Genomic DNA, 55,732 nt, shown 5'->3' on the forward strand with positions numbered 1-55,732 from the left:
GCTGGTGCTCACCAGCGACGAGATCTACCAGGCCTTCTACAGCCAGGACATCACGCGCGGCTTCCTGCATTCGCACTCCTATACCGGCAACCCGCTGGCCTGCCGCGCGGCCCTGGCCACGCTGCAGATCTTCGAAGACGACGACGTGTTGAACCGCAACCGCGAGCTGGCCACCAAGCTCACCGTGGCGCTGGCGCCGCTGGCCGAGCACGACCGCGCCCGCCACTTCCGCCAGCGCGGCATGATCTTCGCGTTCGATGCGATCGAAAACGACCCGGACCGCGCATCGACCTTCTCGCGCCGCTTCTTCAGCACCGCGGTGGAAAACGAACTGCTGCTGCGCCCCATCGGCCGCACGGTCTACCTGATGCCGCCCTACATCCTGGACGACGAAGAAGCCACCGGCCTGGCCGAGCGCACGCTGAAGGTGTTCGAATCCGTGATCGCGCCCTGACATGATCGATCTCATCGCCGGCATCGACGCCAAACTCGACACCCTGGCCGCGCACAGCCTCACGCGCCGCCGGCGGGTGGCCGACAGCGCCTGCGCGCCGCGCCAGGTGGTGGACGGCCGGTCCATGCTGGCCTTCTGCAGCAACGACTACCTTGGCCTGGCGGCGCATCCGCAAGTCGTCGATGCCTTGCGCGAAGGCGCCAGCCGTTACGGCGCCGGCAGCGGCGCCTCGCACCTCGTCAGTGGCCACAGCCGCGCGCATGCCTTGCTCGAGCACCGCCTCGGGCAGTGGATGGCGCCGTATATCGACAAGGCCCGCGCGCTCTACCTGTGCACCGGCTACATGGCCAACCTGGCGGTACTGACCGCGCTGGGCGCCGATGCCGATGCGATGATTTTTTCGGAAGCGCTGAACCACGCCTCGCTGATCGACGGTGCGCGCCTGGCCAAGGCCGCCGTCGCCGTGTATCCGCACGGCGACGTGGCCAGGCTGGAGCAGCAGCTGCAAGCCAGCAGCGCCGCAACGAAGATCGTCGTCACCGACAGCGTCTTCAGCATGGATGGCAACCTGGCCCCGCTGCCCGCTTTGCTGGCGCTGTGCGAGCGCCACGGCGCCTGGCTCGTTATCGACGACGCCCACGGTTTCGGCGTGCTGGGCGACACCGGCCGCGGCGCGCTGGAGCATTTCAAGCTGCACTCGCCGAACCTGGTCTACATGGGCACGCTCGGCAAGGCGGCCGGCGTGGGCGGGGCCTTCATCGCGGCGCATGCCAGCGTGATCGAGCTGCTGGTGCAGCGCTCGCGCCCCTATATCTACACCACCGCCGCGCCACCGGCGCTGGCGCATGCGCTGCAAGCGAGCCTGGACATCATCGAGGGCGAGGAAGGTGCGCAGCGGCGCGCCCACCTGGCCGCGCTGGTGGCCACGCTGCAGGGCGCGCTGCGCCTCGAACGCTGGCAACTGGCGGCATCGAATACGGCGATCCAGCCCATCGTCATCGGCGGCAACGACGACGCGCTGCGCGCCGCCGCCGGCCTGCACGAGCAGGGCCTGTGGGTGCCGGCGATCCGCCCGCCGACCGTGGCGGCGGGGACGGCGCGCCTGCGCGTCACGCTGTCGGCGGCGCACACCCACGACGAGGTGGCCACGCTGGCGCACGCGCTGAACGAACTGGAAAGGTCCACGCCATGAACAACCTCAACGAGCCTCAGGCACTGACGCCGATCGACGTCGTGCACGGCCACGCCGAAGCGGTGGTGGATGCACCCGCATCGACGCCCGAGCTGCAGCCCGCGCCCCAGGCGCTGGACGGCGTGCCGGCACGCTTCTGCTGCTTCGTCACCGGCACCGACACCGAGATCGGCAAGACCCTGGTCTCCAGCGCCATCCTGCACAAGCTGGTGCAGGGCGGCCGCCGCGCATGCGGCATGAAGCCGGTCGCCGCCGGCGCCGTGATGGTCGAGGGCGAACTGCACAACGAGGACGCCGACATGCTGCGCGCCGCCGGCAACGTGCACCTGCCATCGAGTATCACGACGCCCTTCATGCTCAAGGAACCGGCCGCGCCGCACATCGCCGCGGCGCTGGAAGGCGTCACCATCGAAGCGGTGCCGATCCTGGCGGCCTATACCGAAATCCTGGCGGCGTCCGATGCGGTCGTGGTCGAAGGCGTGGGCGGCTTTCGCGTTCCGTTCAACGACGATTTCGACAGCGCCGACCTGGCCGCCCAGCTCAACCTGCCGGTGATCCTGGTGGTGGGCATGCGGCTGGGCTGCATCAGCCACGCGCTGCTGACCGTGGAGGCGATCGTCGCGCGCGGCCTGGTGCTGGCCGGCTGGGTCGCCAACACGGCGGACCCGGACATGCGCTTCGCGCGCGAGAACATCGAGGCGCTGCAACAACGCATCCCGGCGCCGCTGCTGGGCCACGTGCCCCGCCTGCAAGTCCCGACGGCAGCCGCCGCCGCCGAATTCATCGACCTTGCGGGACTGCCAGGCTGGCATTCCCCGCGGTCCTAGTTACAAAGGAAGTCACCATGTCGCAATCCAATACCATCGCCCTGCACCGCCCGACCGCCATCAAGCCGCCGGAAAACGTCACCTGGCCGCTGGCCGACGTCCTGGCGCTGTACGAGCTGCCCTTCAATGAGCTGATGCACCGCGCCCAAAGCGCGCACCGCACCCACTTCCCGGATGGCGACGTCGAACTGGCGACCCTGCTGTCGATCAAGACCGGCGGCTGCGAAGAGGATTGCGGCTACTGCCCGCAGGCCGCGCGCTACGACACCGGCGTGGAAGCGAAGAAGATCCTCGACCTCGACACCGTGCTCGACGCCGCGCGCGAAGCCAAGGCCAATGGCGCGACCCGCTTCTGCATGGGCGCGGCCTGGCGCAGCCCGAAGGAGCGCGACATGGACAAGGTCGAGACGATGGTGCGCGAAGTGAAGGCGCTCGGGATGGAAACCTGCGCCACGCTCGGCATGCTGGAAGAAGGCCAGGCCGAGCAGCTCAAGAATGCTGGCCTGGACTACTACAACCACAACATCGACACCGCGCCGGACTTCTACAACAACGTGATCTCCACCCGCGAATACCAGGACCGCCTGGACACGCTGGGCCGCGTGCGCAGCGCCGGGCTGAAGGTGTGCTGCGGCGGCATCGTGGGCATGGGCGAGACGCGCGAGCAGCGCGCCGGCCTGATCGCCCAGCTGGCCAACCTGAACCCGTATCCGGAATCGGTCCCGGTCAACCACCTGGTGCAGGTCGAAGGCACGCCGCTGCACGGCATCGAGAAGCTCGACCCGATCGAGTTCGTGCGCACCATCGCGGTGGCCCGCATCACCATGCCGCAAGCGCGCGTGCGCCTGTCGGCCGGCCGGCGCGAGCTGGGCGAAGCGGTGCAGGCGATGTGCTTCATGGCGGGCGCCAACTCGATCTTCTATGGCGACAAGCTGCTCACCACCGGCAACCCGGAAGCCGACGACGACCGCGTGCTCCTGGCCAAGCTGGGCCTGAAAACCCGCGCCGCGACGCTGGAATCGGCGCCCAAGGCTGCCTGCGGCTGCTAACAGACCTGCGGCCGGGGAGACACGGCCGTTCATGAACTGACAATCAAGAAGCGAAAGATCAACGCATGTTCACCAAAATCCTCATCGCCAACCGTGGCGAAATCGCCTGCCGTGTCGCCGCCACCGCGCGCCGCATGGGTATCCGCACCGTCGCCGTCTATTCGGAAGCCGACGCGGGGTCCAAGCACGTGGCGGTCTGCGATGAGGCGGTGCTGATCGGCCCTGCCGCCGCCAAGGAAAGCTACCTGGTAGGCCAGAAGATCATCGAGGTGGCCAAGGCCACCGGCGCACAGGCGATCCACCCGGGCTACGGCTTCCTGTCCGAGAACGCCGGCTTCGCCGACGCCGTGCAGGCGGCCGGCCTGGTCTTCATCGGGCCGCCGGGCTCCTCGATGCGCGCGATGGGCTCGAAGTCCGCCGCCAAGCAGCTGATGGAAGGCGCCAACGTGCCGCTGGTGCCGGGCTACCACGGCGACAACCAGGAACCCGCTTTCCTGCGCGAGCAGGCCGACCGCATCGGCTATCCGGTGCTGCTCAAGGCCAGCGCCGGCGGCGGCGGCAAGGGCATGCGCGTGGTCGAGCGCTCGGAAGATTTCGAAGCCGCGCTGGCCTCGTGCAAGCGCGAAGCGATCAGCTCCTTTGGCGACGACAAGGTGCTGGTCGAAAAATACCTGATCCGCCCGCGCCACATCGAGATCCAGGTGTTCGCCGACACCCACGGCAACTGCGTCTACCTGCACGAGCGCGACTGCTCGGTGCAGCGCCGCCACCAGAAGGTGCTGGAAGAAGCGCCGGCGCCGGGCATGACGCCGGAGCGCCGCTCGGCCATGGGCGAAGCGGCCGTCAACGCCGCGCGCGCCGTCGGCTACGTGGGCGCCGGCACGGTGGAATTCATCGCCAACCAGGACGGCTCGTTCTACTTCATGGAGATGAACACCCGCCTGCAGGTGGAGCACCCGGTCACCGAGATGATCACCGGGACCGACCTGGTGGAGTGGCAGCTGCGCGTGGCCGCCGGCCAGCCACTACCGAAAAAGCAGCATGAACTGGCGATCCACGGCCATGCGATCGAGGCGCGCATCTACGCCGAGAATCCCGAGAAAGGCTTTTTGCCGTCGATCGGCACCCTGCGCCACATGGACACCCCGGCCGCCGTCGAGTTCGAACTGGGCGCCTTCGGCCTTGATCCGGCCGCCGTGCGCGTCGATTCGGGCGTGCGCGAAGGCGACGCCATCTCGCCCTATTACGATCCGATGATCGCCAAGCTGATCGTCTGGGGCGCCGACCGCAACCAGGCGCTGGCGCGGCTGTCGCAGGCGCTGAGCGAGTTCCAGATCGTGGGCCTGGCGACCAACATCGCCTTCCTCAAGCGCCTGGTTGAGGGCGAGGCCTTCTCCAGCGCCGACCTGGACACCGGCCTGATCGACCGGCACGGCGAGACGCTGTTCCCGGCGCCCTCGCCCGCCCCGCTGGGCGCGCTGGCGCTGGCGGCGCTGTCGCTGAGCAGCAGTGAAGACCAGCGCGGTTCAGCCAACCCGGCCGAACCATGGGCCCAGGCCCACGGCTGGCGCATGAACAGCGCCTACCGCCGCGTGCTGTCATTTGCCGACGAGTTCACGGGCGCCAATCACTACCAGGTGGGCCTGACCTACGATGCCAAAGGCTGGGTGATCGACGCCAACGGCGAGCGCCAGCAGCTCGACCTGGTCCGCAGCGAGGGCGCCGAACTCACCATTCGCCTGGGCGAAACCTCGCTGCACGGCAGCGTGCGCCGCGATGGCGACCTGTTCCACGTATTCACCGGCGGCCGTCATTACACGCTGGCGTACAATGACCCGATGGCGCACGCTGGCGAGCAGGAAGCCGCGGGCGGCCGCCTCACCGCGCCGATGCCGGGCAAGGTGGTGGCCGTGCTGGCCGTGGCCGGCAAGGACGTGAAAAAGGGCGAGCCGCTGGTCATCATGGAAGCGATGAAGATGGAACACACGATTGCCGCACCGAGCGACGGCCTGGTGGAGGAAGTGCTGTACCAGGTCGGCGACCAGGTGGCGGACGGCGCGCCGCTGCTGGCGTTCAAGGCGGCGTAACCACACCATAAAAATATCGAAGGGGGAGACATGCGCATACTCCTGTACCGCGCGGACGGCGTGATCGAGCCATGGGTGCGCGAATTCGCCGCCCTCATGCCCCAGGTGGAAACCGTGGCATGGAAAGAGGGCCAATCGCTGCCGCCCTGCGACTACGCGGTGGTGTGGAGTCCCGAACCGGCCCTGCTGGACCAGCTGGCGCACGTGCGCGCCATTTTCCTGATGGGCGCCGGCGTCGACGCCCTGCTCAAGCTGGGCGCGGCCCTGCCCCCGGTGCCGATCGTACGCCTGGGCGACGCCGGCATGGGCGTGCAGATGGCCGAATACGTGGCGCACGCCGTGCTGCGCTACTTCCGCCGCTTCGAGGAATACGAGCAGCAGGCCCGGCACGGCGCCTGGAACCCGCTGCCGCAAACGCCGAAAGAAGAATTCACGATCGGGATCATGGGCCTGGGCCGGCTCGGCCTGCCCGTGGTCGAGGCGCTGCGCGTGTTCGGCTTCACGGTGCGCGGCTGGAGCCGCACGCCCAAGGATATCCCGGGCGTCGAATGTTTCCATGGCGCGGACGGGCTGGACCCGTTCCTGCGCGCTACCCGGGTGCTGGTGTGCATGCTGCCGCTCACGCCGGACACGTCCAACCTGCTCGACCGCCACAACCTGGGCAAGCTGCTGCCGGGCGCTTACCTCATCAATGTCTCGCGCGGCGCCATCCTGGCCGAACCCGACCTGATGACCCTGATCCGCTCGGGCCACATCGTGGGCGCCACGCTCGACGTGTTCCGCCACGAGCCGCTGCCGGCGCCGCACCCGTTCTGGAACGAGCCGCGCATCGCCATCACCCCGCATATTTCGGCGCTGACCATCCGCCACGACGCCGTGCGCCAGATCGCGGAAAAGATCACCGCGCTGGAGAACGGGCAACCCGTCGGCGATATCGTCGACCGCGATTTAGGATACTGAACCATGAACCAGCAAGCCAGCTTGCCCAAGAAGGTCAAGATTGTCGAAGTGGGGCCGCGCGACGGCCTGCAGAACGAAAAAGAAGCGCTGTCGGCCGCCGTCAAGATCGAGCTGGTCAACCGCCTCGCACGTGCAGGCTTCGCCAACGTCGAGGCGGCGTCCTTCGTCTCGCCCAAGTGGGTGCCGCAGATGGCCACCAGCAGCGAAGTCATGGCCGGCATCGAACGCATCCCTGGCACGATCTATTCGGCGCTCACGCCGAATATGCAGGGTTTTGATGCGGCATTGGCGGCCCATGCAGACGAAGTCGTGATCTTCGGCTCGGCCTCGGAAGCCTTCTCGCAAAAGAACATCAACTGCTCGATCGCCGAATCGATCGCGCGCTTCGAGCCGGTCGCCAGGGCCGCCAAGGCGGCCGGCCTGCGCCTGCGCGGCTCGATCAGCACCGCCTTCGGCTGCCCTTACCAGGGCGAAGTCTCGCTCGACGCGGTAGCCGACGTGGTGCGCCGCATGCGCGACCTGGGGTGCGACGAGATCGACATCGCCGACACCATCGGCGTGGCCACCGCACGCAAGACCCAGGCCGTGATGCTGCGGGCGGCGCAGGAATTCCCGCTGCCGCAGCTGTCAGGCCACTTCCACGACACCTACGGCCAGGCGCTGGCGAACATCTACGCGGCGATGGAAGTGGGCGTGGCGATCTTCCACTCGTCGGTGTCGGGCCTGGGCGGCTGCCCGTATGCGAAAGGCGCCACCGGCAACGTCGCTACCGAGGATGTGCTCTACCTGATGAACGGGCTCGGCATCGAGACTGGCGTCGACCTCGACCAGGTGGTGGATGCCGGGCAGTTCATTTCGCAGCAGCTGGGCCGCAAGGGTGCAAGCCGGGCGGGGAACGCCATCGCGGCCAAGCGCGCCGGCTGAGCTCCGTAGAGCTTCACGGAAGTCCCGCAACTTGTAAACGTCGTACCGGCGAAGGCCGGTACCCAATATCGTCGCGCCGCCACAAACCTCACACGTGTCGCAGTGCACGCACACTTGGGTACCGGCCTTCGCCGGTACGACGCCTTAAGTATCCCGCCAGAACGAAAAAAGCCGACAGTTTTCACTGTCGGCTTTTCTCTTAATGCTGGTCGGAGTACAAGGATTCGAACCTTGGACCCCCTGGTCCCAAACCAGGTGCGCTACCGGGCTGCGCTACACTCCGAAGACCAAGATCATAGCGGTTCAGCCGGCCTCGGTCAAGGTTTAAGGGCAAAATAAGTGATGCGCCGTATTCTTTCCGCATTGTTTCAATAACAAGGAAGCGGATCCTCACGTGAATGCAGCAGCCCACTACCGTATTGATGCGGGCCCGGTACGGGGCAACGGCCGCTTTCTGCTTGGCGTCGGGATCTCGATCGTCCTGCATGTGCTGCTGTTGCTCGCCTACCGCAACACGGCGCCTCCCGCGCCCGCCTTCGAGGCGGAGGAGCCCGTTTCCATTGCTGTGAGGATTTTGCCACCTGAACCGCTGCGCATCGAGCCCGCGCCGCCGGCGCCGCCCAGGGAAGCAGCGCCACGCCTCGCGCGCCGGTCAGCGCCAAAGCGCATCATCGCCGTGCCCGCCTCCCCCGGGCCGGATGCCGCGCCCGATTCGGCGACGGTGCAACAGCCGGACCAGGCGGTGGCGCCAGCCGATAACGCGCCGCAGTTCGACATGAACGCGGCCCGGCAGACGGCGCGGCAACTGGCTGGCCAGACCAAACTCGGCCGCGAAGGAACGGCGCTGGCGCAATTCCCGGACCCGCCCCTGCAGACCGAATCGAAAGAGGCGCGGGCGATCAGCCAGGCCAAGCGGCGCCTTTGCAAGGATGGCTTGCCGGGCGGCTTGCTGGCGCCGCTGTTCCTGTTGATGGACAAGAAGGACAGCGGCTGCAAGTGGTGACCTCGCCTAGCCTTCGCTTCCCTTGATCTCCAGCGCCCTGTCATACAAGGCATTCTTCTTGCGCCCCGTAATCTGCGCCGTCAGGTTCGCCGCCTGCTTCACCGAACATTCCGCCAGCAAGATCTGAAGGATGCGCTCGGCCTCGGCCGCTTCCGCGTCCAGCTCGGCCGCCGCGCCCTCCACCAGCACGACAAACTCGCCGCGCTCGCGGTGCTGGTCAGCCTTGACCCAGGCCAGCGCCTCGTTCAATGCGCAGCGGTGGATTTCCTCGAACATCTTGCTCAGCTCGCGTGCGAACACCACCTGGCGGGCCGGCTCGAAGGTGGCCACCAGGCCTTCGACGCATTCGACGATCCGGTGCGGCGCCTCATAGATGACGAGCGTCGACGTTTCGCGCGCCAGCAGCGCCAGCGCCGATTCGCGCTGCTTCGGCTTGGCCGGCAGGAAGCCGACGAAATGGAAGCGGTCGTTCACCAGCCCGCTCGCCGATAGCGCCGTGATGGCCGCCGACGGTCCCGGCAGCGGCACCACGTTCAGCCCCGCGGCACGCACCGCATCGACGATGCGCGCGCCGGGGTCGGACACGCCCGGCGTGCCGGCATCGGACACCAGCGCCACCCGCTGCCCGCCCTGCAGCCGCTCGACGATCTTGTCCGCCACCTCGCGCTCGTTGTGCTGGTGCGCGGCAATGGTTTGCTTGGACAAACCAAAGCGCTGCAGCAGCGCACCGGTCTTGCGGGTGTCCTCGCAGGCCACGACGTCCGCCAGCGCCAGCAGGTGCAATGCGCGCAGCGTGATGTCGGTGACGTTGCCAATCGGTGTAGCCACGACATACAGCGTTGCGGTAGGATAGGACTGCTGGGCCGCCTCGCCCATGACGGGAAGCCGGGCGATGTCGATGGTCTGCTGTTCTGTCATAAGGGAATCCGATGCTGAAGAAAAAGAATATCAGGGCGCTGCTGGCGACGGCCGCGTTTGGCTTGTTGTCCGCCTGTGGCAGCACGCCCTTGCCGCCAGACATGGGCTGCGGCGTACCGGGCGGATTGTGCGCGCCTGCCGCCCCGATAGCAAGCCCGCCGCCGAGCGAACCGGGCTACATCCCGCCCCCGCCCGCCGGCACCACCCGCACCAGCCCGGTCGAACTGCCGCCGTCCGCCGATGGCCGTCCGCTCGCCGCCGCCGTCAATGCGACGGGCACCCGCATCGCCCTGCTGCTGCCGCTGCAGTCCGACGCGCTGGGCCAGGCGGCCGAGGCGGTGCGCGCCGGCTTCATGGCCGGCCATGAACGCGACCGCGCCGGCGTCATCGTCAACCTGATCCCCACCGGCGACTCGGCCGAGGCCACGCTCGACGCCTACGCGCGCGCCGCCCAGCAGAACGACATCGTGGTCGGCCCCCTGGCCCGCCCCGCCGTGGCCGCGTTGGCCACCAGCGGCGCCGTCACCAAACCGACGATCGCCCTGAACCACCCGCAAACCAGCGGCCCGCTGCCGCGCCAACTGCTGGTGGTCGGCCTGGCGCTGGAAGACGAAGCGCGCCAGGTGGCCGACTGGGCCGCTGCCGAACAGCCGGCAGGCCGCGCCCTCGTCCTTACCGGCAAGGCCACCTGGCAGCAGCGCCTGTCCGGCGCCTTCAGCGCGCGCTGGTCGCAGCTTGGCCTGAACCATTCCACGGTCGAGCTGCCCAGCAGCGAAGGCTATGTCGACGGCAATGCCTTGGCCGAGCTGCGCTCGCGCATGCAGGTGGATCCGCCCCAGCTGGTATTCGCCGCCCTCGACGCGAGGCAGCTGCGCCAGGTGCGCAGCGCGCTGGGCACCTCGCTGCCGACCTACGGCACCGCCTCGATCAACCCGGGCCGCGATCCGAACGCCAGCGCGCCGGAGCTGGCGGGCGTGCGCATCCTCGACCTGCCCTGGACGGTGCAGCCCGAACACCCGCTGGTAGCGAGCTACCCGCGCTGGGGCGGCGCCACCGACGGATTCGACATGCAGCGCCTGTACGCCTTGGGCATCGACGCCTTCCGCATCGCGCGCGAGCTGGCCCTGCGCCCGGACGGCGCCTTCGAGCTCGATGGCGTGACCGGCCGCCTGTCGATCGACATGGGCGCCGGCGCGACGGCCAGCGGATCGCCATCCTTCCGCCGCATCGAGACCGGCACGGTCTACCGCGACGGCGGCGTGTTCGAGGCCACGGCTTTCGGGCGCTGACATGTGGCACCTGCGCCTGTCCCCACGGCAGGCCCAGGGCCGCGACTGGGAGCAGACCGCCCTGCTGCACCTGAAACGCCACGGCCTGGTGCTCATCGAAGAGAATTTCCGCTGCAAGGGCGGTGAAATCGACCTGGTGATGCGCGATGGCGACACCCTGGTCTTCGTCGAGGTGCGCCAGCGCGCCGACCGCGCGCATGGCGGCGCGCTGGCCAGCATCACCCCCGCCAAGATCCGCCGCCTGGTGCGGGCGGCCGAATTCTACCTGTTGCGCTTTCCCGTCACCCCACCCTGCCGCTTCGACGTGGTGGCCATCGATGGCGGCCAGCTCGAGTGGCTGCAAAACGTTATTGACTGACGTCATTGAAATGTAAGCAATTTTTACCGGGCTTGCCCGCCCCGGGTTGCTACTACACTATAATCTCCGGCTATGAATACTCAACGCATCCTCGCTCACTTCCAGGAGAGCGCCGATCTCAAGATGAAGTCGGCGGCTACCCTCGCGCAACCTATTTCGCAGGCCGTCGAACTGATGTTCGGCGCCCTGTCCAACGGCAACAAGATTCTGGCCTGCGGTAATGGCGGTTCCGCCGCCGACTGCCAGCACTTCGCTGCCGAGCTGGTCGGACGCTTCGAACGCGAGCGCTTCCCGCTCCCGGCGATCGCCCTCACCTGCGACACCTCGATCCTGACCGCGGTCGGCAACGACTACAGCTTCCGCGAGATCTTCTCGAAGCAGGTGCAGGCCTTCGGCCAGGCCGGCGACATCCTGCTGGCGATTTCCACCTCGGGCAATTCGGCCAATGTGCTGGCCGCGGTCGAGGCGGCGCTGGAGCGCGAGATGCGTATCGTGGCCTTCACCGGCAAGGACGGCGGCGCGCTCGGCAAGATGCTGACCGACGCCGATGTCCATATCAACGTGCAGCACGCACGTACCGCTCGCATCCAGGAAGTCCACCTGTGCGCGATTCACTGCATATGCGACGGCATCGACGTCGCATTGTTCGGAGGAGATGAAAATGAATAACAAGCGCCCGCTGTCCGGCCTGCTGTCGAAAATCGTGCTGGGCACCGCGCTCGCAGCGTCGCTGTCGGGCTGCGTCGCCCTGGCCGTAGGCGGCGCCGCGACGGCCGCCCTGTCGGCCAACGACCGCCGCACCATCGGCATGCAGACCGAAGACAAGTCGATCAACGTCAAGGCCGAGATCAAGCTGCAGCAGCTCACCGGCAGCGCCGGCCACGTCAACGTCACCAGCTATAACCGCAAGGTGCTGCTGACCGGCGAAGTGCGCGACGAAGCGATGAAGCAGGCGGCCGAGCGCGAAGTGCGCGCGATCGACAACGTGGTCGCCGTGATCAACGAACTGGACATCGCCGGCCCGTCGAGCTACACCTCGCGCTCGAACGACGCCCTGATCACCACCAAGGTCAAGGCCAGCCTGGTCGACAAGAAGACCATCTCGGCCACCTCGGTCAAGGTCACCACCGAGCGCGGCGTGGTCTACCTGCAAGGCCTCGTGACCCCGCGTGAAGGCAATATCGCAGCCGACGTCGCCAAGGGCGTCGCGGGCGTGAACCGCGTCGTCAAGATCTTCGAGTACATCGCCGAAGAAGATCCGCGCTCCAACCAGCCGGCTCCGGCCCAGGGTTAAACCGCCAGACGGCAGGACTTCGGTCCTGCCTTTTTTTATCTCCTCCCATGACCGCTTCCACCTCCTCCCGCTCCTGGTTCAAGCCCGCCATCGCCGCCGTGGTGCTGGCGCTTGCCGGCATCGGCGTCGCCTCGTTCACCAGCAGCCCGGCCGCCCCCGACGTCACCTTCATCAGCATCACCGGCGACAAGATCTCCACCCAGTCCCTGCGCGGCAAGGTCGTGATGGTGAATTTCTGGGCGACCTCCTGCGTCACCTGCGTCAAGGAGATGCCGCAGATGGTCGAGACGTTTGAGAAGTACAAGGGACAGGGGCTGGAATTCGTGGCGGTGGCGATGCAGTACGACCCGCCGAACTACGTGCTGAACTTCACCGAGACGCGCAAGCTGCCGTTCACGGTGGCGATCGATTCGGCCGGCGACATCGCCCGCCAGTTCGGCGACGTCACCCTGACGCCGACCACCTTCCTGATCGACAAGAACGGCAAGATCATCAAGCGCTATGTGGGCGAGCCGGAATTCCCGGCCCTGCACAAGCTGATCGAGAAAGAGCTGGCGGGTTAAGCCTTCGGGTACAGGATCATCTGGGTGCAGCGGAACAGGGCGATGGTCTTGCCGCTGTCCTTGTCCGTGACGGTCGCATCCCACACCTGCGTGGTGCGCCCCAGGTGGGCGGCCGTGGCCACCACCGCGATCGTTCCCTGGCGCGCGGTGCCGAGGTGGTTCGATTTCAGTTCAATCGTGGTGAAGCTGTGCGCGCCCTCCGGCAGGTTGGCGATGCAGGCGTAGCCGGCTGCCGTATCGGCCAGCGTGACCACCGTGCCTGCGTGCAGGTAGCCATTGGGGGCCAGCAGGAAGGGCTCGACCTTCAGTTCGGCGGCAACGCGGCCGGGGGCGACTTCGGTGATGCGGATGCCGAGGTGGCCGGGGAGGAAGGACTGGCCGAATGCGTTGAAGGATTCTGGGGTGTGGGGCGTGGTCATGGTGTGCTTATGGTGCGAAAAGCGGCATCGTACACTGGGTCGGAGGTTTGCGCTGCGGGTGGGCGACGAACTTGGGTTCCCGCCTTCGCGGGAACGACGTGCTGAGGGCGCGTGTCGCAAAATATCCTCTGCACGTTAGCTTAAAAACCGTCATTCCCGCGAAGGCGGGAATCCAAGTTCGCACCGCACCCTCTAGCGCCTGCGCTTCCCACCCCCACCCTGCTTGTACCCCCCACCCTTCTGCCGCGCCGCCACATTCTGCTGCTGCAAAATCGCATCCACCCGCTCCGACGCCTCGCGCGCCAGTTGCTGGGCCTCGGCGATGCTGGGGAAATGCTCCGGTTCGCGATAGCCCAGCCACGCATACGCCGAATACAGCCGGCAGGTGTCTTCCACCTCCTGCAGGTTCATGTACAACAGGTTCTGCGCATGCGGAGCCAGCTTGGTGATTTTTTTCTTGGCCAGCGACAGCGCCCAGTTCTCCCACGCGCTTTGCAGCATCGGCACGCGGCTTGAAATCGGCACCAGCGACAGCATGAATTTCTCGGCCACGCTCAAGGGCAGCGTATCGAGCCACTCCGCGCGATCGTTCTGCTCCTCGGTGATGCGCGGGTAGAAAAAGCCGTCCGGGACGTCGATGTTGTGCACGAAGCGGCGCAGCAGCTTGACCAGCGAGGTCTCGCCCGTTACCGACGAAATGCGGTGCAACTGCTCCAGCGAGGGCGCGACTGCGAAGCCGGTGGCGGGAACCGGCGGGATCTTTTCCTTCATCAGCGAGCGCATCACCTCGTGGGTGTCGTCGTCGTAGCCCGCAACAAAACCCTCTTCGTGCACGCCATAGCGGCCGGCGCGGCCGGCGATCTGCTTGGCCAGCGCGGCCGAGATCTCTTCTTCCTCGACCCCGTTGTACTTCACCGCGGTAGTCATCACGATACGGGCGATCGGCATGTTCAGGCCCATCGCCAGCGCGTCGGTGCCCACCACGATGTCGGCCTGGCCTTCGCGGAAGCGTTCGGCCTGGGCGCGCCGCACTTCGGGCGACAGGTTGCCATACACGGTGGCCACCGACAGGCCCTTCTCGGTGATCATGTCGCGCCAGTTCAAGACCTCGCGCCGCGAGAAGGCGATGACGGCGTCGCCGCGGCGCAGGTTGCCGAGTTTGCGCACCGGGCCCGGCTCCATCGCCAGCGGCGCCATGCGCTTCAACAGGTGCACTTCGAGCGGCACCTCGAGCCGCTCGGCCAGCGCCTCGATGGCGCGCCGCGCTTCCGGGGCGCCGACCAGGAACACGGTGGAGGCGGGTGCGCCGCAGACGGCGGCGGTCCAGGCGGCGCCGCGGTCGCGGTCGGCCAGCATCTGGATCTCGTCGATCACCGCCACTTCGACCGGGGTTTTCGAATCGAGCATCTCGACCGTGCTGGCGACGTGGGTCGAGCCTTCGGCGATGCGGCGCTCTTCGCCGGTGACGAGGCTGACCGCGATTGGTTTACCGTGCGGGCGCGCGGCTTGCAGGCGTTCGTAGTTCTCCAGCGCCAGCAGGCGCAGTGGCGCGAGGTAGACGCCGCTCTCGGCCTTGGCCAGCGCTTCCATCGCGCGGTGGGTCTTGCCCGAGTTGGTGGGGCCCAGCAGGGCGATGAACTTGCGCTGCATGCGGCTGGCCACGTCGAAGGAATCCGGGTACTCGGCCAGGTTGATGCTTTCCTTGGTGCGCGCGGCGTGGCGTTCTTCCTGCTCGCGCTCGGCCGCGTGGGCCAGGCGCTGCGCAATGCGCTGGAACACGTATTCGGCCGGCTCCGAGGTTTCCAGTTCGGCCAGCACGTCCAGGAACAGCATCGGGTTCCAGCCGAAATCGTCGGCCTCCTCGGCGATGTTGCGGACAAAATCCTCGGCCTCGGTCTGGAGCTGCTCCAGCGCGTCGGGCGTGGTGCGCTCTTCGAGCAGCTCGCGCCGCGCCCGCAAGTCGAGCTTGCGCCACTTGCTCGGCTTGGCCAGCACGCCGCGCGAGGGCACCAGCCGGTAGGGCACGCGCAGGCCTTCGTAGCGCACTTCGCCGGAGAAGCGCAGGAAGACGCGGCCTTCCATCTTGACCAGCTCGATGCCGCGTTCGGCGAAATCGAGTTCGCGTTCGAGGAAGGCGTCGTCGTGCTGGGTGTCGTCGGAAGGGGGTGGGGTGTGGGTCATGTTTGCTTGCTGTGATGTCTGGTTGCCATCAACTATATCGCAGCAAGCGGGGACGCACGGCGCGGGTGCGCAGCCTTGGGCTACATGGGTTCTGCGGCCGCCAGCGCGAAGCCTTCGTCGAGCCAGCCAGTGAGGCCTCCGATCATCAGCTTGACCGGACGTCCCAGCCGGGCCAGCCGCTCGGCGCCGCGGTGGGCGCCGTTGCAGTGCGGGCCGGCGCAGTAGACGACGAACAGCGTACCTGCGGGATAGTCGCGCAGCTTGGCCTCGACCAGCTTCCCGTACGGCATATGGAGCGCGCCGGGCACATGGCCCGCTGCGAACTGCGCGGCACTGCGCACGTCGAACAGGACGAAGTCCTGGTTGCCTTCGGCCAGCGCGCCGTGCACGTCGGCGCAATCGGTCTCGTATTCGAAGGCGCCGCCGAAGTGGGCGAGCGCACGTTCACTGGGTGCGGCGGGTACGGCGGTCACTGCAGAAGCCATGTCGACTCTCCTTGTTGAAGAGCCTCCAGTGTGGCCGGACGGGCCGGGCCGCGCCACCCGGGGCGACGACAGAAACTGGTAACATCGCGCCATGCCGCACCATGTCGCCATCCTCGCCTACGACGGCCTGTGCACCTTCGAATTCGGCTGCGCCGTCGAACTGTTCGCCCTCGAGCGGCCGGAACTCGGCGTGCCGTGGTACAGCCATGCCGTCTGCGCCGCCGAACCCGGCCCACTGCGCGCCACCGGGGGCCTGGCGATCCACGTGCCGCACGGCCTGGACGTGCTGGACGCGGCCGACACCATCGTCATCCCCGGCTGGCGCGACGTGGCCGAGCCGCCCCCGCCCGCCCTTGCCGACGCCCTGCTGCGCGCCCACGCGCGCGGCGCGCGCATCGCCACCATCTGTTCCGGCACCTTCGTGCTGGCCCACGCCGGCCTGCTGGACGGCCGCAAGGCCACCACCCACTGGCGCTACCTCGACCGGCTGGCGCAGGACTTCCCGCTGGTAGACGTGCAGCAGGGCGTGCTGTATGCGCAGGACGAACGCATCGTTACCTCGGCCGGCTCGGCGGCGGGCCTGGACATGCTGCTGCACCTGGTGCGCAGCGACTATGGTGTGGATGTGGCCGGCCGCGTGGCCCAGCGCCTGGTGATTCCCGCCCACCGCGACGGCGACCAGGCGCAGCTGGTGGCGCGGCCCCTGCCGTCGCTGGGAGAAAACAGCATCGCGCACCTGATGGACTGGGTGCGCGAGAACCTGCGTGCCGAGCATACGGTGGCCTCGATGGCGATCCAGGCCAGGATGGGCACGCGCAGCTTCCAGCGCCATTTCAAGGACCGTACCGGCCAGACGCCGCTGGCCTGGCTGGTGCGCGAACGGGTCACGCTGGCGGCGCAGATCCTGGAAACGCGCCCCAGCCTGGCAATCGACGCGATCGCCGACCTGGCGGGACTGGGCTCGGTGGAATCGCTGCGGCGCCACTTCCGCACGCACGGGATGCCGTCGCCCGCGCGCTACCGCCGCCTAAGCAGCACGCGCTAGGCCGGCAAAAACAAACCGGCCGGCGCCGCGTGCTGCGGGGCCGGCCGGCGTGGAAGACGAAGGACGCGTTACGCGGCAACGCCCGCGTTGTGCGCCTGCTCGTCGGCGTGGTACGACGATCGCACCATCGCGCCGACTGCCGCGTGCACGAAGCCCATCTCGTAGGCGGCTTCCTCGAACTTCTTGAACTGGTCCGGGTGCACGTAGCGGCGCACCGGCAGGTGGGAGTTCGACGGCGCCAGGTACTGGCCGATGGTCAGCATGTCGATGTCGTGCTCGCGCATGTCGCGCATGACCTGCAGGATCTCTTCGTCGGTCTCGCCCAGGCCCACCATGATGCCCGACTTGGTGACCGCGCTCGGATACATCTTCTTGAAGTCGCGCAGCAGCACCAGCGAGTGGGTGTAGTCGGCGCCCGGGCGCGCTTCCTTGTACAGGCGCGGCACGGTTTCCAGGTTGTGGTTCATGACGTCCGGCAGGCCGTCGGCGAAGATGTCCAGGGCCTTTTGCAGGCGGCCGCGGAAATCGGGCACCAGCACTTCGATCTTGGTGCTTGGCGACAGCGCGCGGGTCTTCTGGATGCACTCGACGAAATGGCCGGCGCCGCCGTCGCGCAGGTCGTCGCGGTCCACCGAGGTGATCACGACATACGACAGGCGCAGGTCGGCGATGGTCTTGGCCAGGTTGCCCGGCTCGTTGACGTCCAGCGGATCGGGACGGCCGTGGCCGACGTCGCAGAACGGGCAGCGGCGGGTGCACTTGTCGCCCATGATCATGAAGGTTGCGGTGCCCTTGCCGAAGCATTCGCCGATGTTCGGGCAGCTGGCTTCCTCGCACACCGTCACCAGGTTGTTGGCGCGCAGGATGTCCTTGATCTCGTAGAAGCGCGACGATGCGGTCGCGGCCTTCACGCGGATCCAGTCCGGCTTTTTCAGGCGCTCGCCATCGGCGATCGGGATGATCTTGATCGGGATGCGCGAGGTCTTGCTGGCGCCTTTTTGCTTGTCGCTGGCGTTGTAGGCGGGGACTGCGGTGCCGGTATCGGTATCGGTGGTCATTTGGGTCGTGCCCTGGCGGGCTTCCATTCAGAGGTTGTTCGTTGCCGGCTCGGCCGCTTCGGCCGATACCAGTTGGCGCGCCAACTCGCGCGCCAGCGCCTGCTGGACATCCTCCAGCGGGGCTTCCACTCCCATCGTACGCATGTCGACCGTGGCCAGGCCGGCGTATCCACACGGGTTGATCCAGGTGAACGGGGCCAGGTCCATCGCCACGTTCAGCGACACGCCATGGTAGGTGCAGCCGTTGCCGCGCACCTTGAGGCCGAGGGCGGCGATCTTCGCGCCCTTGCGCGGACCATCCGCCATGTAGATGCCAGGCGCCCCGGCCACGCGTTCGCCCGCGAGATTATACGCCGCCAGCACGTCGATGACCGCCTGTTCGATTTTCGCCACAAACTGGCGCGCATACAGCTTGCCGCCCGGTTTGTTGCGGCGCAGGTCCATCAAGAGGTAGATCACGACCTGGCCGGGGCCGTGGTAGGTCACCTCGCCGCCGCGGTCGGTCTGGACCACCGGCACGCCATGGGGAGCCAGCACGTGGCCTTTGTCGGCGCCCAGGCCCAGCGTGAACACAGGGGGATGCTCGACGATCCACAGTTCGTCCGGGGTGTCGGGCGTGCGCGCGTCGGTAAAGGCGCGCATGGCGGCGAAGGTCGGTTCGTAGTCGGCGCGGCCTAGCTCACGGATGAGCGGCTGGGCGGGACGGGTCGAGGGCATGGGTATCAGGCGGGAATATGAACAGCCCTGTCATTATAAGCCAGCGCGAAGTCCCGCGCTCACAGGGCCCAGCCCACCGTTGCTTTACAGCACCATCTTGACCATTGGGTGGGACGACAGGGCGCGGTAGACGTCATCGAGCATCTCGCGGCTGGTCACGCGCACGGTGACGGTCAGGCCGGTGTAATTGCCCTTGGCCGAAGGACGGGTTTCGATCGTGGCGGCATCGAACGCCAGATCGAACTGGCGCACGACCTCGATGATGGTCGGGGCGAAATCGATGTGCGTCGGCCCCATCACCTTGATCGGGAAGTCGCTCGGGTATTCGATGAGGGAGTCTTTCGGGTCCATGGCATTCGTCCTGTGTAAAGCGGCATTGTAGCCGTTCTACATGGTGCTGCGCTGGCGAAAAAAAAGAGGCCGGCACTATGGCCGGCCTGAACTATTTCTGTGAACTGGAGAAATAGCGGGACATGGGGGCCGCTCGGAGCAGCGCTGCTGCCTGCGAGCGAGTGATGCCACTTTAGCCGGATGAAGTCCACCCTGCGAGCGGAATGTGACGAACGGCGGATTGCGGCGACAGGCGTCGGGAAGTGCGGAATGAACGGCGTCACGGCGTCGCGCGCCCATGAAAAAGGGCCGGATGGTTGGTCCGGCCCTGGCTGTCACTTTTCGCGCTGCGCCCTGCCACCGCCGTCTTCATTCTCGAAGCGGCGCTCGGCCCGGGCCCGTCCCGGCGAGGGCGCCGCCTGGGCGGGCTGGGGCGGCGGAGCCGCCATCACGCGTGGCGGCGGCGTGAACGACTCGCGCGGCGGCTGGGCGACCGGTGCAGCCTGGGGCTGCTGCTGCACCTGCTGCTGCTGCGGCATCGCCACCATCGGCTGGCCGCGCTCGCGACGGCCGTCGAAACGTTCACCGCGCTCGCCACGCTCGCCGCGATCGCCACGTGCGCGGCGCTCATCGTCGCCGCCCGGGTTCCAGTTGCGCTGCGGACGCTCGGGCTGCTGCGCCACCGGCGCCGGTGGCGGCGTGCTGACGGCGCCCGGCTGGAACTGCACCTGGCCCGGGGTGGCGACTGGCGCTGGCGCCGGCGCACGCGGCGCCGGGTTGGTCGCCAGCACCGGCGGACGCTGGCCGCGGTCAGTGCGCCCGAAGCGGTCGCCGTCGCGGCTGCGGTCGTCGCGGTCGACCCGGTTCGGGATGCCGTCGCCGTCGCGGTCGGCGTCGATGCGGTTCGGGATGCCGTCACGGTCGCTGTCGCGGCGCACGCTGCGCTCGCGCCAGCCCTGCGGCGGCGGCGGCGCGGCGCCATTCGCGTTCGGCACGGCCTGCGGCACGCTGGTCGCGCGCGGCACGTTGGAGACCACGACCGGTCCGCGCTGGCCGAAGTTGGCATGCGGGACCACGGTCAGGCCGCGCTGGCGGTAATCCGGACGGCCGTCGCGGTCGCGGTCGCGGTCGCGGTCGCGATTGTCGTCGCGGCGGCCGTCGCCGCGGCGGTCGCGCCAGGTGTTCAGGCGGCGCAGGCGTTCGTCCGACAGGCGGTAGCCCGGCACGAAGTGGTCGCGCGGGCCGAGCGGATACCAGCCGGTGGCCGGGCGCGAGCCGTGCAGGTTGAAATTGACGTTCCAGCCGCTGCCGCCGACCCAGCCCACCAGCGCCGGCGCCCACACCGGGCGGCGTCCCACCTGGCCCGGCGCCCAGGCCCAGCGGTTCCGGACCTGCACCCAGCGGCCATAGTGGAAGGGCGCATAGCCCCAGGACGCGTTGTCGACCCAGGTCCAGCCCCAAGGCGCCACCCAGGTCCAGCGCCCGTCGCGGTAGGGCACCCAGCCTGCGCTCACGCTGGGGGTCCACAGCGGGCCGTATTCGAGGTCGTCCTGCCAGGTGCCGTGGCGGTCCAGTTCTTCGTAGCCGGTCATTTCGGTGGTGACGTAGCGCGCCGAGCGCGAGCCGTCGATGTCGCGGTCGCGGCCCAGGGCCCAGTCGTCGAAACCGTCGCGGCTGGCCTGCAGGGTGCGCACGTCGTCGTCGCGCAGTTCGGCGCTGCGGCCGGCGCGGATCGTCAGGCTGGCGCCGCCACCGTCGACCTGCGCTTCGCCGTCGAACACGCTCACCACGCTGGTGTCGCGCACGCGCTCGGCGTCCACCCGCAGGCGGCCGGGCTTGAGCATGCGCACGCGGCCCTGCGGCGTGACCAGTTCGAATTCCGGCAGCACTTCTTCGCTCAGGATGCGGATACTGGCGCTGCCGTAGTGCAGGCGCAGGCGGATGCTGTCGTCATCGAGCTCGGTGACTTCCAGCGAGCTGTCGCCGTCGACGTGGATCGCGGTGGATCCGATGCGCAGCTCGGTGCGCGCGCGCGGCTCGGTGGTAATCAGATTGCGGGTGGTGACCGGCCAGTTGACCAGTGCTTCCGTGGCGGTATCGCCCACGTCGGTGCCGATGCTCACCTTGCCCTGGATGAGCGAGATCCGGCCAACCCGGCCGGGCGGCTCGGTGTCCAGCGTGTCCTGCGCCAGCGCGGCAGTGGATAGAGCCGCGAGCGCGAGCATCACGGCGGTCTTGGCGATACGGTTGTTCATGTTGGGCTCCGGCAGGAACGTGGACGGGGGACTGCTAGCAGATTAAACGCACGAGCGGTTTTTCCGACTACGCAACTTACAGAAAGTTGCAACTGCCGGGTAACGGATACATCCAGCTAACGCCGGACTCGTGCTCCTACGGCATTCAGGTGCGGCGCGCCGGCTCGACCAGGAACAGCAGGGAGCCCATCAGCACCAGCACGGCGCCGAAGAGGCGGTTCTGGATCTTCACGGCGCGCACGTCGCGGAAAAAACGCTGCATCGAAGACGCCAGCGTGGCGTAGCCGTGCATGACGATGGAATCGATGGTCACCATGGTCACGCCGAGGATGGCCAGCTGCGGCAGCAGCGGCGCGTCTTTCGAGATGAACTGCGGCAGCACCGCGACCATGAAGATGATGCCCTTGGGGTTGGTGGCGTTGGTCAGGAAGCCCGTCATCACGCGCTTGCCGAAGCTCGGGTGCGCGGCCAGGCCGGCGGTGCTCACCGGACCAGGTTCGGCCTTGGCGCGCCACTGCATCACGCCCAGGTAGATCAGGTAGAGCGCGCCGACGGTCTTGACAATGGTGAAGGCCAGGCTTGAGGCCAGCAGCAGCGAGCCGACGCCGGCGCCGGCGATGACCAGCACCAGGACCAGGCCCAGTTGCAGTCCCAGCACGGTGGCGCTGGCTTTCTTCAGGCCGTAGGCCAGGCCGTGCGACATCGACAGCACCGCGCCGGAGCCGGGCGAAATGGCGATCAGCGAACCGGCGATGACGAAGGCGATCCAGGTAGCGAAGCTCATGCTGTGGGGGGAGAGAGGGAAAGAGGGGGTGGAGCGGACGACTGCGAAGCGGGGCCAGCGCGCGCGTCCGGACGGGCCGGAGCGCGGCGCGGGGCCAGGTACGGCTTACTTCTTCTTTGGATTGACGGCGGCTTTCAGCGTGGCGCCAGCTGCGAAGCGCGGCGACTTCGATGCAGCGATCTTGATGACGTCGCCGGTTGCCGGGTTGCGGCCCTTGCGCGCAGCGCGTTTGGTGACCGAGAACGTGCCGAAGCCGGTGATACCAACCGTGTCGCCTTTTTTCAGGCGCTCGGTGATGATGTCGATGATCGTGTTCACAGCGCTGTTGGCAGCTGCGCCAGACATCTCGGTGCGCTTCGCGAATTCCGCGATCAGTTCGCCTTTTTTCATAAGTCCTCCGGGGTTAAAAGAGGGGGAAGATTAGCATAAATATTGCTGTATGTAATCTCGCTCCCCGGAGGCGTAACCCCAATGCGGATCAGGCCATGCTGGTTTCGACGCCGGGCGCGGCCAGGCGATGGCGCAAGGCGGCGTTGATCAGGGTCTGGTAACCGGTGCCGCAGCGCTCCGACAGGTTGCGGAATTCGTTCAGGACTTCGTCGTCGAGGTAGATCGTGATGCGGGTCTTGCGTTTCGGCGGGCGCGCGCGGCGTGCCGGTGCGGCTTGCAGGGTCGATTCGATATTCATGGCGTCTCCTTCGGTGGCGAGGCTGCAGTACCGCAGCCAACAGAATGCACTATACGTATGCGTCTGTACGATCGCCTGCGAAAAGCGACGAGTTGCAGATTTACGCGACTGGAATGCAAAAAGCCGCGCTGAACCGTGTGACTGCAATCCACGCGTCGGGTACTATGATGCGAACTTGACATGATGGGAGCAATCGATGGCCGGCAGCCTGCTGTTATTACTGGACGATATCGCCAGCGTCCTCGACGACGTGGCGGTAATGAGCAAAGTGGCGGCGAAGAAAACCGCCGGCGTGCTGGGCGACGACCTGGCCCTCAACGCCCAGCAGGTCACCGGCGTGAATGCCGACCGCGAGCTGCCGGTGGTGTGGTCGGTGGCCAAGGGCTCGTTCAAGAACAAGGCGATCCTGGTGCCGGCGGCGCTGGCCATCTCGGCCTTCGTCCCCTGGCTGATCACCCCGCTCCTGGTCATTGGCGGCGCCTTCCTGTGCTTCGAGGGCTTCGAGAAGATTGCGCATAAATTCCTGCATGCCAAGGAAGACGCCGAGCACAAGGCAAAACTTACCGAGGCGCTGGCCAATCCCGCCATCGACATGGAAGCGCTCGAGCAGGAAAAGGTCAAGGGCGCGATCCGCACCGACTTCATCCTGTCGGCAGAGATCATCGTGATCGCGCTGGGCACCGTGGAGCAGGCGCCGTTCGGCCAGCAGGTCGCGGTGCTGGTGACGATCGCGCTGGCCATGACGGTGGGCGTGTACGGCCTGGTGGCGGCGATCGTCAAAATGGACGATGCGGGCCTCTACCTGAGCCAGAAGGCCGGGGCCCTGGCGCAGAACACCGGCAAGCTGCTGCTGGCCACCGCGCCACGTTTGATGAAGTTCCTGTCGGTGGTCGGCACCGCAGCCATGTTCATGGTCGGCGGCGGCATCATCGCCCACGCCTGGGCGCCGCTGCACCACTTCTCGGAAAACGCGGCCGCCATGACGGCCGGCGTGCCGGCCATCGGCGGCGTGCTGGCGGCGATCACCCCGACCCTGGTCGATGCGATTGCCGGCGTGATCGTCGGCGGCCTCGTGCTGCTGGCCGTGACGCTGGTGCAGCGCATGCGCGGCAAAAAGACCGCCCCCGCACATTGATTCCTCCAGGCCGTCCGTCCGGGCGGCCTGTTTTTCCCTTTTTGTCCTACACTGAGCGCGGCGGTTCGTCGCGGCGCGACACGGCCGCCCCGGCGGCCAGTCCCAGCGCCAGCGCGGCGTACACGAAGGCCAGCGAAGGCGTGGAGAGGCGCTTTTCGTAGCCCGGCTGGAAGCGCTTGGGCGTGAGCTTGTAGTCGGCAAACGCCGCAAAGGCCGAGGTAGCCGCCGATGCCGTCAGGATGCCCACCGGGGTCTTGCGGTCAAGGTAGCGCCCGGCCACGCGCTCGAACACGATCGACCAGAAGGTGGAACTGGCATGGTGGATCAGGTAGCCCGGCACCGTGTAGCGCATCGACGGCGCGCTGTGCAGGGCAGCCTTGTCCCCATGCACGTAGTGGCTGACCGCGTTGGTGGGCGCGAAGGCGCTGCCGGTTTCCTTCTTGCCGACGATCGCCAGGGCCACCGTCGACAGGATGCTGGAGGCGGCGCCGGAGACGAGGCCGCGCTGAAGTGTGGTGGTCCAGTTTTGCATGAGGTCCTCTTGTCCTGGTTGGATGATGTTTCGATAACAATACCGATAAATTCCGCTTGCTGGCGCGCTGGACCAGCATGACTTCACTAAGCCAAATTACCTAGGAGAAAACCATGCAGGCATACCAGATTCTTCCCGGCGCCAACATCGACGGCTTGCAGTGCGTCGACTACCCCGCGCGCCAGCTCGGCCACGGCGAAGTGCGCATCCGCGTGCATGCCGTGTCGCTGAACTACCGCGACCTGATGGTGGCCAGCGGCAACTATCTCGTCACCGTGGACGACCCTGTCATCCCTTGCTCGGACGGCGCCGGCGAAGTGCTCGAAGTGGGGCATGGCGTCACGCGCGTGCAGGTGGGCGACCGCGTGGCCGGCTCCTTCTTCCCGCACTGGGCCGACGGCGCCACGTCGGCAGAGAAAATCCGCCACTCGCTGGGAGGCGACATCGACGGCATGCTGGCCGAGGAAGTGGTGCTGCACCAGGATGCGCTGGCCAGGATTCCGGCCTCCTTGACCTTCGTCGAGGCGTCCACCATGCCCTGCGCCGGCGTCACCGCGTGGAATGCGATCTTCGTGTCCAGCAATGGGCTCAAACCGGGCGACACCGTGCTGCTGCTGGGGACCGGCGGCGTGTCGGTGCTGGGCATGCAGCTGGCCAGGGCGGCCGGCCTGCGCACCATCATCACCTCGTCCAGCGACGACAAGCTGCAGCGTGCGCGCGACCTGGGCGCCCACCACACCATCAACTACCGGGAAATCCCGGAATGGCACGAGGAAGTGCTGGCGCTCACGCAGGGCAAGGGCGCCAACGTGGTGCTGGAAGTGGGCGGCAAGGGCACGGTGAACCGCTCGGTGTCGGCGGCGGCGATGGGCGGCACGGTGGCGATCATCGGCGGCGTGAGCGGCTTTGGCGGCGAGGTGAACCCGGCCGCGCTGCTGGCCACCGCCAAGCGCATGGTCGGCATTTTCGTGGGCAGCCGCGCCATGCTGGAAGACGTGATGCGCTTTGCCGACGTGGCCGGCATCAAGCCGGTGATCGACCGCGTGTTCCCGTTCGGGCAGGCGGCCGATGCCTACCGCTACATGGAATCGGGCTCGCACTTCGGCAAGGTGGTCATCGACGTCACCCACCGGGGCTGATTCAGCGCTTCGGCGGCACCAGTTCGATTTCGTACAGCTTGGGCCACAGCTTGCCGGTGACGAACAGGCGCTTGCCCTTGCTGTCCCAGGCGATGCCGTTCAGGACGGCGTCCGGGTCGGCCGTGCCGCGCTGCGCGGGCGGCAGCAGGCCTTCGAGGTTGATCACGCCTTTCACGGCGCCGCTGGCCGGGTCGATGCGCACGATCAGGTCGGTGCCCCAGACGTTCGAGAACAGTTCGCCGTCGACCATTTCCAGCTCGTTCAGCTTGGGGATCGGCTTGCCCTGGTGGGTGACCTGGATGCGGCGCAGCTCCCTGAAGGTCTTGGGTTCGAGGATGCGGATGAACGAGCTGCCGTCGCTCATGTAAACCTGCCTGGCGTCGCTCGCCAGGCCCCAGCCTTCGCCGACGTACTTGAAGGTGTTCTTCAGCTTGAAGCTCTTGCTGTCGTAGACGTAGCCGACCTGCGAGGTCCAGGTGAGCGCGACGATATCGTTGCCGACGGGCGTCGAGCCTTCGCCGAAGACCTCGGCCGGCATGTCGGCCTTTTGCACCACCTTGCCGCTGCCCAGGTCCACCTTGCGCAGCGACGAGGTGCCGTTGCGGCCCGTGGTCTCGTACAGGTGGCCGTCGCGGAAAAACAGGCCCTGGGTGAAGGCCGCCTGGTCGTGCGGGTAGGTGTTCTTGACGACGAAGCCGTACACCGGGACGGCCGCCTGGGCTGCGCCGGCGACGGTGGCGGCAAACGTGGCGGCGAGAGCGATGGTGGCGAGAGTTGTGCGCATGACGGGAAATGTAGCACGATCGCGCCGCAGCCGGCTGCGCCGCCGCGGGTTCAGAACAGCGACAGGTTCGGCGACGGTTCCGGCGCCGCTTTGCGCACCGTCTGCGGCGCGGCCCAGTCCTTCATGCGCTCGGACGGGTAGTGCCGCAGGAAGCTGCGCGCCGTCTCCACGTCGCGGCAGGCCAGCCAGTCTTCGAGTTCATCCGGCGCGATCACCACCAGCGAACGCTTTTCATCGCCAGGCTTGTGCATGCGCGACATCAGCGGGTGCTGGTCGGCGTTGATCGTGATCTGGGTGAACGAAGACTCCACCGTCCCATCGGCCTCGGTCCATTCGCGCCACAGGCCGGCGACCATGAAGGGGCTGTCGTCGTGCATGCCGATCGCGTGGCGCAGCGCGCGCCCGCTCTCGTAGCAGGGCTCGTAGAACCAGGCCATGGGCACGGCGCACAGCTGCAGCCGGCGCCAGGCCGGCGCGAAGGAGCGCCGCTCGCCCAGCGATTCGGCGCGCGCGTTCATGGTGTCGAAGGGTTTGACGCCGGGCGGGATGCGGCGGCGCGGCACCATGCCATAGCTGGCCAGGCAGGCGGACGGGCGGCCATCAACGCCGGCGCGGATGATCGGCGCGCTGTAGTCCTTCCAGACTTCATCGGGCCAGCGCCAGTCGGCCGGCAGTTCGCTGAAGGCGCCGAGCGTGCCGAATTGTTCGCGGGTGGGAGAGTGATAATTGACGCACATGGTCCGTCCAGCATAGTGTGGCCGGCGGCGCTTGGCAACCGGGCCGCTAGAAGTAGGCGATCAGCCGGCCGCAGGCGATCACGGCGATCCACAGGCCAAGGGAGAGCAGGGCGTGCAGCAGCGCCCGTGGCGGCGCTCGCCCCGTCCAGGCGTCGGCCTGGCCATACGGCCCCGCATGGAAGGCCAGCGCGTTCACGCCGGCGAGAAGGATCAGCCCGAGCTTGAGCAGGAACACGCGGTTGGCCAGCAGCGCCAGCGGATCGGCCACGAGCAGCAGCAGCCCGGTGGGCACGACCAGCAGCATGCTGCCGGCCGACCAGGGCAGCAGGTGGCGCGCCAGCGCTTTCACCGGCAACTGGCGGCCGAAGCCCAGCACGCGCAGGTCGAACATCGCCACCGCGCCCACCAGCACGGCGAAGCCGACGATGTGGAGCGTCTCGACGATCGGGTACAGCCATGCATGCTCGCGCAGGGCCTGCGCCAGCGGCAAGGACGCGGCGAACCTGGCCGCGTCTTGCCAGGGCATCAGCGCAGCTCCGTGGTCTTGTCCTTGATGGTGATGCGTTCTGCGCGCAGCTCGGTGGCGTTGCTGCGGTGGGGATAGCCGTGCACCGTGGCCTGGTTGCCGGCCACCAGGTTTTCCTTCGGCAGGCCGCGGTTTTCCATGCGGCCCGGGGGCGCCAGCACCACCAGCCAGGTCTTGTCGGCGGTCTTGAGCCGCACGAAACCATGCGGCTGCAGGTAGCCCGACTCTTCGATGGTGCCGGACAGCGTGAGCGGCTTGTCGGCGTTGTATTCGCTCCAGCCGTGATGGGCGGAAGCGGTGGTGGCCACCAGTGCGGCCAGCAGAAACCAGCGTTTCATGGAGACACTCCTGTTAAGGAAAACACAAGCGATTGTACGCCCGCTTTTCCCGCGATGGCGATATGCTGTGCGGATGCCTGAACAACGCAGGGCCGAGCCGGCCGACCTTCCTGAACTGTGGGCGCTGCGTACCCGTGCGGTACGCACGAGCTGCGCCTCGCACTACGCCCCGGACGTCATCGACGCCTGGTGCGCTGCGCCGCCACCCGACCGGCTGCCGGCGCTGCTGGCAGGCGGCGGTGGCCTGGTGGTCGAAGAAGTTGGGCAGGTTCAGGGCTACGCGATCCTCGACCTGGCCACCGGCGAGCTCGATGCCGCCTTTGTCGACCCGGCGCAGCAGGGCCGCGGCATCGCCCGGCGGCTGCTGGCGGCGCTCGACGCCATGGCGGTGCAGCACGGCCTGCGCCGGCTGTTCCTGTCCGCCTCGCTCAATGCGGTGCCCTTCTACCAGCAGGCCGGCTACGTGGCGCTGCGGCGCGAAACCTACCCGCACCGCAGCGGCCTGCAGCTGGAATCGGTCTACATGGAGAAGGAGCTCGCCCCGCTCACACGAAGCTGAAGGTCAGCTCCTGCGGCAGGCGCGACTTCGGCAGGCCGGCGTTGAAATCCGCACCCGAGTGGTAGCCGAAGCTGGCCAGCACCACGCTGCCCAGGCCCTGGGCGTACAGGCCGAATTCTTCGTCCAGGATCTGCTGGTCGAAGCCTTCCATCGGCGTGGCGTCGATGCCGAGCGAGGCGGCGCCCAGCAGGGCGGTGCCCAGCGCCAGGTAGACCTGCTTTTCCAGCCACTGCGGCAGGTCGCGCGTGCCGAAACGGTGCTGGCGCACGTAGCCGCGGCGGCCGGCGTCCTGGCCCGCGCGCGCCGCATCGTCGCGGAAGCGCCCGTCCTGGCCTTCCTGCGCCAGCAGGCGTTCGAGGTGGGCGTCATCCATGTCGATGCGCGAGCAGAACACGATCACGTGCGAGGCGTCGAGGATCTTCGACATGTTGTAGCCGTAGCCGCCCTGGGCCGCCCTGGCCACACGCGCCTTGCCTTCGGGCGTACTGGCGACGATGAAGTGCCAGGGTTGCGAGTTCACCGAGGAAGGGCTGTGGCGCAGCAGGGAGTACAGCTGCTGCATCAGTTCTTCGGGCACACGGCGTTCGCTGTCGTAGGCCTTGGCGGTGTGGCGGGTGCGGGCTGCTGCGAGAATATCCATCTGGGTTCTTTCTTTATTTGTTTCAAAAATGTTCGAGCACGATCTTGCCGACCGCGCGGCCGCTTTCGATCAGCGCGTGCGCGCGGCGCAGGTTCTCGGCCGAGATGGCGCCGAAATGCTCGCCCAAGGTCGTGCGCAGCAGGCCGTCGTCGACCATCTGCGCCACGCGACCCAGCAGCTGGTGCTGCTTGATCATGTCAGGCGTTTCAAACATGGAGCGCGTGAACATCAGCTCCCAGTGCAGCGAAATCGATTTGCGCTTGAGCGGCACGGCGTCAAGCTGCGCCGGGTCGTCGATCAGCGCCAACTGGCCCTGGGGCGCAAGGATATCGACAATCGCGTCATAGTGCTGGTCGGTGTGCGTGAGGCTGATGACGATGTCCACCGCCGGGATGCCGAGCGCCTCCAGCTGGGGGCGAAGCGGCGCGTTGTGGTCGACCACGTGGTGGGCGCCGAGCGTGCGCACCCAGTCGGCGGTTTCGACGCGCGAAGCGGTGCCGATGACGGTAAGCGCGGTCAGCTTGCGCGCCAGCTGGACCAGGATCGAGCCCACGCCGCCGGCCGCGCCGATCACCAGCACCGACTTGCCGGCGCCGCCTTGCTCTTCCACGCGCAGGCGGTCGAACAGCAGTTCCCACGCGGTGATCGAGGTCAGGGGCAGGGCGGCGGCCTGGGCGAAGTCGAGCGAGGCCGGCTTGCGGCCGACGATGCGTTCGTCCACCGTTTGAAACTCGCTGTTGGAACCCGGGCGCACCAGCGAGCCGGCATAGAACACTTCGTCGCCCGGCGCGAACAGGGTCACCTGCGCACCCACCGCGCGCACGATGCCGCTCGCATCCCAGCCCAGCACGCGCGGTTCAAGCACCGCGGCATTGCGGCGAATCTTGGTATCCACCGGGTTGACCGACACGGCGCGCACTTCCACCAGCAGGTCGTGCGGGCCGGTCCGCGGCATAGGCAATTCGATCTCCTGCAGGGAAGCCGGGTCGCTGATGGGCAGGCCGTGCTGCGTATACACTACTGCTTTCATGTTGAATCTCCGGTAAGTTTGGCTTGCCTGGCATTCTAGACAGCATCCCGGCACCGAAAAACCGTGCTGGAGCGATTTCACTTTCACGCCTGGAGAGAAAATGATCAGGCTCGACGACCTGGCGATGTTCGTCCGCAGCGCCGCCCTCGGCAGCTTTTCCCGGGCCGCGCGCGAAGTCAACCTGCTGCCCGGCCAGGCCAGCGCGGCGATCGGGCGCCTCGAGCGCGAACTCGATATCCGCCTGTTCGCGCGCTCGACCCGCAGCCTGCGCCTGACCGAGGAGGGCAAGCGCTACCTGCCCTTCGCCCAGGATGCGCTGCAGGCGCTGCGCGACGGCGTCGAGGGCATGCGCGGCGATGCGGCGTCGCTCAGCGGCACGCTGCAGATCGCGGCGCCCTCGGACTTCGGGCGCAACCTGCTGCTGCCGTGGATCTCGGAATTCCGCCGCGCCCACCCGAATCTCGACATCCAGCTGTTGGTGTCGGACCAGGTGGCGGACGTGTTCCGCGACCCGGTGGACATCGCAGTGCGCTACGGCCAGATCGACGACGCCAGCTTCGTCGCCTTGCCGATCGCACCCGCCAACCGGCGCGTGCTGGTGGCGTCGCCCGCCTACATCGCGCGCCACGGCCGGCCGGCCTCGCTCGACGAGCTGGCCAACCACAACTGCCTGCAGTACCGGCTGCGCGGGCGCACCTACGACCGCTGGTCCTTCCCGCTGCCGGAGGGCGCGAAAGTGGTGCAGGTGGCGGGGAGCCTGGTCAGCGACGATGCCGACGTGGTGCGGCGCTGGGGGGTGGCGGGCGAAGGCATCGTCTACAAATCCTGGCTCGACGTGAGCGAAGACGTGGCGCAGGGGCGGCTGGAAGTGCTGCTGCCTGGCGTGCCCGGCGAGCCAACGCCGCTGAACCTGGTGTGCCCGCACCGCAAGCAGTTCTCGCCGGCGGTCAAGCTGCTGCACGCGCTGATCGAGGAACGCTGCCGGCCCCTCGCCAGGCCGGACTAAGCCTGCTCGTTCATTTCCGCCACCAGCGCGGCCACCAGTTCGCCCGCCGGCATGCTGCGGGCCTGTGCGAAATTGCTGCCGCCCCAGTTGACGGAATAGTCCTGGTTGCCGGCGGCGGAAGCGGCCGCGTGCAGGGCCTTGGCGGCGTCGTAGGTAGTCGGATAGTCGGGCAGCGGCGGATGGCCGGCGGCGCCGACCTCGGTGAACAGGCGGTTGACGATGCCGCGCGCGGAGCGCCCCGAGATGGCGGCCGTGTGCGCCGTCTCCAGCGTGCCGCCCGCGGTGATCAAGGCGCGGTGGTGGGGCGGGGCGGACGATTCCGGGCAGGCGATGAAGGCGCTGCCCATTTGCACGGCGCTGGCGCCGTGCGAGAACGCGGCGCGGATATCGATGCCATTCATGATACCGCCGGCGGCCACCAGCGGCAGCTTGACGTTGCCGCGCAGCTGCTCCAGCAGCGCGAAGGTGCCCAAGCCCGCATCCGGTGCGGAAGGATCGAAGATGCCGCGGTGGCCACCGGCCTCGATGCCTTGCGCGACGATCACGTCGATGCCGGCCGCCTCGATTTGCAGGGCTTCGTCGAGCGAGGTCGCGGTGGTGAACAGGACGATGCCGGCCGCCTTGAGCGCATCGATCTGCGCTTGCGGCGGCAAGCCGAAATGGAAGCTGACGACGGCGGGGCGTTCTTCCAGCAGCAGCTCGAACATCGGCGCGTCGTCGAGGAAGCTGCGGTAAATCTCCTTCAGCGCGGCCGGCGGCTGGGCGCCGAAGCGTTCGAAATGGGGGCGCAGCCACTCCAGCCAGGCCGCTTCGCGCGCAGGGTCGCTGGCGGCCGGCGCATGCGTGAACACGTTGACGTTGAACGGGCGGCTGGTAAGTGCGCGCACGGCGGCGATCGCAGCCTTTGCCTGCGCCGGCGTCACCGTGCCTACCGCGATCGATCCCAGGCCACCCGCTTCCGAGACGGCGGCGGCCAGCGCCGGCGTCGAGATCCCCGCCATCGGGGCCTGGATGATCGGATGGCGGATGTTCAGCATCGACAGCAGGTCAGGGCGCATGGTCGTCTCCGGCGAGGTAAGGATCGAAGCACGAGTATAGCCAGAGCCGGCGTGTTACGCCGGGCGCAGCAGCATAAAGGCCAGCAAAAACATCAGGGTGCCGGTCAAGGCTTCGATCACGCGCCACACGGCGGGACGCCCCAGCACCGATGCGAAGCGCTGCGCGCCCAGGCCCAGCGCCGTGAACCACAGCACCGAGGCCGTCATGGCCCCCGCCGCGAACGAGGGCCGCGCGTCGCCCGCCAGGCTGCTGCCCACCGCCCCAAGCAGCACCACGGTATCGAGGTAGACATGGGGATTGAGCAGCGACAGCGCCAGCACCGTGGCCAGAGCCCGTCCCAGCGTCTGCGCCTGGGCGCCGGCCGCCGGTTCCAGCGACGCGCCGCCGCGCAGGCTGCTGTTCCAGCAGCGCCAGCCATACCAGAGCAGGAAGGCGGCGCCGCCATAGCGCGTCACCGCCATCAAGCTGGGCGAGGCCTCGACCAGCCGGCCCAGCCCCGCCACGCCCAGCGCGATCAGCGCCACGTCCACCACGATGCAGGTGAGGACGGTGGCCAGCATGTGCTGGCCGCGCACGCCGGTGCGGATCACGTGCGCATTCTGGGCGCCGATGGCCATGATCAGGCTGGCGCCCAGCCCCAGCCCCTGCAGAAAAACCTGTTGCGAAAACATCGCTGCTCCTTACGAAAGAAGCCATGGTGGCGAAAGCTCCGCCATACTTCAAATATATTCATCTTTTTTAAAGATAGTTAAGCAAAACTTAGTTAGGCGCCCCATGCAGATCGATCCCCGCCGCAGCGCCGCCTTCATGGCCGCCGTCGATACCGGCAGCCTGGAACTGGCGGCCGCCCAGCTGGCCATTACCTCGTCCGCCATCTCGCAGCGCATCTCGGCGCTGGAGCAGGATTTCGGCACGCCGCTGCTGGTGCGCAGCCGCCCCTGCCGTCCCACCGGCCCGGGTACGCGCCTGCTGCAGTACCTGCGCCGCAGCACCCTGCTGGAAGCGGAATTCCTGGCCGAGATGGGGATGGACGAAGGCCCGGCGCGCGTGGCGCTGGCCGTCAACAACGACACCCTGGCCACCTGGCTGCTGCCGGTGCTCGGGCCCATCCTGGCCGCCGAAGAACTGCTGGTGGAATTCGTGCTGGACAACCAGGGCCATACCTTCGCGCTGCTGGAACAGGGCCGGGTGGTGGCCTGCGTGTCGGGCGAAGCGGCGGCGATGCACGGCTGTACCGTCAGCCCGCTGGGCCAGATGCGCTACCGGATGGTGGCCGCCACAGGCTTCGCCCGCCACCACTTCCCGAACGGTTTCGACCGCGACAGCGCGCAGCGTGCGCCGGTGGTGGTGTTCGACCGCAAGGATTCGCTGCAGTCGGCCTTCCTGCTGAAGCATTTCGGGCTGCCGGAGGCTTCCTACCCCTTCCACTACGTGCCGGCCAGCGACCCGTATGTGCAGGCGATCCGGATCGGCATGGGCTACGGCCTGCTGCCGCTGGAGCAGTGCGAGGCCCTGCTGCGTGACGGGACCATGGTGGACCTGACGCCCCACCTGCATGTGGACGTGCCGCTGTACTGGCACGCCTGGCGCATCCAGCCGCCGCGCCTGGAGCGCATGGGCGCGGCCCTGCTCAAGGCGGCGCGCGGCGTGCTGCTGCCGCTGCCCTAGTCAATCAGGAAGCGCGCACCAGCCGCAGGCAGGGCTTGTGCGCGCGCTGCGCGCTGCGCCCACCCCATCCAGAGCGCGAACACGAAGCGCCCGGCGCCGTCGTAGCGCCCCAGCACCAGGCTGGGCCTGGCCAGGCGCAGCGCCGCCCAGCGCAACATTGGCGTGCGAGAGCAGCGGATACACCAGGGCGAAGGTCCAGGGCGTGGCGAAGGGCGCGGTGACGAGCAGGTCGTACAGCGCGCTCATGCGCGTGATGCGATAGTAGGTGGACAAGGAAACGGTCATGGGCGGCTCCCGCGGTGCGCATCCTCGATGCTGACACGCTATGCGCGCACGCTCCTTGCGCTGGACGAAAAAAAGGCCGGACGCTTGCGCGCCCAGCCCCAAGGGAGAGTGTGAAACGGTAGAACGGGTGAATCAGGAACCGATGCGGCCGCCGTCGTTCTTGGTGATGACGATGGTCGCCGAGCGCGGACGCTTGCCGGCGCCATAGCCGGCGTTCGACGGCCACTGGCTGGCGTACTTGGTGGGGTCGGCCGCATTGGCCGCCGCCGTGCCTTCGCCCGGGTGCTGGATGTTCACGAACAGCGCCTTGCCGTCCGGGGTCTCGGCGATGCCGGTGATCTCGGCGCCCACCGGGCCCACCAGGAAGCGCTTGAGCGTGTCCGCCGTAGCGGCCTGGCCCACATAGGTGTCCACCGCCAGCGTGGTGCCGTTGGCGCGCGCATGGTTCAGCGTCACCTTCTTGCCGTCGCCCACTTTGCCCGGCAGGCCGGCCAGCATCATGCAGTTGCTGACGTCGGTGTAGGCGCCGTCGTCGGTCTGGAACCAGCAGATGCCGGTGGCGGTGCTGAAGGCCAGGCCGTCCGGGCTCGAGAAGTCCTGGTCGGCCGAGAGGCCCGACAGGTTCACGGTGGCGGCGGCGGCGCCGGCTTCGGCGCCGAACAGGTAGACGTCCCAGGTAAAGGCGGTGGCGGCGGAGCCGGCGGCGCCTTCCTTCATGCGGACGATGTGGCCGTTCGGGTTGCCCACCTGCGCGGTCGTGCCCTTCATGTCGGTGTAGACGCGCGGGTTGGCGGCGTCCGGCGCGGCCTGGCTGGCGCCGCTCGGCTCGACGCGGCGGTTGCTGTTGTTGGTCAGCGTGTAGTAGATCTCGCCGTTGGCCGGGTTCACCGAGCACCATTCCGGGCGGTCCATCTTGGTCGCGCCCACGGCGTCGCCGGCCAGGCGCGCATTGACCAGCACGTCGGCCTGGTCGGCGAACTTGTAGCCGGCGTAGGCGGCGATCAGCGGGTTGGCGATCGACAGCTCGATCCACTGGCCGCTGCCGTCGGCCGCGAATTTGGCGACATACAGCTTGCCGCTGTCGAGGTACTTGTCGCCGGTGGCGATCCGGTCCGCCGCCGTCGCATCGGCGGCCGCCCACAGCGCCGTGGAGACGAACTTGAAGATGTATTCGTTGCGCGAGTCGTCGCCCATGTAGACCGCCAGCGGCTGGCCCGCCACCACCATGCCGAAGGCCGCGCTCTCGTGCGCGTAGCGGCCCAGCGCGGTGCGCTTCTTGATGGAGCGGGTCTTGTCGTAGGCGTCCATCTCGACGATGTAGCCCATGCCGTTCATCTCGTTGCGGTAGTCGTCGCTGCCGTCCAGCGACGCGCCCTTCTTGCTCAGGTTCCAGCGCGCGTACTTGTCGTCGGCGCCGCCGGTTTCCCAGCCGTGGCGCGAAGCGGCGCCCTGGTCGCGGCCATAGCGCTTGAGCGAGACCACGCTCTTGTCGTTGCCGCGCGCGGCATCGTCGGTGGCGGCGCGGGTGAAGTAGCCGGACCAGTTTTCTTCGCCCGACAGGTAGGTGTTCCACGGGGTCTTGCCGGTGCCGCAGTTGTTCAGGGTGCCGCGGATTTTCGTCCCGTTGGTCGAGTACTTGGTGACCACGAGCGCATTGCCGCGCACCGGGCCCGAGAGTTCGATCTCGGTCTGCTGGTGCACGCGGCGGTTGAAGCTCGATTCCTTCACGGTTTCCCACTTGGCGGCGTTGCGGCGCACCTCGACCACCGACAGGCCGTGCAGCGCCATCTCCTTGTCGACTTCCGCGCCCGGGCGCGGCAGGCTCATGGTGCCGCCGGTCGGGTGCAGGAAGAAGGCCGACAGCTTCTCGTCGATGGTCGCTTCGTGGTTCATCGCCAGCAGGCCGCGCTCGATGGCGCTGGTCGACGGGGCGCCGCTGCCGGACAAGGGGAAGAATTCCATGCCGTCGTGCTGGTCGCCGGCGCGGTTCTCGTGGTCCGTATCGGTGCCGTCGTTCCTGAACGCCGGCGTGGCGGCGGTGAGCGGGTCGCCCATCGCGTACAGGACGCTGGCGGTGTAGCCGGCCGGGACCACCACGGTGTCGGCCAGGCTCTTGGAGACGGCGCCGAAGCCGAGCAGCTTGTCGGCGGGCGGCGGGGTGACCACGACCGGCGGCGCCGGTGCGGTGTCGTTGTCGGATCCGCCGCAGCCACTCAGGCCCAGCGCGCCGAGCATGGCGGTGGCGGCCGAGGCGGCGCCGCCGCGCAGCAGGCTGCGGCGGCTCAGGCGCGCTTCGAGGACGGTGCTGAAACTGTCGTTCGACGAGACGTTCGTATCGATGTCGTCGTGGTCGACAGGGATGCGGGCGAGGTCGGTCGGCTTGTTCACGGTAATCCTGTTCGTAGTGGGGAGAATCCGTGCATGGTAGGGAGCGAAGATGACTGGCCTGTGACGTTTCGATAACAGTTCCGTGACAAACTGACGAAACTGGCGACAGATGGTTTTCCATGCAGATATACTGCCGGGGCCCTCCGCCCGCACCCTGCGGCACCACCAAGGACAGATCGCATGCAGGACCGCAGCAGCAACAGCCCCGCCACCCCCGCTCCCACCCTCGACCCGGCCGCCCTCGGCCTGCACCTCTTCGAAGCCAGTCCCGACTGCGTCAAGCTGCTCGACGCCGACTGCCGCATCGTGGCCATGAACCGCAACGGCCTGCGCGCGATGGAGCTGGGCGATGGCGCGCAGGTGTTGGGCAACGCCTGGCCGACCCTGTGGCCGCAGGCCAGCCAGGCCGATATCGCCGCCGCCGTCGCCGCGGCGCGCAGCACCGGCAGCGGGCGCTTCCGCGGCGCCTGCCCCACTGCGGCCGGCACGCCCAAGTGGTGGGACGTCACCGTCAGCGCGGTCGGCGCGCCCAGCGGCGGCCTGCTGGCGGTCTCGCGCGACATCACCGCCCAGGTGCAGGCCGACGCCGAGCGCGAACGGCTAATGCGCCAGCTCAGCGTGGCCAGCCAGCGCATGGAAGACGTGTTCCGCCAGGCGCCGGCCTTCATGTGCGTGCTGGCGGGGCCGGACCACGTGTTCGAACTGGTCAACGAGCGCTACCTGCAGCTCACCGGCAACCGCGACCTGGTCGGGCTGCCGCTGCAGCAGGCCTTGCCGGAACTGGCCGGGCAGGGCTTCATCGAACTGCTCGACGGCGTGTACCGGACCGGCGAAGCGTACAAGGGCGCCGACATGCCGGTGATGCTGCAGCGGCATCCCGGCGGCCCGCTGGAACGGCGCTTCGTCGACCTGGTCTACCTGGCGCTGCGCGACAGCGAAGGCAACATCAGCGGCATCCTCGCCCACGGGGTCGACCAGACCGAGCGCAAGCTGGGCGAGATCGAACTGTTCGAAAGCCGTGAACGGTTCCAGAAAATCGTCAGCCAGGCCGCCACCGGCGTGGTGCAGATGGATCCCGACGGCCGCATCACCCTGGTCAACCAGAAGTACTGCGACATGGTGGCGCGCAGCGAAGCGGAGCTGCTCGGCCTGAGCGTGGTCGATTTGACGGCCGAGGAGTCGATTCCCGTCACGCTGGACGCCGTGCGCCGCCTGGCCGCGGGCGAGACCGGCCTGGTGGTCGACAAGCAGTACCTGCGCCGGGACGGCAGCCTGATGCCGGCCACCAGCAGCGTCAACGCGCTGCGCGGCCCGGATGGCGAATTCCAGGGCCTGGTGGCGATCGTGGTCGACACCACCGAGAGCAAGCGCGCCGCCGAAAAGCTGCGCGCCAGCGAGGAGCGCTACCGCACCCTGTTCGAGTCGGTCGACCAGGGCTTCTGCATCTTCGAGATGATCTTCGACGAGCAGCAGCGCCCGGTGGATTACCGCTTCCTCGAAATGAACAAGATGTTCGAAGCCCACACCGGCCTGCAGGACGCGGTGGGCCGCACCGCGAAAGAGATGATCCCGACCCTGGACAGCTTTTGGTTCGAGACCTACGGCCGGGTGGCGCAGACGGGCGAACCGGTACGCTTCGAAAACGAAGCCCCGGCGATGAACCGCTGGTTCGACGTGTACGCCAACCGCCTGGGCGGGGAGAGCAGCAACAAGGTGGCGCTGCTGTTTTCCGACATCACGGCGCGCAAGCAGTCGGAAGACACGCTGCGCAAACTGGCGGCCGACCTGTCGGAAGCGGACCGCCGCAAGACCGAATTCCTGGCCACGCTGGCGCACGAGCTGCGCAACCCGCTGGCGCCGATCCGCAGCGGCCTGAGCGTGATGCGCCTGAAGGGCGACAATCCCGCCACGGTGGCGCGGGTGCGCGAGATGATGGAACGCCAGGTCGGCCACATGGTGCACCTGATCGACGACCTGCTCGACATCGCGCGCATCAGCGGCGGCAAACTGGAACTCAAGAAGGAACGCGCCGACCTGCGCACGGTGCTCGCGAGCGCCGTCGAGACCAGCCTGCCGCTGGTGGAAACCGGCCAGCACGAACTGTCGGTGGACGTGCCGGACACCGAGGTGGCGGCCGACGTCGACGTGACCCGCATCGCGCAGGTGGTGGCCAACCTGCTCAACAACGCGGCCAAGTACACGCCGGCGGGCGGGCGCATCAGCCTGTCGCTGCGGGTCGAAGGGGAGGAAGCGGTGATCGCGGTAGCCGACAACGGCATCGGCATCCCGGAAAGCGAACTGGCGTCGGTGTTCGAGATGTTCAGCCAGGTCGGCCACCACCTGGAACGCTCGCAGGGCGGGCTGGGAATCGGCCTGTCGCTGGTGCGGCGCCTGGTCGACATGCATGGCGGCACAGTCTCGGCCACCAGCGGCGGCGTTACCGCCGGCAGCGTGTTCACGGTGCGCCTGCCGCTGGCCGGCAGCGCCCACGACACGCCTGCGCAAGGGCCGCTGGCCGGCGCCGGCAATGCCGCCGCCGAAGGCCTGAAGATCCTGGTGGTGGACGACAACGTCGACGCCGCGACCACGCTGTCGATGATCCTGGAAGCCTGCGGCTACCAGACCGAGGTCGCCCACGACGGCGTGCAGGCGGTGGCGGCGGCGCAGGCCTTCCGCCCGCACGTGGCCTTCCTCGACATCGGCATGCCCGGCATGGACGGCTACGACACCGCCCGGGCGATGCGCAGCGTGGCCGGACTGGAAGGCATGACCCTGGTCGCGCTGACCGGCTGGGGCGCCGACAGCGACCGCCAGAAATCGAACGAGGCCGGCTTCAACCACCACCTCACCAAGCCGGTGCAGCTGGACGTGGTGCAGGAGCTGCTGGGGACCCTGGCCGCTTGACGCGGCCTGTGGACAAGTCCCGACTTGTCCCAGCGCGCGACACGCGTGGCTGCGCCACCGATCCGCGTTCAGGCGTATCCTCGCCAGGACGGCATTGTGGCCAATAACGGATGCGGTGGACACCTTGAGCGAGCAAACCCTTACGGCAATCAAGCAAGGCGCACAGCAGCTGGCCGACGTGGTCACCCTGAGCGCGCAGCAGCGCTACGCGCGCTTCGTGCAGCAGGTGGCGGACACCGGCGATGTGTGGGGGCTGTACCGCGACGGCTGGGCGCTGGCCAAGACCGACGACGGCACCCTGGTGTTCGCCATGTGGCCGGCCAGCGAGTTCGCCGACCTGTGCGCGGAATTCGAATGGGACGGCTACGAGCCGCTGTCGTTTCCGCTGGACGACCTGATGGCCGACCTGCTGCCCCAGCTGGAAGAAGACGGGGTGTTGCCGGGCATCTTCTATACGCCAGGCGACCGCGGGCTGACGCCGACGGTGTACATGCTGCGCGTGGACCTGGAACGGGCGCTGAAGAAACGGTAGGGTGGTCGGCTTCGCCGACCACCCTACGGGTTTAGCTCATAACGCACGTCGCGCCGGTCTTCGGCCTGCAGGCCTTCCACCAGGTAGGCATCCCAGCCCAGCCGTCCCTCGTCGCCTTCCAGCCGCACGTTGCGCACGTCCGCGGCCAGCAGCACCAGCTCCACTTCGTACTCGAGCGACAGCCCGGTGAACATCGCCAGCATGCTGCGCAGCGCCCGCGCGGCCAGCCCGCCGGGCAGGAAGTTATTAAAACCGGGCCGGTCCAGCGGCCCCACCACCAGGCGCAGGCGCAGGTCGCGCTGCCACACCCGCGCGCCGGCGATGGCGCCGACACCCAGCACGGCATTGCCGCGGCCCAGGATGGTCTGCTGGGCCAGCGGCACGTCGTACCAGCAGCCGACGAATTGTTCGGCCACCACCGGTTGCCCGAAATACTCGGACAGCACGCGCGCCAGCTGGACGCTCGAGGTGGGCCGGTGCCGCACCGACGCGGCGAAATAGGCGATCGACTCGTCCAGCACCGCGCCGTCTTCGCTGCCGGCCAAACGCCGGCGCAGGGAATGGTCGCCCAGGCCGGCCAGGCTCAGGAGCAGCGGCAGGAAGGCGTCCTGGCCGTCGAGCTGGTATTGCAGGGCCAGCCGGTACTTGCGCCAGGCTTCGTAGAACAGCGCCAGCGAGCGGTTCGAGAAGGTATCGAGGAAGGCGCGCGCGCCCTCGTCCTTTTCCTGCCACTGGTGCTCGGCGAGTCGCTCGGTGTAGTGCAGCGGCAGCACGCCATTGCCGCCGAGCAGGCCCATGAAGGACGGCGTCAGGCGCACGTAGCGCAGCGCGCCGTCTTCCAGCGCCGTGGCCAGGCTGGCCGCCTTCGGTGCGATGTCGCGCGGCTCGGCGTGGATCGCCTCGACCTGGCTGGCCGGAAAGCCCAGCGACAGCGAATTCTGGAAGCGCAGGAGTTGCGGGACCAGCCCGCCGGACGGCTTGCCGCGCCGGCGCAGCCACAGTTCGAGCATGCGCACCGCCTGGAAATACTCGAAGCGGTAGGGCTCGCGAAACAGGCGCTCGATTACAGCAGGCTCAAATCGCCGCTGCGTGGCGGGCAGGTCAATAAGTCTTCTCCGGTTTTGTTCGACACGATCACCAGCTGGGTGAAACTGTTGGCATGCACATACAGGGCCAGGAAACGGTCGACCACCTGGGCAAACGCATGGATGCCGCTGCCGACGAACGCTTCCTCATCGATGCTCAGGCGCACTTCGACGCCGCGCACCAGGCAGGTGAATGGATTCCCGGACAGCCAGGCCGTGGTGGGACGCTGGTGGATCGCCTTGATGCCGCCGACCTGGCGCTGCGACGACGGCGAGCGCGGCAGGTCGTACAGCGCCAGCATCTCGCGGAAGGCATCGACCCCGCCCTCGGCCAGCGACAGGTGGTTGAGCGCCAGGTGCGAGATCAGGCGCCAGTGGGCGCCGCGCCCGCGGGCGAAACGGTAGGACGTGCTCGGTTTGCGCAGGAAGGCGATGGCGCGCACGCTCGCCCCCCCTTCCAGGAACAGGTCGCCGCCCTGCTGGCCATAGCTCAGGCTGGCGGGCAGGTCGCGGTTGGTGCAGGTGAGCTCGATATTGAGGGTGTCGGTTTCCACCTCGGCCGGATCGAAATCGATGTCGACGATCGAGACCTGGGTTTCGAAGCCGGGGCTCTTGTCGGCCAGCGACTCGTCGCGCCGGATCGCGTAGTAGTGGCCGGCGTCTTCCGGCGCCTGCGCATGTTTCAGCGCGTAATAGGGACGGAACTGCACCAGGGTTTCGCCCTGCGGCGTCTGGCGCACCAGGTTCAGCGATTCGATCGCGTAGACCTCGTAGGCAAAGGCGCGGCGCGCATCGGCCAGCACCGGATAGCTGGCGCTCATGTGGGTCACGCGGATCGGCTCGCCGCGCTGGCGGAACAGGTTGATCACCGGCGTGCAGCCCAGCAGGACATTGTTGGTCGACAGCGTGCCGAGCATGCGCGCCAGGTTCGAATCCGAGCGCAGACCCGACAGCGCCAGGTGCAGGGTGAGCGTACGCGCGCCCGGCGGCGCATGGGCGGCCAGCGTGCGCAGGTCGAGGTCGATGAAATTGAATTTTTCGGGAAAGCAGAAGTATTCGGTGAGCAGGCGATAGGACGCGTGCGAGCGCGCCGGAAAGTCGATCAGCGATTCGTCGTCGTCGAAGCCGGCCGGATGCACGGGAATGGCCGGCAAGGCATTCCAGCGGCCGCTGCCGTCGGCTTCTACGTAGGCGGCGACGCTGCGCATGAACAGCGCGTCGCGCAGGGCGGCGCAGAACGACGGTTCGCCGTCGAGGAAGATGCGCAAGGCAGGCAGGTCGAGCAGGGCGATGGAACCCTGCTCGGCCGTGCAGGAAATGGATAGGCTGATGCTGGAAGAAGCATTGCCCGGCAGGCGCACGGCGTCGGGCGCGTCGATGATGGCGGAAAAACTGGCCCTGGCCAGCGCCAGCGCCAGCGGCGCCACCGTGACCGGATACACGGTGCGGAAGGTGCAGGCCGCGCCGCGCACGGGCCGCGTATTGAGCTGGGTGCCGCGCGCGATCACGCTGGCGCCGGCCTGCTTGGCCGCGCCGCCAAGGTCCAGGCGCGCGATCGAGCACGAAGGGAAGGGGCGCAGGTAGTGCGGATACAGCACCTCGAACAGCGCTTCGGTGAACTCCGGATAGTCGTCGTCGAGGCGCTTGGCGATGCGCGCGTTGAGCAGCGCGAACGATTCGATCATGCGCTCGGTGTGCGGGTCTTCGCACACTTCGCCGCTGATGAGCAAGCGGCCGGCGATGCGCGGGTAGCGTTCGGCGAACTCGCGCAGGTTGCGGCGCAGGTAGCCCAGTTCGCTTTCGTAGTAGGGCAGCATCTGGTCCATGCGTCACGCCCCCAGCACGGCGGCGCGCGATGCCTTGCTCGCCTTGCTGATGCTGTACTGCAGGGTCGAGGGCGTGAGGACGGCATCGAAATTCACCGGCTCCTGCGACACGCTCACCACCAGCACCGCCGTGATCGAAAAGTTCAGGCGATTGACGGAGTCGTCGCGCACATCGAGGTTGGCGCGGATGTTGCGCAGGCGCGGCTCGTGGCAGGCGATGGTCTTTTCGATGCTGGCGCAGATGGCGGCGCGGTCCGTTGGGCTGGACAGGCAGCGGTCGGCGAAATCGTTGAGCCCGTAGGTCACCATCGAGCGGCTGCATTCGGGGTAGGCCTTGAGCGCACTCTCTTCGATGCTCGAGCGCGTATTGAGCAGCGACTCGAGGTCGCGCGCGACCGCATCCTTGAGCTCGTCGATCGTCATCCGCTGCGCCGCGGTGCTGCCCCCGCGGTTCGGCACACCCAGCAGGCGGTCGAACAGTCCCGGCGTGTATCCCTTCATCAGGCTTCCCCCGAAAAACGAAATCCGATGTTGCCACGCCAAGCAGCGCCAACGTTTGATCAACTTCACATGGGTAACCCTTTCGAGAAGTTATGGTTTCTCGGTGATACGTTCCGCCAAATCCGATAAAACCTTGAGGGAAGGCAGAGACATGACCAGCAAAGTCCTTTGGGGCGAAGGCCTGTTATTGCGTCCACAGCACTTCCAGCGCCAAGACCACTACCACGAGCAATGCCTCCATAAAAGCATCAAGGCCGTGCATCCCTACGCCTGGGGGGTCGAGGCCTTGCAGGTCGACCGCGAGGCGCTGTCCAACAACATGCTGCGGCTGCTGGCACTGTCGGTGCGCTTCCAGGACGGCGAGCTGGTCGATGCGCCGGAGATCGATGCGCTGCCGGAACCGGTGGACCTGAGCCTGCTCCCGCCGTCGCAGCAGGGCATCACCTATTCCATCGCCCTGCCCGCCCTGAAACCCTTCAGCGGCAACTTCGCGCCGCCCGGGCAGGCCAACAACACGGCGCGCTTCGTGCAGGCCAACCAGGACACGCCCGACCTGTATACCCAGGCCGCGCCGGTGCAGCTGGCTTACCTGAAAAAGGCGGTGCGGCTGGTGTCGGATGGCGAGCCGCGCGATTCTTACATTCACTTTCCGCTGCTGCGGCTGCGCCGCGCCGCCACCGGTGGCTTCGAGATGGACGAGAGTTTCGTGCCGCCGACCCTGGCGGTGGGCGCCGCACCGGTGCTGTACCAGCAGCTGCGCCGCCTGCTCGACGCGCTGCAGGCCAAGACGGCCGCGCTGTACGGGCACCAGCGCGAGCCGAGCCGCAACGTAGTGGAATTCCGCTCGGGGGACATGTCCTCGTTCTGGCTGCTGCACACGGCCAGCTCCGCGTATGCGACGCTGACCCACCACTTCCACCATCCGGCGCTGCATCCGGAGCGCCTGTACGAGCAGTTGCTCGACGTGGCGGGTGGCTTGATGACGTTTTCCAAGAGCTGGACGCTGGGCGACTTGCCGCCCTACCAGCACGGCGACCCGGGGCCAGCCTTCGCCAAGCTGCACGCGATCATCCGCGAGCTGCTCGATACGGTGATCTCGTCGAAGTATTTCGCGATCGCGCTCAACGAAGTGCGGCCTTCGTACCACATCGGCGTGCTCGATTCCGGCAAGATCGACGAGAAGACCACCTTCTACATTGCGGTGGTGGCGGCGATGCCCGCGGTGGAACTGGTGGACGTGGTGCCGCTGCGCTTCAAGATCGGCGCACCGGACGATGTCGAGAAGTTCGTGCTCTCGGCCCTGCCGGGGGTGCGCCTGCAATATGCGCCGCAGCTGCCGGCCGCGGTGCCGGTGCGGCCCGAGACCTGTTATTTCGTGCTCGAAGCGAAAGGGCCGATGTACGAGCGCATGCTCAAGGCGCAATCGATCTCGATCTATGTCCCGGCCGGCTTGAAAGAGCTGCGCCTGGAACTGCTGGCCGTGGCTGCATGAGGCCGGATTTTGCCGCCCTGGGCGCCGCCCTGGGCGTGTTCGGCACGGGCCTGAGCCAGCATGCGCGGCTGATCACCCTGGCCAGTGCCCAGGCTAGCCGCCTGCCCGAGTCACTGGTGGCGGAAGGCTTCAGCGGACGCGAGGCCGTCAACGAATTGTTCGCGTTCGACGTCGATGCGCTCAGCACGTCGACCGACCTCGACCTGGGTGTGTTCATTGGCGAAGAGCTGAGCATCGGCCTGCTGCAGCCCGATGGCAGCCGGCGCATGTGGCATGGCCTGTGTACCGCGGCGTCCTGGCTCGGCGCGGATGGCGGCGTGGCGCGTTATCGCCTGCGGCTGGAACCCGCGCTGGCCATGCTGGGCCTGCGCCGCGACAGCTACCTCTTCCAGGACAAGACTGTCCGCGACATCGCCTGTGAATTACTTGCGGATTATCCACAGGTGCGTTTTGATTTTGACATCACCCAGGAGCTGCTGCCGCGGGCGGTCTGCACGCAATACCGCGAGAGCGACCTGGATTTTTTCACGCGCCTGCTGGCCTCGGAAGGCTTGAGCTGGCGCTTCGAGCACGACCAGGCGGATGATGCAGAAGAAGGCGCGCATGGGCAGGCCAGGCACCGGCTGCTGGTGTTCGACAGCAGGGCGGCGGCGCCCGCGATGCCGGGCGGGGACGTGCTGCGCTTCCATGGCGTGCGCGCGACCGAGCTTGACGATGCGATCGACGGCTTCCGGGCGCGCCGGACGGTTGCGGCGAATGCCGTCACGATCAGCAGCTGGGATCCTGCGCAACTGCTGGCGCCTTCCTGCGAGCATGCGAGCGCGCTCGATGCGGGGGAGCTGCCGTCGCTGCCGGTCTATGACGGCAGCGGCGAACGCATCGCAAGCGAGCGCGGCGCGGCGGATACGCACAGCGAATTGATACTGCAAGCGCTGGAGCTCGACAACAAGGTGTTCGAGGGAACGGGCGCGGTGCGCAGGCTGGCGGCGGGACATGCCTTCCAGCTGACCCAGCACGACCGCTATGCGGATGGCGCCAACTTGTTCAAGGTGCTGTCGGTGCGGCATGAGGCGCGCAATAATTTCCAGACCGGCATCGCCGGCGACGGTGCAGTCCGTGTCGAGAACGGCAGCTACCGCAATGTGTTCGCCTGTGCGCGCGAGGTAGTGCCGCTGGTTCCGCGCCTGACGGCGGCGCCGCACCGGATCACGGCGCCCGGGCCGCAATGCGCACTGGTCGTCGGGCTGGCCGATGCGGTGTCGACCACCAACCGCGATCACCAGGTACGGGTCCAGTTTGCCTGGCAGCGCGGGGTGCGTCCGAACCCCGGCGGCGCGGCGCACAACACGGACGACAAAGGCTGCGCACCGGGCAACGAGACCTCGGGGACCTGGGTGCGGGTCGCCGAAGCGCTGGCCGGGCCCAACTGGGGCACGGTATTCACGCCCCGCATCGGGACCGAAGTGCTGGTCGATTTCATCGAAGGCGATATCGACCGGCCCGTCGTCGTCGCGCAGCTGTACAACGGCACCGATTTGCCGCCCTTCTCCGCCGGCGTCGATTCCGGCGCCAACCACGCCGGGGCGCTATCCGGGATCCATACCCGCAATCTTGATGGCAGCGGCTACAACCAGTGGCAGATCGACGATACGAGCGGCCAGGTGCGCATGCGGCTGGCCACCAGCCTCGCCGCCACCCAGCTGAACCTCGGCTACCTGATCCACCAGGAGCCGGGCACGGCCCAGCGCGGCGCATATCGCGGCAGCGGCTTCGAGCTGCGCACCGATGCCTGGGCGGTGATCCGGGGCGGCGAAGGCGTGCTGCTGTCGACGCGCGCCCGTCCTGCGATGGGGAGCGGCGTGAGCTCGACGCAGATGGACGTGGCGGAAGCGGTGGCGCAATTCAAGAGCGCGCAGGAACTGGTTACCACGCTGGGCGAGGCGGCGGAGGCGCAGCAGGCGCTGTTCAGCAAGGATGCGGCTAAGGCGCAGGCGGAGTTCATCGAGCAGATCGATCCGCAGGCCAAGGGCAAATATGAGGGGCCGGTAAATGGGCAGGCGGCGCTCAAGGCGAAGGCAGGATCGCGCGAGCTCGATCCATCGCAGCCTGTGGAGAAGTTCGGTTCTCCCATCGTGCTGATGGATTCGGCGGCCGGCATCAACTGGGCCACGCCCGCCTCGACCGTGCTGTATGCGGGTAAGCACCTGCACTGGACTTCGCAGTCGGACGTGCACATGACGGCGGGGCACACGTTTTCAGCGGTGGCGGGCGGGGCCGCGAGTTTCTTTACGCATTCGGGCGGGATCCAGGCGATCGCGGCGAACGGGCCGGTGTCGATGCAGGCGCATACGGATGAGCTGGAGATCCTGGCGGACAAGGAGATCACGGTGATCTCGGTGAATGACTGCATCGAGATCAAGGCCAAGGAAAAGATCGTGCTGCAGGCGGGACAGTCGTCGATCACGCTGGAGGGTGGGGATATTACGTTTGCGTGTCCGGGGACGTTTTCGGTGAAGGGGGGGCAGCATGTTTTCGAAGCTGGAGCGAGTACTGCTGCGCAGCTTTCGAATCTTCCTGATAGCAGACCTAAAATTTGCAAAGAACAGTTTCGGGCGGTCGACGAGGTGACTGGTCTTCCTATAGCGGACGTGTCCTACAAAATCGTCCTTCAAGACGGAACAGCCGTTAACGGCCGTACAGATCATGACGGCAAAACCCAAACAGTCATGACAGCCGAGCCTACCAAATTAACAGTGCATTGGGGTATTGAAAGCACTGATTTTTATCATGAAGTAAATCATGATGAGAGGTGTTGAATGAAAAGCGGGCAAACGGCACAAACCCAATTAAACAAAGATACCTTCACAGACGTTCCTGTGAAAGCTAAACGCAAAGTCACCTACAGATTCAACATAGTATCTCATCCAAAACTTAACCTTCCTTATGCGGTTACAGTGAACGGTCGCATACCAGATATTTATAAAGGTAAACCGAGAAAATTAGACACGGAAAGTGGATTTATAGTAATAGAGAATGTTTCTCCTGGCGAGAAAGTTTCGCTATATCTCAACAGCGATTCTTACCCTAACTATAGAAATCACCCTGTATATTCTGTGACGCCAACGGATAGTGATGTACTTGTTATCGTCACGGAAAAAAAAGGGAAGCATACCGATACCGACACACCAATAAAATCAATAGAAAACGCAGTTTCCGAAAAAAACAAAAAAATTGAAACACTCGTTGCCCCGTTGACTGGTGATATCTGGATGCGCCTATCGCACAAATATACTGTACTAGAAATCGAAAATTTAATTCCTGCCGATACAAATCCGAGCGTCAAATTAGCCGTCAAGAGTATCTACGACGGACTGTCACAACCCAACCTTAAAATTTCTATTGCAGCGCCGAATTCCGCTCCCCAGCTAGTTACGTTATATTTTAACGACGCAGACAATGCACGAAAAAATATCACCAGCTTCGATTTTCTTACCGATATCCTTACACGAGTGCATCCTGCTGCTTATGCAGCAGCTATTCAGGCCGCACTGGAAGCAGGCATAGCAGTTTTAAGGATTACATCAACATGGCGGCCAATGGAAGGATCGATAGCGCATCGCGCTGGACTAGGGCTAGACGTCAACGTTATCAACGATATCAGATTAAACAGACAAGAACTCACGAAGTCCAAAGCAATCGACACAGCCAACGTCAGCCAAAGTGAAAAAGAGCTGTTCGTGAAATTAACTGAAAAGAAAACTGCGAGAGACATTGCAGCACAAAAACTGGCACAGGCACAATCTGAACTGCGAAATGCAAAAAGTAATCCAGGACTTTTAATTTCGGCAAAACAAAATCTGCAGGGCGTTGAACAAGTGCACAAAATAGCAGTAGATGAACAGAAAAAGGCGGAAATCGCGTGGGGCCTCGAGAGAGACATGAATGAACCGGATGATATTCGACGCTTTCGGTCTGCACTCATCAAGTCGCAAAGCGTCACTCAGATTTATGACCCTTGGTTCATGGACGACAATACGCGCGACAACGTAGATCCTTCAGCAAATTTTCAAAAGACAAAAAACGAGATAACTCATGCTCACCATTTGCACATCACGGTTCGCGATGCGAGAATACTATGAAAAAGCTTAAGCATCTTAAACATGCGATGATTCTTCTTGCTTCGACAATATACCCTATGAGTGCTTATTCACAAGATTCCAACGCTGATTATCCACCAATAAATATACAAGGCCTCGAATATGCAAATGCTTGCAGCCCTGACGAAAAAAAAGATTTGCGGAGATTATTATTTCAGAAAAAAATCAAAGACGCAGGAACAGCATGGGAGCTGATAGATTTATTGCTTTGCGCACCATTTACAAATGAAAATTCAAAAAAAATGCAAAATGCTACCTTTAAAAAAATTAGAATGGAACTAGAGGGAACCGGCGAAGCTGGTCCATCCATCAAAATGAGATATATAAACCCGGCACTAGTTGAAGCACTTCTTGCTAAGAAGGAGGCATGGGACGCAAGCCTGTCCGTATCGGATGAGATTATAAAAGTGCACTATTTCGGAAATGAATATTGTGTACAAGAGCGCGTCATAAAATATTCAAAAAGAAAATGGAAACTTTTTTCGTATGGGCAAGCATGCGATTGAATCGTTAAGTAGGCTTTATAAGCTATCAATTTTTTACAAAAATTTAACAATAACTCTTTTAAGGAATACTCATGGCAGGCCCATTGATAACGATGGGGGATAAGACATCCCATGGCGGAACGGTCATTGAAGCGTCCCCACATAGCGACACCGGCGGCAAGGGAATTGCGCGGATCGGTGATAAAACCTCCTGTCCAGCCCATGGTTCCAATCCCATCGTCAGCGGCGACATGACCTTGATCATCGACGGCAAACCGGCAGCGCGCCACGGCGACAAGACTGCCTGCGGCGCCGTCCTCATCGCAGGCCAACAAGCAACCATCGACAAACTCTAATCGACAAACATGACCACTACCACCACCACGGCTCCGGCGCGCCTGAACGCCGAATGGCTCAAGGTTAGTGCAATCATCCTGACCACCTTCGTCGTCTGCTGGACGATCGTGGTCTGGTACTGGAATACGACCGAGCACAATCCCGGCACACGCGACCTGGTGCTGGCGCTGGTGATCTTGCCGGCGGGCCTGCTCTTGGCATTCTGGGGTGGGCGCAAGGTCCTCGCTGCCCGGGTGGCGCTGCCTGCTGCCAGTGCTTCCAAACCGGCCTCATCTGCACCGGCCAATGCGTCGATGACGGCCCCGGTACTGGCCATCGTCGCAACGGCCTTGCGTTCGCCACATGGCGCGTCAGCCGACGAACTCGCCAGCGCCATCGCCGACAACGACGCGCGTGCCGACCTGGATAAGGAGCTGGTCGATGACAATGGGTTCCCGGTCATGACTGCACGCACCGACAATGCGCTCCACGAAGCATTGCAGGACGAGATCGCCGAATGGCTGTCCGGCCAGGGAATGCGCTTGCACCTCAGCGACGAGCAATGGCGCGCGCTAATCCTGGCCACTAACGTGGCGGGGGAACTGGCCAGCCTGGCGTCCGGTAACCTGATGCCGGCCGAGGGAAAGCCGCCGCTGCTCCAGCTGAAGCTGCTGCTGCCGCAGGACTGGAGTGTCGAACTTCAACGTGCGGCAACGATGTGGCTCAAGCACACGGTGAGCCAGTACGGCTGGCCGGAAGCCAGCATTGCCGTCCCGGACGCGACTGCACAAGACATGCACACGACACCGGCAGCCACTCTCTCGCAGCTGATGTCCACGCCATCGACCCACAGCGCACCCACGGTAGCAATCGTCATCGCCTGCGCCTCCCTGATTGGCCAGGAAAGCATCGACCGCCTGGCTGCGAATTCCTCCCTGTTCACCTCGTCACAATCACGTGGCCAGATCCCGGGGGAAGGCGCGGCAGGCCTGTTGTTGACGGACCTGCAGCAGGCGCAAGCATGCGGTTCAGGGTTCGCACTGCTCGGCCCGGTCGACGAGCGGCGCCGCGACACTTCCGCCGACGACACCAAGCGCGTCGACGCCACCATGCTGCTGGACATGGCCGAGCAAGCCTGCAAGGCAAGCGCTATCGATGCCTCCCAAGTCGCCATGGTCGTCGCCGACACCGTCCACCGCCCCAACCGTGTGTTGGAGCTGATGGGATTGGGCGCGCCGGCGCTGCCGCAGGTCGATGCCGCCGACGATATCGTGCGCATTGGCCTGGGTCTGGGAAGCTGCGGCGCCGTGCCGTTTATCACGGCACTCGCGCTGGCCCAGCACTATGCGCTCGAACGCGGCGCGCCGGTCTTCTGCATCGGCAACGAGGACCCGTTCCTGCGCAGCGTCACGCTGGTGCGCCCCCCAGCCTAGGCGGCGAGGCGACTGCCGGGCATTCAGGCGTCCAGGGAACTCACCACCAGCTTGCGCTTGCCGTTCGCCGACAGCGGGATGTCATTTTCTTCCTGCAGCGAGATGTCAAAAAAGCCGCCCCACCTGCGCAACTGGGCATCGAGCACGAAGCTGCGCTGTTCGTCGTTGAGGCTGCCGTGGCGCGGCACCACCGCCAGCGTGATCTCCCCCGCCTTGCGCTGCCGGATCTGGTACAGGCGCACGAAGTCCCAGGTGACTTCGTCGATCACGATCGACAGCCCCGGAATCCGCTTGCCGCTGCGGTCGACCAGGAATTCGTGCCCGCGGCCGTCGATGCCCGCGCAGCTGCCATCCGCGGCAATCAGCCCGTAATCGTTGGTGCGGTAGCGGATCAGCGGCATCACATCGTTCCACAGCGAAGTGCCGACGATTTCGGGGCGGTCGCCATCCATCCGGTTTTCCGACCAGCCATACAATGGCTGGAAGCGATAGCTCGGGGCGCCGGTCTCGTCCGCCGTCAGGAAAGCCAGGTTGGTGCGTTCCGACAGGCCGTAATTGAGCGACACCGGGCAGCGGAACAGCCGGCGGATCGACGCCAGCTGCGCCGCTGTCGCCGGCTCCGAGGCCAGCAGCACTGCCTTCACTTGCACGCCCAGCTCGCCGGCGTCGAGCAATTCGGCCAGCGCCGCGGCCGAACTCGGGTAGGCATGCACGAACTCCGGCTGGAAACGCCGGATCGCATCGCGAATCGCCGCCTGGTGCCGCTCGTGGACGTGGTAGGGCGAGAGCATCAGCCGGTTGCCCACCACCCGCGCCGGCTCTTCGTGCGCCAGGCGGCGCGCATCGGCGCCGATGCGCAGGATGCGCGACTTGTCGAACGAGAAGCCGAGCTTGCCCCACTCATGGGTAAAAAAGGCTTTCTCGATGTCGGCCAGGCGCTTGGTGCGCCACAGGCCGATACCCTGGCCGGACGAGCCGCCGCTGGTGGCGTACATCAGCTTGACCGGGTCGAGGCGGCAGTCGAGGAAGTCGCGCTGCTGCGACATGACCTCTTCCTTGGAAAGGTAGGGGAAGGCGGCAAACACCTCGCACAGGTTTTCCCTTGCCGCCTCGGCAGCGCTGAGCTTTACCGTGCGCTGGTAATAGGGAACGTGTTGCAGCGCATGGACCAGGATGTGGCGCAGCCGCAGTTCCGCGTGCCCGGCGGCGACTGCGACCTTGCCTTGGGCCAGGACGTCGAGCACGTCGAAAAAATCGGGATGGTACAGCACGCGGCTCGGGATATAGCGGCGCCACGCGTAGTAGGGCTTGGCAAGCAGGTCGTGGATCGGCACGTCGTCACCCGTTCAGTACGCGCTTGAATTCGGCGGGCGACTTATTGCCCAGCCCCAGCTTGTCGAGGGTGCGGGCTTCCGCAGAAAAATCGCGCTCCAGCAGGCCGCTGGCGATGACGATGAGGGCGTCTGCTGTCGGTGTCGGCACGTCCATCAGGCGTCCGATGGAGGACAGCAGCGCCAGGCCCATCGGCACGTCTTCGGTGATGAAGCGCGTCTGCAGGCTGGCCGGTCCTTTCGGGCCACCCTCGCGCGCATAGCGGCGGAACACGGAAATCGATGGCTGCGACAGGTCTTCTTCGTTGCGGAACCTGCATTCGTCGAAGTAGGGCGAGGGCTTGCCGCCGGTGGCTGCGATGACCGCATTCTTTTCGGCATCGAGCTTGTACAGCAGCTTGAGGACCGACGGCGTGAACGCCTCGCGGTACATCCAGAATTCGCCGTCCGCATGTTCGATGCGGCTGGCCGAGAGCAGGGTGCCGATGGTGTGCACGATGAGGTTCGGGTTGTGCATCGCCGACTCGACCACGTTGCTGCGGGTCGCGACATAGGTCGGGAACAGGCGGGTGGCGCGTTGCAGTCCTTCGGCGGCGCGTTCGCGCGGCAGGAAGGCCAGCGCGTTGCGCGTATTGCGGAACAGGACGTTGACGACGCCTGGTTCGAGGATGCGTGCGTCATAGGGCAGGCTTTCGCCCTCCGCCAGCAGGAAGCCGGTCTTTTCCTGGTAAGGGAGGAAGTAGCAGGAACCCATGTAGCCGGGCGCCAGCAGCACCAGCTGGTGGGATTGCAGGTAGGGGCCGACCAGCGCGGCGATGTCGGCGTGGCGCTGGGTCTGGGTGGTGATGATGATGGCGTCCGGCGTGACGGCGAAGGCTTCGCCGGCGTCGCGGGTGGCCAGCGCCAGCGAGGCGGTGCTGGCCTCGCCGCCTTTGGGGTTGCTGATGATCCGGACCGTGCGCGTCTCGCACAGGCGATTGAAATTCTGGTCATGCAGCGAGTGCGAGGTTTTCAGCAGGGCGACCCGGTGCCCGTCCTGCGCAAGGATGGCGCCCAGCGCGCAGCCTGCGTTGCCTGCACCTACCATTAATACGTTCATGCGTCCTCCATTCGACAGGATGAAAGAACGTCGCGCAAAAGCTTCCCCGGAGAAGAACACAGTGCCTCTCCGCGTCACGGCACCAATTGAAGATCATCAAACAAGCAGCGGCTTTAGCTTCTGATCGATAAAATCAAAATAAGTTTGTTCGATCGGGAAGCCAAGCGGATCCGGCCTGCGCAAAGGCGGCCATCAACGATGGCTGGTTCAGGGCGCCGCGAGCGGCAGGCGGATGGCGAAGGTGGCGCCCTGGCCGCGTCCGGCGCTGCTGACACTCAGCGTGCCACCGTGCAGCTCGACGATGCGGCGCGCGATGTACAGGCCCAGGCCGAGGCCGGTGGCGTTGTTGTGCTGCTGCAGCCGGAAGGCGCCGAAGACGTGCGGCAGGTCGTCCGCTTCGATGCCCTGGCCGGAGTCGGCGATGTCGATCCCGACCGTGCCGTCGAGGCGCCGGATCGTCATGCGAATCACGCCGCCCGCGGGCGTGAACTTGACGGCATTGAACAGCAGGTTCCACACCACCTGCTGCAGGCGGCGGCCGTCGGCCTCGAAGCGGATCGCGTCGCCATGGTCGCTGGGCGTGACCAGCATGCGCACCTGCTTCGCATGGGCATGGGTTTCCACGGTCGAGATGGCGTCGCGCAAGACCTGGCCCAGCACGATCGGGGCGCGTTCGATCGACATCTGTCCCGTCAGGGTGCGCGCCGCGTCGATCAGGTCGTCCACCATGGCCGCTTCCTGGCGCACGTGCACGCGCATCGATTCGAGCCCGCTGACGGCTTTTTCGGGCAGGTCGGGAATCGTGCGCAACATCAGTTCGATGCGCATCGACAAGGCCGACAGCGGCGTGCGCATCTCGTGCGAGACGGTGGCCAGGAAAAGTTCGCGGGTGCGGTTGACGCGGGTCAGGTCATCGATGGCTTCGCGCTGGCGGTCGAGCGTGCTCGACAGCGTGTGCAGCAGGGCGGCATAGGTCGCCATGCGCTGGTCGGACACCGGCGCGTCCAGCCTGGCCTCGTTCCACAGCAGGTGGCCGGCCAGCCCGACCTGTCTGGCAATACGTTCGCAGGCCAGCGGCGAGCTGAAGTCGGCAAAGCGCCAGCCGAACACCAGCACGCCATAGACCTCGCCGTGCAGGAGCAGCGGCTGGGCGCAGACGCGGAAGCCTTCGAATTGTCCGGATGCCGGCGTACCCTGGGCGCACACGGTGTCCACCAGCGTGCGCTCGAGCGCGGTACCGGGTCCGTCCCCGGCCCACAGGCTCGAGCGTTCCCGGAGGAGCCTGGCCAGGGGCGACGACGCCAGCGGGCCGATGCGGCGGGTACCGGTGGTGTCGTAGGCCGACGTGACCAGGCCCGTCGCTTCGGTGAACTGCCGCAGCGGCGTGTGCCAGTCGTCCCAGTCGACGGGTGACTTGTCCGGCAGTTCGACCGTGATCACTGCGGTTTTTCGGTCGGCAGGCGTGCCGAATCGGGCAGCGGGGCGCCATTCGCGACGGCCTCCTCCACTGCCGGGCTCTGGCGCGACGGGGAACGCGACAGCAGGCCATAGTAGGACGAGAACGGCAACTGCGGCACGGCCTGGGTGTCGGTCTCGGTTTCATCCACCAGGAGCAGGCCGCCCACACCGATCGTATACTCGCGCGTGACCTGCAGGTTGCGGCTGCCGCGCACTTTGGGGACGGCCAGCGCCCGCCTCAACACGGTGGAAATCTCCACGTAGTTGAGCAGGATGATGTTGTCGACCAGGTGCGACCCTTTGAGTTCCTCGCTGATCTGCGACACGCCCAGCAGTTCCGGACTTTCGTAGTTGAACAGCGTCGTCGCCAGGCGGTTCTTGAAGAAG

The 55,732-nt window shown here is 66.4% G+C and carries 56 protein-coding genes and 1 tRNA gene (2 of these 57 only partly in view); 27 read left to right on the forward strand and 30 right to left on the reverse strand.

Translation table 11 applies throughout. The annotated features are described in order from the left end of the window. From bioA to BM031_RS00270, 7 genes are all read left to right on the forward strand, one after another. Positions 1-454: the end of an adenosylmethionine--8-amino-7-oxononanoate transaminase gene (gene bioA / locus BM031_RS00240; protein WP_091869473.1), read on the forward strand. It extends 887 nt beyond the left edge of the window; 454 of the gene's 1,341 nt are visible here — the last part of the coding sequence; its start codon lies beyond the left edge, outside the window; it ends in the stop codon at positions 452-454. A gap of 1 nt (position 455) precedes the next feature. Then, positions 456-1,646, forward strand: coding sequence for an 8-amino-7-oxononanoate synthase (gene bioF, locus BM031_RS00245; RefSeq protein ID WP_091869476.1), 1,191 nt, complete (start codon positions 456-458; stop codon positions 1,644-1,646). Continuing rightward, complete coding sequence (gene bioD, locus BM031_RS00250) at positions 1,643-2,473, forward strand: dethiobiotin synthase (RefSeq protein WP_091869478.1); 831 nt, start codon at positions 1,643-1,645, stop codon at positions 2,471-2,473. The genes bioF and bioD overlap by 4 nt, the downstream gene beginning before the upstream one ends. Before the next feature lie 17 nt (positions 2,474-2,490). Then, complete coding sequence (bioB, locus tag BM031_RS00255; RefSeq protein ID WP_229408339.1) at positions 2,491-3,522, forward strand: biotin synthase BioB; 1,032 nt, start codon at positions 2,491-2,493, stop codon at positions 3,520-3,522. A 65-nt stretch (positions 3,523-3,587) separates the two neighbouring features. After that, positions 3,588-5,609, forward strand: coding sequence for an acetyl/propionyl/methylcrotonyl-CoA carboxylase subunit alpha (locus BM031_RS00260; RefSeq protein WP_091869481.1), 2,022 nt, complete (start codon positions 3,588-3,590; stop codon positions 5,607-5,609). A 30-nt stretch (positions 5,610-5,639) separates the two neighbouring features. Continuing rightward, on the forward strand, positions 5,640-6,569 hold the full coding sequence (locus BM031_RS00265; protein WP_091869484.1) for a 2-hydroxyacid dehydrogenase: 930 nt from the start codon (positions 5,640-5,642) through the stop codon (positions 6,567-6,569). 3 nt (positions 6,570-6,572) lie between these two features. Beyond that, positions 6,573-7,493, forward strand: coding sequence for a hydroxymethylglutaryl-CoA lyase (locus BM031_RS00270; protein WP_091869487.1), 921 nt, complete (start codon positions 6,573-6,575; stop codon positions 7,491-7,493). Positions 7,494-7,699: 206 nt separating this feature from the next. On the opposite strand, the gene BM031_RS00275 is transcribed toward BM031_RS00270, so the two are convergent. Further along, positions 7,700-7,776, reverse strand: a tRNA-Pro gene (locus BM031_RS00275). A 111-nt stretch (positions 7,777-7,887) separates the two neighbouring features. On the opposite strand from BM031_RS00275, the gene BM031_RS00280 reads away from it, so the two are divergent. Then, the gene (locus BM031_RS00280; protein ID WP_091869489.1) at positions 7,888-8,496 is read left to right on the forward strand and encodes a hypothetical protein; all 609 of its coding nucleotides are present in this window, start codon (positions 7,888-7,890) and stop codon (positions 8,494-8,496) included. Positions 8,497-8,502: 6 nt separating this feature from the next. Here BM031_RS00280 and rsmI read toward each other — a convergent pair whose 3' ends face one another. Further along, positions 8,503-9,414 (reverse strand): 16S rRNA (cytidine(1402)-2'-O)-methyltransferase, encoded by a 912-nt coding sequence (rsmI, locus tag BM031_RS00285; RefSeq protein ID WP_091869491.1) that lies wholly within the window; start codon positions 9,412-9,414, stop codon positions 8,503-8,505. 11 nt (positions 9,415-9,425) lie between these two features. On the opposite strand from rsmI, the gene BM031_RS00290 reads away from it, so the two are divergent. The 5 genes from BM031_RS00290 to BM031_RS00310 all read left to right on the forward strand — a co-directional run bounded on the left by BM031_RS00290 (position 9,426) and on the right by BM031_RS00310 (position 12,918). Continuing rightward, complete coding sequence (locus tag BM031_RS00290; protein WP_091869494.1) at positions 9,426-10,703, forward strand: penicillin-binding protein activator; 1,278 nt, start codon at positions 9,426-9,428, stop codon at positions 10,701-10,703. Between the two features lies 1 nt (position 10,704). Beyond that, entirely contained in the window at positions 10,705-11,061 is a 357-nt protein-coding gene (locus BM031_RS00295; RefSeq protein ID WP_091869497.1) for a YraN family protein, read from the forward strand. Positions 11,062-11,133: 72 nt separating this feature from the next. Next, positions 11,134-11,730 (forward strand): phosphoheptose isomerase, encoded by a 597-nt coding sequence (locus tag BM031_RS00300; RefSeq protein ID WP_091869500.1) that lies wholly within the window; start codon positions 11,134-11,136, stop codon positions 11,728-11,730. Then, positions 11,723-12,355: a BON domain-containing protein gene (locus tag BM031_RS00305; protein WP_091869502.1), complete on the forward strand. Its 633-nt coding sequence runs from the start codon at positions 11,723-11,725 to the stop codon at positions 12,353-12,355. Before BM031_RS00300 ends, BM031_RS00305 begins: the two co-directional genes overlap by 8 nt. 47 nt (positions 12,356-12,402) lie before the next feature. Next, positions 12,403-12,918: a TlpA disulfide reductase family protein gene (locus BM031_RS00310; protein ID WP_091869505.1), complete on the forward strand. Its 516-nt coding sequence runs from the start codon at positions 12,403-12,405 to the stop codon at positions 12,916-12,918. On the opposite strand, the gene BM031_RS00315 is transcribed toward BM031_RS00310, so the two are convergent. The 3 genes from BM031_RS00315 to BM031_RS00325 form a co-directional block, all read right to left on the reverse strand. Beyond that, positions 12,915-13,337: a PaaI family thioesterase gene (locus tag BM031_RS00315; protein WP_091869507.1), complete on the reverse strand. Its 423-nt coding sequence runs from the start codon at positions 13,335-13,337 to the stop codon at positions 12,915-12,917. The genes BM031_RS00310 and BM031_RS00315 overlap by 4 nt on opposite strands. A gap of 192 nt (positions 13,338-13,529) precedes the next feature. Beyond that, positions 13,530-15,518 (reverse strand): helicase-related protein, encoded by a 1,989-nt coding sequence (locus BM031_RS00320; RefSeq protein ID WP_091869509.1) that lies wholly within the window; start codon positions 15,516-15,518, stop codon positions 13,530-13,532. 80 nt (positions 15,519-15,598) lie between these two features. Further along, positions 15,599-16,003 carry a rhodanese-like domain-containing protein gene (locus BM031_RS00325; protein ID WP_091869512.1) on the reverse strand — a complete coding sequence of 135 codons (405 nt, stop codon included), beginning with the start codon at positions 16,001-16,003 and terminating at the stop codon, positions 15,599-15,601. A gap of 91 nt (positions 16,004-16,094) precedes the next feature. On the opposite strand from BM031_RS00325, the gene ftrA reads away from it, so the two are divergent. Beyond that, the gene (gene ftrA, locus BM031_RS00330; protein WP_091869514.1) at positions 16,095-17,048 is read left to right on the forward strand and encodes a transcriptional regulator FtrA; all 954 of its coding nucleotides are present in this window, start codon (positions 16,095-16,097) and stop codon (positions 17,046-17,048) included. A gap of 68 nt (positions 17,049-17,116) precedes the next feature. Here the strand turns inward: ftrA and lipA are convergent, their stop codons facing one another. The 7 genes from lipA to BM031_RS00365 form a co-directional block, all read right to left on the reverse strand. Then, entirely contained in the window at positions 17,117-18,106 is a 990-nt protein-coding gene (lipA, locus tag BM031_RS00335) for a lipoyl synthase (RefSeq protein WP_091870343.1), read from the reverse strand. Between the two features lie 27 nt (positions 18,107-18,133). Next, the gene (gene lipB / locus BM031_RS00340) at positions 18,134-18,823 is read right to left on the reverse strand and encodes a lipoyl(octanoyl) transferase LipB (protein WP_091869517.1); all 690 of its coding nucleotides are present in this window, start codon (positions 18,821-18,823) and stop codon (positions 18,134-18,136) included. 84 nt (positions 18,824-18,907) lie between these two features. Next, positions 18,908-19,174 carry a DUF493 family protein gene (locus tag BM031_RS00345; RefSeq protein ID WP_091869520.1) on the reverse strand — a complete coding sequence of 89 codons (267 nt, stop codon included), beginning with the start codon at positions 19,172-19,174 and terminating at the stop codon, positions 18,908-18,910. A 314-nt stretch (positions 19,175-19,488) separates the two neighbouring features. Next, positions 19,489-21,408 (reverse strand): thrombospondin type 3 repeat-containing protein, encoded by a 1,920-nt coding sequence (locus BM031_RS00350; RefSeq protein WP_091869522.1) that lies wholly within the window; start codon positions 21,406-21,408, stop codon positions 19,489-19,491. A gap of 145 nt (positions 21,409-21,553) precedes the next feature. Beyond that, a complete protein-coding gene (locus tag BM031_RS00355; protein WP_091869524.1) occupies positions 21,554-22,192 on the reverse strand; it encodes a LysE family transporter in 639 nt (212 codons plus the stop codon). Positions 22,193-22,297: 105 nt separating this feature from the next. After that, positions 22,298-22,582, reverse strand: a complete 285-nt coding sequence (locus BM031_RS00360; protein WP_091869527.1) for an HU family DNA-binding protein — start codon at positions 22,580-22,582, stop codon at positions 22,298-22,300. Between the two features lie 88 nt (positions 22,583-22,670). Continuing rightward, positions 22,671-22,880: a BrnA antitoxin family protein gene (locus BM031_RS00365; protein ID WP_091869530.1), complete on the reverse strand. Its 210-nt coding sequence runs from the start codon at positions 22,878-22,880 to the stop codon at positions 22,671-22,673. Between the two features lie 196 nt (positions 22,881-23,076). Here BM031_RS00365 and BM031_RS00370 point away from each other — a divergent pair, with 196 nt between their 5' ends. Next, positions 23,077-24,015 carry a DUF808 domain-containing protein gene (locus BM031_RS00370; RefSeq protein WP_091869533.1) on the forward strand — a complete coding sequence of 313 codons (939 nt, stop codon included), beginning with the start codon at positions 23,077-23,079 and terminating at the stop codon, positions 24,013-24,015. 46 nt (positions 24,016-24,061) lie between these two features. Here BM031_RS00370 and BM031_RS00375 read toward each other — a convergent pair whose 3' ends face one another. Next, on the reverse strand, positions 24,062-24,547 hold the full coding sequence (locus BM031_RS00375) for a hypothetical protein (RefSeq protein ID WP_091869536.1): 486 nt from the start codon (positions 24,545-24,547) through the stop codon (positions 24,062-24,064). Positions 24,548-24,660: 113 nt separating this feature from the next. Between BM031_RS00375 and BM031_RS00380 the strand changes: the two genes are divergently transcribed. Continuing rightward, positions 24,661-25,686, forward strand: a complete 1,026-nt coding sequence (locus BM031_RS00380) for a zinc-dependent alcohol dehydrogenase family protein (RefSeq protein ID WP_091869539.1) — start codon at positions 24,661-24,663, stop codon at positions 25,684-25,686. A gap of 1 nt (position 25,687) precedes the next feature. Here BM031_RS00380 and BM031_RS00385 read toward each other — a convergent pair whose 3' ends face one another. From BM031_RS00385 to BM031_RS00400, 4 genes are read right to left on the reverse strand one after another with little or no spacing between them, the layout of a single operon-like run. Beyond that, on the reverse strand, positions 25,688-26,470 hold the full coding sequence (locus tag BM031_RS00385; protein WP_091869542.1) for a glutaminyl-peptide cyclotransferase: 783 nt from the start codon (positions 26,468-26,470) through the stop codon (positions 25,688-25,690). A 50-nt stretch (positions 26,471-26,520) separates the two neighbouring features. Further along, positions 26,521-27,207: an SOS response-associated peptidase family protein gene (locus BM031_RS00390; protein ID WP_091869545.1), complete on the reverse strand. Its 687-nt coding sequence runs from the start codon at positions 27,205-27,207 to the stop codon at positions 26,521-26,523. A gap of 46 nt (positions 27,208-27,253) precedes the next feature. Further along, positions 27,254-27,733, reverse strand: a complete 480-nt coding sequence (locus BM031_RS00395) for a DUF6644 family protein (protein WP_091869548.1) — start codon at positions 27,731-27,733, stop codon at positions 27,254-27,256. Beyond that, the gene (locus tag BM031_RS00400) at positions 27,733-28,071 is read right to left on the reverse strand and encodes a DUF6152 family protein (protein WP_091869551.1); all 339 of its coding nucleotides are present in this window, start codon (positions 28,069-28,071) and stop codon (positions 27,733-27,735) included. The genes BM031_RS00395 and BM031_RS00400 overlap by 1 nt, the downstream gene beginning before the upstream one ends. Positions 28,072-28,144: 73 nt before the next feature. On the opposite strand from BM031_RS00400, the gene BM031_RS00405 reads away from it, so the two are divergent. Next, a complete protein-coding gene (locus BM031_RS00405) occupies positions 28,145-28,630 on the forward strand; it encodes a GNAT family N-acetyltransferase (protein ID WP_091869554.1) in 486 nt (161 codons plus the stop codon). Here the strand turns inward: BM031_RS00405 and nfsB are convergent. Together nfsB and BM031_RS00415 are read right to left on the reverse strand one after the other, a co-directional pair. Next, positions 28,617-29,270: an oxygen-insensitive NAD(P)H nitroreductase gene (gene nfsB / locus BM031_RS00410; protein WP_091869557.1), complete on the reverse strand. Its 654-nt coding sequence runs from the start codon at positions 29,268-29,270 to the stop codon at positions 28,617-28,619. The two genes, BM031_RS00405 and nfsB, sit on opposite strands and share 14 nt — an antisense overlap. 22 nt (positions 29,271-29,292) lie before the next feature. Next, positions 29,293-30,300 carry a zinc-binding alcohol dehydrogenase family protein gene (locus BM031_RS00415; RefSeq protein WP_091869560.1) on the reverse strand — a complete coding sequence of 336 codons (1,008 nt, stop codon included), beginning with the start codon at positions 30,298-30,300 and terminating at the stop codon, positions 29,293-29,295. Positions 30,301-30,400: 100 nt separating this feature from the next. Between BM031_RS00415 and BM031_RS00420 the strand changes: the two genes are divergently transcribed. After that, positions 30,401-31,306, forward strand: coding sequence for a LysR family transcriptional regulator (locus tag BM031_RS00420; RefSeq protein WP_091869564.1), 906 nt, complete (start codon positions 30,401-30,403; stop codon positions 31,304-31,306). Here BM031_RS00420 and BM031_RS00425 read toward each other — a convergent pair. Both BM031_RS00425 and BM031_RS00430 read right to left on the reverse strand, forming a co-directional pair. Then, entirely contained in the window at positions 31,303-32,364 is a 1,062-nt protein-coding gene (locus tag BM031_RS00425; RefSeq protein WP_091869569.1) for an NAD(P)H-dependent flavin oxidoreductase, read from the reverse strand. The two genes, BM031_RS00420 and BM031_RS00425, sit on opposite strands and share 4 nt — an antisense overlap. A 54-nt stretch (positions 32,365-32,418) precedes the next feature. Continuing rightward, the gene (locus tag BM031_RS00430; RefSeq protein ID WP_091869572.1) at positions 32,419-33,036 is read right to left on the reverse strand and encodes a LysE/ArgO family amino acid transporter; all 618 of its coding nucleotides are present in this window, start codon (positions 33,034-33,036) and stop codon (positions 32,419-32,421) included. 103 nt (positions 33,037-33,139) lie between these two features. Between BM031_RS00430 and BM031_RS00435 the strand changes: the two genes are divergently transcribed. Beyond that, positions 33,140-34,033, forward strand: coding sequence for a LysR family transcriptional regulator ArgP (locus BM031_RS00435; protein WP_091869575.1), 894 nt, complete (start codon positions 33,140-33,142; stop codon positions 34,031-34,033). On the opposite strand, the gene BM031_RS24880 is transcribed toward BM031_RS00435, so the two are convergent. Together BM031_RS24880 and BM031_RS00440 are read right to left on the reverse strand one after the other, a co-directional pair. Beyond that, positions 34,034-34,318, reverse strand: a complete 285-nt coding sequence (locus BM031_RS24880) for a hypothetical protein (RefSeq protein ID WP_143084484.1) — start codon at positions 34,316-34,318, stop codon at positions 34,034-34,036. 132 nt (positions 34,319-34,450) lie between these two features. Next, a complete protein-coding gene (locus tag BM031_RS00440; RefSeq protein WP_091869578.1) occupies positions 34,451-36,706 on the reverse strand; it encodes a PhoX family protein in 2,256 nt (751 codons plus the stop codon). A 180-nt stretch (positions 36,707-36,886) separates the two neighbouring features. On the opposite strand from BM031_RS00440, the gene BM031_RS00445 reads away from it, so the two are divergent. Next, positions 36,887-39,610, forward strand: coding sequence for a PAS domain-containing protein (locus BM031_RS00445; RefSeq protein ID WP_091869581.1), 2,724 nt, complete (start codon positions 36,887-36,889; stop codon positions 39,608-39,610). Positions 39,611-39,725: 115 nt separating this feature from the next. Then, positions 39,726-40,142 (forward strand): DUF2750 domain-containing protein, encoded by a 417-nt coding sequence (locus BM031_RS00450; protein ID WP_370660028.1) that lies wholly within the window; start codon positions 39,726-39,728, stop codon positions 40,140-40,142. A 23-nt stretch (positions 40,143-40,165) separates the two neighbouring features. On the opposite strand, the gene tssG is transcribed toward BM031_RS00450, so the two are convergent. The 3 genes from tssG to tssE are packed head-to-tail and all read right to left on the reverse strand — an operon-like array spanning position 40,166 to position 43,554. Next, positions 40,166-41,242, reverse strand: coding sequence for a type VI secretion system baseplate subunit TssG (tssG, locus tag BM031_RS00455; protein WP_091869585.1), 1,077 nt, complete (start codon positions 41,240-41,242; stop codon positions 40,166-40,168). Further along, positions 41,206-43,053, reverse strand: a complete 1,848-nt coding sequence (gene tssF, locus BM031_RS00460) for a type VI secretion system baseplate subunit TssF (RefSeq protein ID WP_091869590.1) — start codon at positions 43,051-43,053, stop codon at positions 41,206-41,208. The genes tssG and tssF overlap by 37 nt, the downstream gene beginning before the upstream one ends. A 3-nt stretch (positions 43,054-43,056) precedes the next feature. After that, positions 43,057-43,554: a type VI secretion system baseplate subunit TssE gene (tssE, locus tag BM031_RS00465; RefSeq protein WP_091869594.1), complete on the reverse strand. Its 498-nt coding sequence runs from the start codon at positions 43,552-43,554 to the stop codon at positions 43,057-43,059. A gap of 151 nt (positions 43,555-43,705) precedes the next feature. Between tssE and tssK the strand changes: the two genes are divergently transcribed. The 6 genes from tssK to BM031_RS00490 all read left to right on the forward strand — a co-directional run bounded on the left by tssK (position 43,706) and on the right by BM031_RS00490 (position 51,457). Next, positions 43,706-45,046, forward strand: a complete 1,341-nt coding sequence (tssK, locus tag BM031_RS00470; RefSeq protein ID WP_091869597.1) for a type VI secretion system baseplate subunit TssK — start codon at positions 43,706-43,708, stop codon at positions 45,044-45,046. Next, positions 45,043-47,862 carry a type VI secretion system Vgr family protein gene (locus BM031_RS00475; RefSeq protein ID WP_091869600.1) on the forward strand — a complete coding sequence of 940 codons (2,820 nt, stop codon included), beginning with the start codon at positions 45,043-45,045 and terminating at the stop codon, positions 47,860-47,862. The genes tssK and BM031_RS00475 overlap by 4 nt, the downstream gene beginning before the upstream one ends. Beyond that, a complete protein-coding gene (locus tag BM031_RS25825) occupies positions 47,863-49,185 on the forward strand; it encodes a hypothetical protein (RefSeq protein ID WP_229408340.1) in 1,323 nt (440 codons plus the stop codon). Then, entirely contained in the window at positions 49,182-49,709 is a 528-nt protein-coding gene (locus BM031_RS24885) for a hypothetical protein (RefSeq protein WP_143084485.1), read from the forward strand. Before BM031_RS25825 ends, BM031_RS24885 begins: the two co-directional genes overlap by 4 nt. Before the next feature lie 71 nt (positions 49,710-49,780). Next, positions 49,781-50,044, forward strand: coding sequence for a PAAR domain-containing protein (locus BM031_RS00485; protein ID WP_091869603.1), 264 nt, complete (start codon positions 49,781-49,783; stop codon positions 50,042-50,044). A 9-nt stretch (positions 50,045-50,053) separates the two neighbouring features. Continuing rightward, positions 50,054-51,457 (forward strand): hypothetical protein, encoded by a 1,404-nt coding sequence (locus tag BM031_RS00490; protein ID WP_091869606.1) that lies wholly within the window; start codon positions 50,054-50,056, stop codon positions 51,455-51,457. A 23-nt stretch (positions 51,458-51,480) separates the two neighbouring features. Here BM031_RS00490 and BM031_RS00495 read toward each other — a convergent pair whose 3' ends face one another. The 4 genes from BM031_RS00495 to BM031_RS00510 all read right to left on the reverse strand — a co-directional run. After that, positions 51,481-52,791: a phenylacetate--CoA ligase family protein gene (locus BM031_RS00495; protein WP_091869609.1), complete on the reverse strand. Its 1,311-nt coding sequence runs from the start codon at positions 52,789-52,791 to the stop codon at positions 51,481-51,483. A gap of 4 nt (positions 52,792-52,795) precedes the next feature. After that, positions 52,796-53,887 carry an NAD/NADP-dependent octopine/nopaline dehydrogenase family protein gene (locus BM031_RS00500; protein WP_091869612.1) on the reverse strand — a complete coding sequence of 364 codons (1,092 nt, stop codon included), beginning with the start codon at positions 53,885-53,887 and terminating at the stop codon, positions 52,796-52,798. A gap of 207 nt (positions 53,888-54,094) precedes the next feature. Then, complete coding sequence (locus BM031_RS00505) at positions 54,095-55,327, reverse strand: sensor histidine kinase (RefSeq protein WP_091869615.1); 1,233 nt, start codon at positions 55,325-55,327, stop codon at positions 54,095-54,097. Continuing rightward, on the reverse strand, positions 55,324-55,732 hold the end of the coding sequence (locus tag BM031_RS00510; RefSeq protein ID WP_091869618.1) for a DUF7125 family protein. Its footprint extends 1,145 nt past the window's final position; the window shows 409 of its 1,554 coding nt (coding positions 1,146-1,554); its start codon lies beyond the right edge, outside the window — the gene reads right to left on this strand; the stop codon is at positions 55,324-55,326. The genes BM031_RS00505 and BM031_RS00510 overlap by 4 nt, the downstream gene beginning before the upstream one ends.

The organism is Massilia yuzhufengensis (assembly GCF_900112225.1).
GTDB lineage: Bacteria > Pseudomonadota > Gammaproteobacteria > Burkholderiales > Burkholderiaceae_D > Telluria > Telluria yuzhufengensis.

Bases quoted from the DNA above. Each gene is read 5' to 3' on its own strand.
- bioF (WP_091869476.1), top strand. From the start codon at position 456: ATGATCGATCTCATCGCCGGCATCGACGCCAAACTCGACACCCTGGCC.
- bioD (WP_091869478.1), top strand. From the start codon at position 1,643: ATGAACAACCTCAACGAGCCTCAGGCACTGACGCCGATCGACGTCGTG.
- bioB (WP_229408339.1), top strand. From the start codon at position 2,491: ATGTCGCAATCCAATACCATCGCCCTGCACCGCCCGACCGCCATCAAG.
- BM031_RS00260 (WP_091869481.1), top strand. From the start codon at position 3,588: ATGTTCACCAAAATCCTCATCGCCAACCGTGGCGAAATCGCCTGCCGT.
- BM031_RS00265 (WP_091869484.1), top strand. From the start codon at position 5,640: ATGCGCATACTCCTGTACCGCGCGGACGGCGTGATCGAGCCATGGGTG.
- BM031_RS00270 (WP_091869487.1), top strand. From the start codon at position 6,573: ATGAACCAGCAAGCCAGCTTGCCCAAGAAGGTCAAGATTGTCGAAGTG.
- rsmI (WP_091869491.1), bottom strand. From the start codon at position 9,414: ATGACAGAACAGCAGACCATCGACATCGCCCGGCTTCCCGTCATGGGC.
- BM031_RS00290 (WP_091869494.1), top strand. From the start codon at position 9,426: ATGCTGAAGAAAAAGAATATCAGGGCGCTGCTGGCGACGGCCGCGTTT.
- BM031_RS00295 (WP_091869497.1), top strand. From the start codon at position 10,705: ATGTGGCACCTGCGCCTGTCCCCACGGCAGGCCCAGGGCCGCGACTGG.
- BM031_RS00300 (WP_091869500.1), top strand. From the start codon at position 11,134: ATGAATACTCAACGCATCCTCGCTCACTTCCAGGAGAGCGCCGATCTC.
- BM031_RS00305 (WP_091869502.1), top strand. From the start codon at position 11,723: ATGAATAACAAGCGCCCGCTGTCCGGCCTGCTGTCGAAAATCGTGCTG.
- BM031_RS00310 (WP_091869505.1), top strand. From the start codon at position 12,403: ATGACCGCTTCCACCTCCTCCCGCTCCTGGTTCAAGCCCGCCATCGCC.
- BM031_RS00315 (WP_091869507.1), bottom strand. From the start codon at position 13,337: ATGACCACGCCCCACACCCCAGAATCCTTCAACGCATTCGGCCAGTCC.
- BM031_RS00320 (WP_091869509.1), bottom strand. From the start codon at position 15,518: ATGACCCACACCCCACCCCCTTCCGACGACACCCAGCACGACGACGCC.
- BM031_RS00325 (WP_091869512.1), bottom strand. From the start codon at position 16,003: ATGGCTTCTGCAGTGACCGCCGTACCCGCCGCACCCAGTGAACGTGCG.
- ftrA (WP_091869514.1), top strand. From the start codon at position 16,095: ATGCCGCACCATGTCGCCATCCTCGCCTACGACGGCCTGTGCACCTTC.
- lipA (WP_091870343.1), bottom strand. From the start codon at position 18,106: ATGACCACCGATACCGATACCGGCACCGCAGTCCCCGCCTACAACGCC.
- lipB (WP_091869517.1), bottom strand. From the start codon at position 18,823: ATGCCCTCGACCCGTCCCGCCCAGCCGCTCATCCGTGAGCTAGGCCGC.
- BM031_RS00345 (WP_091869520.1), bottom strand. From the start codon at position 19,174: ATGGACCCGAAAGACTCCCTCATCGAATACCCGAGCGACTTCCCGATC.
- BM031_RS00350 (WP_091869522.1), bottom strand. From the start codon at position 21,408: ATGAACAACCGTATCGCCAAGACCGCCGTGATGCTCGCGCTCGCGGCT.
- BM031_RS00355 (WP_091869524.1), bottom strand. From the start codon at position 22,192: ATGAGCTTCGCTACCTGGATCGCCTTCGTCATCGCCGGTTCGCTGATC.
- BM031_RS00360 (WP_091869527.1), bottom strand. From the start codon at position 22,582: ATGAAAAAAGGCGAACTGATCGCGGAATTCGCGAAGCGCACCGAGATG.
- BM031_RS00365 (WP_091869530.1), bottom strand. From the start codon at position 22,880: ATGAATATCGAATCGACCCTGCAAGCCGCACCGGCACGCCGCGCGCGC.
- BM031_RS00370 (WP_091869533.1), top strand. From the start codon at position 23,077: ATGGCCGGCAGCCTGCTGTTATTACTGGACGATATCGCCAGCGTCCTC.
- BM031_RS00375 (WP_091869536.1), bottom strand. From the start codon at position 24,547: ATGCAAAACTGGACCACCACACTTCAGCGCGGCCTCGTCTCCGGCGCC.
- BM031_RS00380 (WP_091869539.1), top strand. From the start codon at position 24,661: ATGCAGGCATACCAGATTCTTCCCGGCGCCAACATCGACGGCTTGCAG.
- BM031_RS00385 (WP_091869542.1), bottom strand. From the start codon at position 26,470: ATGCGCACAACTCTCGCCACCATCGCTCTCGCCGCCACGTTTGCCGCC.
- BM031_RS00390 (WP_091869545.1), bottom strand. From the start codon at position 27,207: ATGTGCGTCAATTATCACTCTCCCACCCGCGAACAATTCGGCACGCTC.
- BM031_RS00395 (WP_091869548.1), bottom strand. From the start codon at position 27,733: ATGCCCTGGCAAGACGCGGCCAGGTTCGCCGCGTCCTTGCCGCTGGCG.
- BM031_RS00400 (WP_091869551.1), bottom strand. From the start codon at position 28,071: ATGAAACGCTGGTTTCTGCTGGCCGCACTGGTGGCCACCACCGCTTCC.
- BM031_RS00405 (WP_091869554.1), top strand. From the start codon at position 28,145: ATGCCTGAACAACGCAGGGCCGAGCCGGCCGACCTTCCTGAACTGTGG.
- nfsB (WP_091869557.1), bottom strand. From the start codon at position 29,270: ATGGATATTCTCGCAGCAGCCCGCACCCGCCACACCGCCAAGGCCTAC.
- BM031_RS00415 (WP_091869560.1), bottom strand. From the start codon at position 30,300: ATGAAAGCAGTAGTGTATACGCAGCACGGCCTGCCCATCAGCGACCCG.
- BM031_RS00420 (WP_091869564.1), top strand. From the start codon at position 30,401: ATGATCAGGCTCGACGACCTGGCGATGTTCGTCCGCAGCGCCGCCCTC.
- BM031_RS00425 (WP_091869569.1), bottom strand. From the start codon at position 32,364: ATGCGCCCTGACCTGCTGTCGATGCTGAACATCCGCCATCCGATCATC.
- BM031_RS00430 (WP_091869572.1), bottom strand. From the start codon at position 33,036: ATGTTTTCGCAACAGGTTTTTCTGCAGGGGCTGGGGCTGGGCGCCAGC.
- BM031_RS00435 (WP_091869575.1), top strand. From the start codon at position 33,140: ATGCAGATCGATCCCCGCCGCAGCGCCGCCTTCATGGCCGCCGTCGAT.
- BM031_RS24880 (WP_143084484.1), bottom strand. From the start codon at position 34,318: ATGACCGTTTCCTTGTCCACCTACTATCGCATCACGCGCATGAGCGCG.
- BM031_RS00445 (WP_091869581.1), top strand. From the start codon at position 36,887: ATGCAGGACCGCAGCAGCAACAGCCCCGCCACCCCCGCTCCCACCCTC.
- tssF (WP_091869590.1), bottom strand. From the start codon at position 43,053: ATGGACCAGATGCTGCCCTACTACGAAAGCGAACTGGGCTACCTGCGC.
- tssE (WP_091869594.1), bottom strand. From the start codon at position 43,554: ATGAAGGGATACACGCCGGGACTGTTCGACCGCCTGCTGGGTGTGCCG.
- tssK (WP_091869597.1), top strand. From the start codon at position 43,706: ATGACCAGCAAAGTCCTTTGGGGCGAAGGCCTGTTATTGCGTCCACAG.
- BM031_RS00475 (WP_091869600.1), top strand. From the start codon at position 45,043: ATGAGGCCGGATTTTGCCGCCCTGGGCGCCGCCCTGGGCGTGTTCGGC.
- BM031_RS25825 (WP_229408340.1), top strand. From the start codon at position 47,863: ATGAAAAGCGGGCAAACGGCACAAACCCAATTAAACAAAGATACCTTC.
- BM031_RS24885 (WP_143084485.1), top strand. From the start codon at position 49,182: ATGAAAAAGCTTAAGCATCTTAAACATGCGATGATTCTTCTTGCTTCG.
- BM031_RS00485 (WP_091869603.1), top strand. From the start codon at position 49,781: ATGGCAGGCCCATTGATAACGATGGGGGATAAGACATCCCATGGCGGA.
- BM031_RS00490 (WP_091869606.1), top strand. From the start codon at position 50,054: ATGACCACTACCACCACCACGGCTCCGGCGCGCCTGAACGCCGAATGG.
- BM031_RS00500 (WP_091869612.1), bottom strand. From the start codon at position 53,887: ATGAACGTATTAATGGTAGGTGCAGGCAACGCAGGCTGCGCGCTGGGC.